This is a genomic window from Pseudomonas sp. C321, assembly GCF_055407105.1.
Window position 1 is genome coordinate 57,344 of the sequence record NZ_JBUZRB010000011.1, and the last position, 49,874, is coordinate 107,217.

Below are 49,874 nucleotides of genomic sequence, written 5' to 3' on the forward strand. Positions count from 1 at the left end.
AAGAAGCTGTGCTCGGTGGACAAGGCCAACGTGCTGGCTTCCAGCCAACTGTGGCGTGAAATCGTCGAGCAAGTGGCCCAGGACTACCCGGACGTCGAGCTGAGTCACATGTACGTCGACAACGCCGCCATGCAGCTGGTGCGTGCACCCAAGCAGTTTGACGTGATCGTCACCGACAACCTGTTCGGCGATATCCTGTCCGACCAGGCGTCGATGCTCACCGGCTCCATCGGCATGCTGCCGTCGGCGTCCCTGGACACCAACAACAAGGGCATGTACGAGCCTTGCCATGGTTCGGCGCCGGATATCGCTGGCCTTGGCATTGCCAACCCGTTGGCGACCATTTTGTCGGTGTCGATGATGTTGCGTTATAGCTTCAGCCTGGGCGACGCGGCAGACGCCATCGAGAAGGCGGTAAGCCTGGTGCTGGATCAAGGCCTGCGCACTGGCGACATATGGTCGCAGGGTTGCACCAAGGTCGGGACGCAGGAAATGGGCGACGCAGTAGTCGCCGCGCTGCGGAATCTGTAATCTCTCGGGCCCGCTTGCAGTTGTTGCTGCCGGGCGGCCCACTTTTGAACAAGGTGTAGTTGCGATGAAACGTGTAGGTCTGATCGGTTGGCGCGGTATGGTCGGTTCCGTGCTCATGCAGCGGATGCTGGAAGAGCAGGATTTCGATCTTATTGAGCCGGTGTTTTTCACCACTTCCAACGTTGGTGGCCAAGGGCCGTCTGTGGGCAAGGACATTGCTCCGCTCAAGGACGCCTACAACATTGAAGAGCTGAAAACCCTCGACGTGATCCTGACCTGCCAGGGTGGCGACTACACCAGCGAAGTATTCCCCAAGCTGCGCGAAGCCGGCTGGCAGGGTTACTGGATCGACGCCGCCTCCAGCCTGCGCATGCAGGATGACGCGGTCATCGTCCTCGACCCGGTGAACCGCAGGGTCATCGACCAGCAGCTCGACGCCGGGACCAAGAACTACATCGGCGGCAACTGCACCGTCAGCCTGATGCTGATGGGCCTGGGCGGCTTGTTCGAAGCCGGCCTGGTGGAGTGGATGAGCGCCATGACCTATCAGGCGGCCTCCGGTGCTGGCGCGCAGAACATGCGTGAACTGATCAAGCAAATGGGCGCCACCCACGCCGCTGTCGCCGATCAACTGGCCGATCCGGCCAGCGCCATTCTCGACATCGACCGCCGTGTCGCCGAAGCCATGCGCAGTGATGCCTACCCAACCGAGAACTTCGGTGTGCCGCTGGCTGGCAGCCTGATCCCGTGGATCGACAAGGAACTGCCTAACGGCCAGAGTCGCGAAGAGTGGAAGGCCCAGGCCGAGACTAACAAGATCCTCGGTCGCTTCAAGAGCCCGATTCCGGTGGATGGTATCTGTGTGCGTATCGGCGCCATGCGTTGCCACAGCCAGGCGCTGACCATCAAGCTCAACAAAGACGTGCCGATCGCCGATATCGAAGGACTGATCAGCCAGCACAACCCCTGGGTCAAGCTGGTGCCGAACCAGCGTGAAATCAGCATGCAGGAGCTGAGTCCGACCAAGGTCACCGGCACCCTGAATGTGCCGATTGGCCGTCTGCGCAAGTTGAACATGGGTACCCAGTACCTGGGCGCGTTCACTGTTGGCGACCAATTGCTGTGGGGCGCGGCCGAGCCGCTGCGTCGCATGCTGCGGATCTTGCTGGAGCGTTGATCGCGTAAGGCAATAATGAAGAAACCCGCGCTCTGGTAACAGGCGCGGGTTTTTTATTGTTGTTTCGAGCCTCATCACACAGCCCAGGCCAATTGCCTCGCTCCCACCCAGCCGGTAAAGTGCCGCTCCCCCCGTAATGCCCGAGGCAGCCTCCATGACCCAGACCTTTGATATCGCCGTGATCGGAGCCACAGGCACGGTTGGCGAAACGCTGGTGCAGATTCTCGAAGAGCAGGATTTTCCGGTGGGGGCCCTGCACCTGTTGGCCAGCAGTGAATCGGCTGGGCATTCGGTGCCGTTTCGCGGCAAGAACGTGCGGGTTCGGGAAGTGGATGAGTTTGATTTCAGCAAGGTCAAGTTGGTGTTCTTCGCCGCAGGCCCAGCCGTTACCTTGAGCTTCGCCCCACGGGCCACGGCGGCGGGTTGTGCGGTAATCGACTTGTCTGGCGCCTTGCCTGCCGATCAGGCGCCTCAAGTGGTGCCAGAAGCCAATGCTCATGTGTTGGACTCGCTGAAAAAGCCTGTGCAACTGGGCAGCCCTAGCGCATCTGCCACCGCCCTGGCCGTCGTACTGGCGCCGCTGCGCGGTTTGCTGGACATCCAGCGCATCAGCGTCACCGCTAACCTGGCGGTTTCCTCCCAGGGCCGTGAGGCCGTCAGCGAACTGGCCCGGCAAACCGCCGAGCTGCTGAACGTGCGTCCTCTGGAGCCAAAATTCTTCGACCGGCAGATTGCCTTCAACCTGTTGGCCCAAGTCGGCACCCCTGATACACAAGGCCATACCTCCCTGGAGAAGCGCCTGGTGCACGAGTTGCGCGCTGTTCTGGAAATGCCCTTACTAAAGATTTCCGTAACCTGCGTTCAAGCCCCGGTGTTTTTTGGCGATAGCCTGAGTGTGTCGCTGCAATTGGGTGCAGCGGTTGACCTTGGCGCCATCAACCTTGCATTGGATGCAGCACCCGGCGTCGAGCTGGTGGAGGCGGGCGATTACCCTACCGCCGTTGGTGATGCGGTCGGCCAGGATGTTGTCTACGTAGGTCGGGTGCGCGCGGGTGTAGATGATCCTGCGGAACTAAATCTCTGGCTGGCGTCAGATAACGTACGCAAAGGCGCCGCACTCAACGCCGTGCAATTGGCGCAGTTGTTGATAAAAGACCTTGTGTAAAAGATACTTGGCAGCAATTTGTAGATTGATTCTAACTAGGCGCTATGCTTGGCCTGATTGCAGGAAGTGAGCCGCTGTCGAAGGCTGCAGGCCCACGCAGGAAAAATTGCGCGTCGGTGACCCATCGACTCGCCATGCCTTGTGGCAGCGGTACCAAACCTTCTCGCCGGGCGAGGAGCGTTCAAACAAAGGATGAGGCTATGGTTCAAGTTCGCAAACTGGTGTTAGCAATAGCGGCCGCCTCGGCGCTGTCCTCCGGTATGGCGCATGCGCTGCAACTTGGGGAGATGACACTCAAGTCGCAGCTGAACCAGCCGCTGTCAGTAGAAATTGAACTGCTTGATGTGGGTGGTCTGGCAGCCTCTGATATCGTTCCTAGCCTGGCATCTTCCCAGGCCTTTGTTGACGCGGGTGTCGACCGTCAGGCCTTTCTTGACGACCTGACCTTCACTCCGGTGCTCAATCCCGCCGGTCGCAGCGTGGTACGCATCACCTCCAGCAAGCCGTTGCCTGATTCCTATGTGCGCTTCCTGTTGCAAGTGCAGTGGCCTAACGGCCGGCTGATGCGCGATTACAGCGTGTTGCTGGACCCGGCCAAGTTCGATCAGTCGACCCCGGCGGCCAATGTACCTGCGCCACGGCTCGATGCGCCTGCTATCCCGGCGGCGGCCATCAGTAAACCCTCCGAATACACCACCACTTCCCGGGATACGCTCTGGGAAATTGCTGCCAAGGCCCGTAATGGCGGGTCCGTCCAGCAAACCATGCTGGCCATCCAGGCACTGAATCCCGACGCCTTTGTCGACGGTAATATCAACCGCATGAAGACCGGCAAGGTCCTGCGCCTGCCTGACCCGGTGCAAAGCACCAGCTTGCCGCAGCCTCAGGCGATAGCTGAAGTGACCGTGCAGAATGCTGCCTGGCGCCAGGGCCGGCGTGGTGCGAACAACCAGGTTGCAGGGCGGCAACAGTTGGACGCTACCCGGCGCACCCAGGCTGGCAATGCGCCTTCGCAGACCGCAGCCAAGGACAACTTGAGCCTGGTTTCGGCCGAAGCCGCCAAGGCTGGCTCGAAAGGCGCAGCGGGTGACAGCAAGGCCTTGAGCAACAAGCTGGCGGTGACCCAGGAGAGCCTGGATTCGTCCCGTCGCGAAAACGAAGAACTGAAAAGCCGCATGACTGACCTGCAAAGTCAGTTGGACAAGCTGCAGCGGTTGATCGAACTCAAGAACAATCAACTGGCGAAGTTGCAGGCCGAAGGTGGTACGGCGGTGCCGCCTGCCGCGATGCCGGCCGAACTGGCCGCGACGCCCGCAGCCGCGGAACACCCTGTGACTGCTCCTGTGGCTGCTCCCGCCGCAGCGCCTGCCGAGGAGCCGATCAAGCCCGAAACGCCAGCCACTCCCGAAGGCAAGTTTAATGACCTACTGACCAACCCGATCGTCCTGGGTGTGATCGGTGGTGCGGCAGGTTTGCTGGTGTTGTTGCTTCTGCTGCTGTGGGCCCGTCATCGCAATGCGCGGCTGGAAGAAGAAAAACACCTGCGCATGGCTCGGGCACTGGCAGAGGAGCCGGAGTTTTCGTCGAATATTGATCAAGATCTGCCGTCTGACAGCTTCGAAGGTCTTGAGGTCCCGCCGGCGAACGTCAAGCTCGCACCAGCACCAGCACCAGCACCAGCACCAGCACCAGCACCAGCACCAGCACCGAAGCCCGCGCCCGTCATTGTTCCGGTGATTGTGCCTGTGATTGCGCCAGTGGCTGCTGAGCGTGCGAGCGACGCCTTGGCGCAGGCCCAGTCCCACTTGGATCGTGGTCATCTGAACCAGGCTGGTGAAGTGCTGGAGGACGCCATCAAGCAGGAGCCCGCGCGTAGCGATCTGCGCCTCAAGCTGATGGAAGTCTACGGCCAGCAGGGCGACAAGGATGGGTTTGTGACCCAGGAGCGGCAGTTGGTCGCCAATGGCGAAAACCACGCTCAGGTCGAACAGTTGAAAAGCCGCTTCCCGGCCATGGCTGTACTGGCTGTCGGCGTCAGTGCCGCCGTCGCGGCCGCCGCGATGGATGCCCAGTACGTCAAGGACCTGCTCAAGGACGAACCTGCGCCGCCCGCCGTTACTGAAACGGATGCGTTCGACACGGATTTCGACCTGAGCCTGGACGATCTTGAAGCCGCCTCTCCGGCCGTTGTTGCCCCCCAAGTTGATGACCTGAGTTTTGAATCGGTCTTGCAGCAACAGACTGAAGCCAAGGCCAGTCAGGATGACCTGTCGGATTTCGACCTGGATTTGCAGCTTGATCCTCCGTCCTCGACTCAGGACGATGACGACTTCCTGTCAGGCCTTGAAGATCAAATGAAGGACCTGCCTGCCGTTGAACCGCCGACCCTGACGCCGGCCGCGTTGGACGACCTGGACCTGCCGGAAGACTTCGACCTGTCCCTGGCCGATGAGCCGGATGCTCCAGCGGGCGCCAAGCCGGACGAGTTTTCCTCGGAGCTGGACGACGTCAACGCCGAGCTGGATCGTCTGTCCCAGAGCCTTGAGAATCCGCCGATCGAGCCGACGTTCACGGCCGAAGATGCGGCGCTGGGCGGTGATGAGCCGGAATTCGACTTCCTTTCCGGCACTGACGAAGTCGCCACCAAGCTGGACCTGGCCCAGGCTTACATCGATATGGGCGACGCCGATGGTGCGAGGGACATTCTTGGAGAGGTACTCAGCGAAGGGAGTGACGGCCAGAAGAGTGAGGCCAAGGAAATGCTCAGCCGGCTGGCTTGATCGGTGAGTTGAACAAAGCGGCAGCCTTCGGGCTGCCGTTTTGATTTCTGCCTCCAACTAAAAACACGAGATACATGGCGCCCGGCCCTCGCAGCCTTATAATGGGCGCCTTTGCGCAACTCATCAGGCTCTCAGTTCTTGGCAAATATAGATAACGCGGCCGCCGAAATGGCGGCCTCAGGCTTTTTCAGAATCGCTTTGGGCGTGGAATACAAAGGCTCGCGCTATTGCGGCTGGCAGCGCCAGGCTTCTGGGGTGAAGACCGTGCAGGAGACCCTTGAAAAGGCACTGTCAAAAGTCGCCGACTCACCGGTTTCGCTGATGTGCGCCGGGCGGACCGACTCTGGTGTGCATGCCTGCGGGCAGGTGGTGCATTTCGACACCCAGGCCGAGCGCTCGATGAAGGCCTGGGTCATGGGCGCCAATATCAATTTGCCCCATGACATCAGTGTCAGTTGGGCCAAGGTGATGCCAGCCGATTTTCACGCGCGGTTCAAGGCCATCGCCCGCCGTTACCGCTATGTGATCTACAACGACCAGATTCGCCCGGCACACCTGAACGAAGAAGTCACCTGGAACCATCGACCTCTGGATGCAGAGCGCATGGCGCAAGCGGCCCAGCATCTGGTTGGCGTCCATGATTTCAGCGCGTTTCGTGCCGGCCAGTGCCAGGCCAAGTCGCCTATCAAGGAAGTCCATCACCTGCGGGTAACCCGCCACGGCAAGATGATCGTCCTGGATATCCGCGCTGGAGCCTTTCTGCATCACATGGTGCGCAATATCGCCGGTGTGTTGATGACCATCGGTACTGGTGAGCGCCCGGTGGAATGGGCCAGGGAAGTATTGGAAGGCCGGGTTCGCCGCACGGGTGGGGTGACGGCTCATCCGTTCGGCCTGTACCTGGTGGATGTCGAGTACCGGAGCGAGTTTGAGCTGCCGCAACGTTTCATCGGGCCACACTTCCTTACCGGTTTCACTGAACTTGACGGCTGACGCCCGGAAAAGCATTTGTTACCATCCGGAACTTTCTCGGATAAGCCCTGAGGTTCCAACGACATGTCAGCCGTTCGCAGCAAGATTTGCGGGATTACTCGCATAGAGGACGCATTGGCGGCAGTCGAGGCGGGGGCCGATGCCATCGGCTTTGTGTTTTATGCCAAAAGCCCACGGGCGGTGAGTGCGCAGCAGGCGCGGGCGATCATCGCCGCATTGCCGCCGTTTGTGACCACCGTGGGGTTGTTCGTCAATGCCAGCCGCTGCGAGCTCAATGAAACCCTCGATGCCGTGCCGCTGGACCTGTTGCAGTTCCACGGCGACGAGACCCCGGCCGACTGCGATGGGTATCACCGCCCTTACATCAAGGCGCTGCGGGTCAAGGCAGGCGACGATATTGCGGCCAGTTGCGCAGCATTTACCGGGGCCAGCGGGATTCTCCTCGATACGTATGTCGAAGGTGTACCGGGTGGTACAGGTGAGGCGTTTGATTGGTCATTGATACCTGAGGGTTTAAGCAAGCCGATAATCCTCGCCGGCGGCCTGTGCGCAGGCAATGTCGCCCAGGCTATTGCTCAGGTCCGGCCTTACGCCGTCGACGTCAGCGGTGGGGTAGAGCAGGGCAAGGGCATCAAGGATCACGCCAAGATTCGCGCATTCATGCAGGCAGTACGCAGCAGCAGTGGCTCGATGTGACGGCTGGCAGTCTGCCGCCGTCAGTAACTACCACTGTGTAAAACAGGCCGGCGCTGCCTTTTGGGCGGCGCCCAATGAAGTGGCAACCACGCGCTGGCGGGTTGTCTGGAAGGCTGAGGGCACAGGCAGGAAATGGCTGGTCGAACGCTTGACCCCGTCCTGGATGTGCCATCGCCACATAATGAATTTAGCTCAAGGGCATACGCGGGGCTGTGTTCAAGCCACCGGTACTGGAGAAAGAAAGCATGAGCAACTGGTTAGTAGACAAACTGATCCCCTCGATCATGCGTTCCGAGGTGAAAAAAAGCTCGGTCCCTGAAGGTCTTTGGCACAAGTGCCCGTCCTGCGACGCGGTGCTGTACCGTCCGGAGCTGGAAAAGACCCTGGACGTTTGCCCCAAGTGCAACCACCACATGCGTATTGGCGCCCGCGCCCGCATCGACATTTTCCTTGATGCCGATGGCCGCGCCGAACTGGGCGCTGATCTGGAGCCGGTGGACCGCCTCAAGTTCCGCGACGGCAAGAAGTACAAGGACCGCCTGACCGCCGCTCAGAAGCAGACCGGTGAGAAGGACGCGCTGATTTCCATTAGTGGCAAGCTGCTGGGCATGCCCGTGGTGGTTTCCGCATTTGAGTTCTCCTTTATGGGCGGCTCCATGGGGGCCATCGTTGGTGAGCGTTTCGTACGTGCCGCCAACTACGCCCTGGAAAACCGTTGCCCGATGATCTGTTTTGCCGCCTCCGGTGGTGCGCGGATGCAGGAAGCGTTGATCTCGCTGATGCAAATGGCCAAGACCTCTGCGGTGCTGGCGCGTCTGCGTGAAGAAGGTATTCCGTTCATCTCGGTGCTGACCGATCCGGTCTACGGCGGCGTTTCCGCCAGCCTGGCCATGCTGGGTGACGTGATTGTCGGCGAACCCAAGGCCCTGATCGGCTTTGCCGGCCCGCGCGTGATCGAGCAAACCGTTCGCGAAAAACTGCCAGAAGGTTTCCAGCGCAGCGAATTCCTCCTGGAGCATGGCGCGATCGACATGATCATCGCCCGCTCCGAGTTGCGTCCACGCCTGGGCAACCTGCTGGCGCAAATGATGGGCCTGCCGACGCCTGTGTACATTGCGCCCGCTGTCGAGCTGATCGTGGTTCCGCCGGTGCCTGCAAACATATGATCCAACGTACCCTGGGCGAATGGCTCGCCTACCTTGAGCAGTTGCATCCATCAGCCATCGACATGGGCCTGGAACGCTCGCAACAGGTAGCGGCCCGCCTTGGGTTGGGGCGTCCGGCTCCTCGGGTGATCACGGTCACTGGCACCAACGGCAAGGGTTCTACCTGCGCCTTTGTTGCCGCCTTGCTGCAGGCCCAGGGCTTAAAGGTCGGCGTCTACAGCTCGCCGCACCTGCTGCGTTACAACGAGCGCGTACAGCTCAATGGTGTCGAAGCTACTGATGAGCAGTTGTGCGAAGCCTTTGCTGCGCTCGATGCGGGGCGCGGCGAAATTTCCCTGACTTATTTCGAAATGGGTACCCTGGCAGCGCTCTGGCTGTTTGAGCGTGCCCGGCTGGATGTGGTCGTGCTCGAAGTCGGCCTCGGCGGGCGCCTGGACACGGTCAATGTGGTGGATGCCGACCTTGCGTTGGTGACCAGCATTGGCGTCGATCACGTCGACTACCTCGGTGACACCCGTGAGTCGGTGGCCTATGAAAAGGCCGGGATCTTCCGTCAGGGCAAGCCTGCGCTGTGTGGCGACCTGGACCCACCGCATACCTTGCTGGACAAGGTTGGCGAGCTGGATTGCCCGTTCTTCCTGCGGGGGCGTGATTTCACCCTTGAGGTTGGCGATGAGCATTGGTCGTGGCGTGGGCTCGATGTTCGCGGGCAAGTGGTCGAGTTGCGCAATTTGCCGCTGCTGAACTTGCCGATGGAGAACGCCGCGCTCGCCCTCCAGGCCTATCTGTTGCTGGATTTGCCGTGGGATACCGTGCAGATTGCCGATACCTTGCAGGGTACACAGGTGGTCGGTCGTCTGGATCGCCGTGCATTCGAGTGGGGCGGCAAGCGTCTGAATCTGTTGCTGGACGTGGGGCATAACCCCCATGCCGCTGAATACCTGGCCCGGCGTCTGTCACGCAAGCCGCCGGTGGGCCGTCGTCTGGCGGTGTTCGGGCTGTTGTCCGACAAAGACCTGGGCGGTGTCGTTGCGCCTTTGTTGAATAACGTACAGTCATGGGCAGTTGCGCCGCTGGATACGCCTCGCAGCCGTCCCGCCGCCGATGTGCAGGTGGCGTTGCAGAACCTTGGTGCATCGGTGACGTCCTATGCAAGCGTGACTGCTGCATTGGAAGCCCAGTGCGCTGTTGCAGTGCCCGAGGACGAGATTCTGTTGTTCGGATCATTTTATTGTGTTGCCGAGGCGCTTGAGTGGTTAGCCCGGCGCTCCACGGAGGAAGCTGCACATGGCATTACTGGATAGCGCGTACAAGCAGCGAATGGTCGGGGCCTTGGTTCTGGTTGCGCTGGCAGTAATTTTTCTGCCGATGCTGTTTTCCCGCCAGGATGAACAGCGCCAGGTGACCGTCGAAGCTCCGGCTGCCCCTCAGGCGCCTGTGATGCCTCAGGTTCAGGTTGAGCCGGTGGTGGTGCCTGAACCTCAGGCCTTGCCGCAAGAGCCGGTGCCGAGCGACGAAGAGATCGCCGAGCAGGAAGCTGCTTCGATGCCGGCCCAGCCAAGCGTTCCGGCGGTAAAGCCGACGGCTGCGCCAGCCAAGCCCGTGGCACCAAAGGCTGTGGCTCCGCAGCCAGCGGCGCCGGGCAAGCCTGATGTCGGGCAGAACCGTATTGATCCCAATGGCCTGCCGATCAGTTGGTCGGTGCAACTGGCCAGCCTGGCCAATCGCGAAAGCGCCGAAAGCCTGCAGAAAACCCTGCGTAGCCAGGGTTATAACGCCTACATACGTACCGCCAATGGCAAAAATCGGGTATTTGTCGGGCCGCTGATCGAGCGAGCCGAGGCTGACCGCTTGCGTGACCTGCTGGGTCGCCAGCAGAACCTCAAGGGCTTTGTCGTGCGCTTCCAGCCAGAGCGCGGCTAAAATTGTAGGAGCGTCCCCTTGCTCCTACAGTGATGATGCAGACTCAACTCATTGATTTGCAAAGCACTGCTAATCGCAGCTTACCGATAGCCCGGCGCTCTGCTAAAATGCGCCGCCTTATCCGTCTGTAGGCTGTACTGTGCCATTTACCTGGGTTGACTGGGCGATCGTTGCAATCGTCGCCATCTCCGCTTTGATCAGTCTAAGCCGCGGCTTCGTTAAAGAAGCATTGTCGTTGCTGACCTGGATCATCGCAGGAGTCGTAGCCTGGATGTTCGGTGGCTCTTTGGCCGTGTATCTCACCGGATACATCGAAACACCTTCGGCTCGCGTCATCGCGGGCTGCGCCATCATGTTCATCGCCACGCTGCTGGTGGGAGCAATGGTCAATTATCTTATCGGCGAATTGATACGTGTCACCGGACTCTCCGGGACCGATCGATTTCTCGGCATGGTCTTCGGCGCCGCGCGTGGCGCATTGCTGGTGGTCGTGGCGGTCGGGCTGTTGAGCCTGGGCCCGGTACAGCAGGATTCGTGGTGGCAGGAGTCAGCTCTTGTGCCAAAATTTCTATTGGTTGCAGATTGGTCCAAGAACCTCATATTGGGGTGGAGCAGTCAGTGGCTGGCCAGCGGAATCAGCGTGCCCGCTGATCTTCCGTTCAAGGAACACCTCTTGCCGGCCAAAACGTCGCAATAAGTTGTGTTCAGTCAAGATTCATTAAGTAGGGGTTGCGTCGCATGTGTGGCATCGTCGGTATCGTCGGTAAGTCGAACGTCAACCAGGCGCTGTATGACGCGCTAACCGTCCTCCAGCACCGCGGCCAGGACGCTGCCGGTATTGTGACCAGCCACGACGGCCGGTTATTCCTGCGCAAGGACAATGGTCTGGTGCGTGACGTGTTTCATCAGCGTCACATGCAGCGCCTCGTCGGGCACATGGGCATTGGCCATGTGCGTTACCCGACTGCGGGCAGCTCGACCTCGGCCGAAGCTCAACCGTTTTACGTCAACTCGCCCTATGGCATCACCCTGGCGCACAACGGCAACCTGACCAACGTTGAACAGTTGGCCAAGGAGATTTACGAGTCTGACCTGCGTCACGTCAACACCAACTCCGACTCGGAAGTGCTGCTTAACGTGTTCGCTCACGAGCTGGCCCAGCGCGGCAAGCTGCAGCCAACCGAGGAAGACGTGTTCGCCGCCGTGACTGACGTGCACAACCGTTGCGTCGGTGGCTACGCCGTCGTGGCGATGATCACCGGCTACGGCATTGTCGGTTTCCGCGACCCGAACGGCATTCGTCCGATCGTCTTCGGCCAGCGTCATACCGACGAAGGCGTCGAGTACATGATCGCCTCCGAAAGCGTGTCCTTGGACGTGCTGGGCTTCACCCTGATCCGTGACCTGGCGCCGGGCGAAGCGGTGTACATCACTGAAGACGGCAAGCTGCACACCCGTCAGTGCGCCCTCAATCCGAAACTCACCCCGTGCATCTTCGAGCACGTCTACCTGGCGCGTCCGGATTCGATCATCGACGGTGTTTCGGTGTACAAGGCGCGTCTGCGCATGGGTGAGAAGCTCGCCGACAAGATCATGCGCGAGCGTCCAGAACACGACATTGACGTAGTGATCCCGATTCCGGACACCAGCCGTACTGCAGCGCTGGAGCTGGCCAACCACCTGGGCGTCAAGTTCCGCGAAGGTTTCGTCAAGAACCGTTACATCGGCCGCACCTTCATCATGCCGGGCCAGGCTGCGCGCAAGAAGTCGGTACGCCAGAAGCTCAACGCTATCGAGCTGGAGTTTCGCGGCAAAAACGTGATGCTGGTGGATGACTCCATCGTGCGTGGCACCACTTGCAAGCAGATCATTCAGATGGCCCGTGAAGCAGGGGCGAAGAACGTCTACTTCTGCTCCGCTGCGCCTGCCGTGCGTTATCCGAACGTCTACGGCATCGACATGCCGAGTGCTCATGAACTGATCGCCCATAACCGTTCGACCCAGGACGTTGCAGACCTGATCGGCGCTGACTGGCTGATCTACCAGGACCTGCCGGACCTGATCGAGGCGGTCGGCGGTGGCAAGATCAAGATCGAAGAGTTCGATTGCGCGGTGTTCGACGGCAAGTACGTCACTGGCGATGTCGACGAGGCTTACCTGAACAAAATCGAGCAGGCGCGTAACGACTCCTCGAAGATCAAGACCCAGGCGGTCAGCGCGATCATCGATCTGTATAACAACTGAGTAAACACCGGCCCTGAGGGGCCGGTTTTGTATCTTTGATAAAGTATCGAGTTGAGGAGTAGAGCATGAGTCAGGAATGGGATGCCGGTCGCTTGGACAGCGACCTCGATGGCGTAGCTTTCGATACCCTGGCTGTGCGCGCTGGACAGCACCGCACGCCGGAAGGCGAACACGGTGATCCGATGTTCTTCACTTCCAGCTATGTCTTCCGCACTGCGGCCGATGCAGCGGCGCGCTTTGCCGGCGAAGTGCCGGGCAACGTTTACTCCCGCTACACCAACCCAACCGTGCGTGCGTTCGAAGAGCGTATTGCGGCGCTGGAAGGGGCCGAGCAGGCCGTCGCCACGGCAACGGGCATGGCGGCCATTTTGGCGGTGGTCATGAGTTTGTGCAGTGCCGGCGATCATGTGCTGGTGTCGCGCAGCGTATTTGGTTCGACCATCAGCCTGTTCGAAAAATATTTCAAGCGCTTCGGCATTGAAGTGGACTACGTGCCGCTGGCGGATCTGTCTGGCTGGGACGCGGCCATCAAGGCCAACACCAAATTGCTGTTCGTCGAGTCGCCCTCCAATCCGCTGGCTGAGCTGGTGGACATCGCTGCGCTGGCCGAAGTGGCCCACGCCAAGGGCGCAATGCTGGTGGTGGACAACTGCTTCTGCACCCCAGCCCTGCAACAGCCGCTGAAGCTGGGCGCGGACATCGTCGTGCATTCGGCCACCAAGTTCATCGACGGCCAGGGCCGTTGCATGGGCGGCGTGGTTGCAGGTGCAAGCGAGCAGATGAAGGAAGTAGTAGGCTTCTTGCGTACCGCAGGCCCGACCCTGAGCCCGTTCAATGCCTGGATTTTCCTCAAGGGTCTGGAAACCCTCAGCCTGCGGATGAAGGCCCATTGTGCCAGCGCCCAGGTTCTGGCCGAGTGGCTGGAGCAGCAGGACGGTATCGAAAAGGTCCATTACGCCGGTCTCAAGAGCCATCCCCAGCACGAGTTGGCCCAGCGCCAGCAGCGCGGGTTTGGTGCGGTAGTGAGCTTTGAGGTCAAGGGTGGCAAAGATGGCGCCTGGCGTTTTATCGACGCGACTCGGCTGATCTCCATTACCGCCAACCTTGGGGACAGCAAGACCACTATTACCCACCCAAGCACCACGTCCCATGGTCGTCTGGCGCCACAAGAGCGCGAAGCTGCGGGCATTCGCGACAGCCTGATTCGTGTAGCGGTGGGCCTGGAAGACGTGGCTGACTTGCAGGCAGACCTGGCTCGCGGGTTGGCGGCCTTGTGACCGAGTGGTCCCTGGAGGCGGCAACCGCCAGTAATGGTCGTGTCGCGCTGGTCACTGGTGCGGCACGCGGAATCGGCCTTGGGATTGCTGCGTGGCTGATCAGCGAAGGCTGGCAGGTGGTACTGACGGACCTGGACCGCGAACGCGGCTCCAAGGTGTCCAAGGTGCTGGGCGATAACGCTTGGTTTATCACCATGGACGTAGCCGATGAGCGGCAGGTGGTCCTTGGGGTGGCCGAGGTGCTCGGGCAGTTTGGGCGCCTGGATGCATTGGTATGCAACGCGGCGGTGACCGACCCGCGCAATATCACCCTGGAAAGCCTGGACCTGGCCTACTGGAATCGGGTGCTGGCGGTAAATCTGAGCGGTCCGATGTTGCTGGCCAAGCACTGTGCGCCGTATTTGCGGGCTCACGGTGGTGCCATCGTCAACCTGACGTCGACCCGGGCTCGCCAGTCGGAGCCGGATACCGAGGCTTATGTGGCGAGCAAGGGCGGTCTGTTGGCCCTGACCCACGCCCTGGCGATCAGCCTGGGGCCGGAAGTGCGGGTCAATGCCGTCAGCCCTGGCTGGATCGATGCTCGAGACCCCGCTGCTCGCCGTGCGGAGCCGCTGACGGACGCTGATCACGCTCAGCACCCGGCGGGCAGGGTAGGCACCGTGGAGGACGTGGCAGCGATGGTGGCGTGGTTGCTGTCGCGCAATGCCGGGTTTGTCACTGGGCAGGAGTTCGTTGTAGACGGTGGCATGACCAAGAAGATGATTTACAGCGAGTAAGGCAGGTCGCGGTCCTGAAGTGATTTTGTCTTTTTCAGAAAAACTTCAAGCAGGCTATTGACTTAGGTCCGCTATCTGCGTAAATTTCGCGGCCTCAACGAAGCAAAGGGTGATTAGCTCAGCTGGGAGAGCATCTGCCTTACAAGCAGAGGGTCGGCGGTTCGATCCCGTCATCACCCACCACTTCTTGAGAGTTTTGCCTTCGGGCAAGACGCAACGTTAAAGGTTGCACCGACGCGCAGCGGTAGTTCAGTCGGTTAGAATACCGGCCTGTCACGCCGGGGGTCGCGGGTTCGAGTCCCGTCCGCTGCGCCATATTTTACAGGTTCGATTTATCGGATTTGAGACTGAGAAGCCAAGGCTGATCAGTCAGATGTTAAAGGCGGTTGAAGGTGACACTTCAGCAGGTCCTGAAGGTTCAAACAGACGCAAGTCTGAGCGATACGCAGCGGTAGTTCAGTCGGTTAGAATACCGGCCTGTCACGCCGGGGGTCGCGGGTTCGAGTCCCGTCCGCTGCGCCATATCTGTTCCAGGGCCCACTGAACGCCCTGAGACGCCAAGGCAAGCCGCAAGCTTGATTGGATCGATAGCAAAGACCCTGGTCGAAAGACCGGGGTTTTTTGTGTCTGCAATTTGGGAAGGACGAATGCTGCAGGAGCTGGCAAGCAGCTCCTGCAGAAGGTCGGGTGGAAGTCAGAACCCCAGTTTATCCCGCAACCCGTAATACCAGGCCCCTAGCGCCGCAAACGGCGTGCGCAACAACTGCCCGCCCGGGAACGGGTAGTGCGGCAGGTCGGCAAACGCATCAAAACGCTCCGCCTGGCCCCGCAGTGCCTCCGCCAGTACCTTGCCTGCCAGGTGGGTGTAGGTGACGCCATGGCCGCTACAGCCCTGAGAGTAGTAGATATTGTCCCCCAGGCGACCGACCTGCGGCAGGCGCGATAGCGTCAGCAGGAAATTACCGGTCCAGGCGTAGTCGATCTTCACATCCTTGAGTTGCGGGAAGGCCTTGATCATCTTCGGCCGGATGATTGCTTCAATGTTTGCCGGGTCCCGTGCGCCATACACCACGCCGCCACCGAAGATCAGGCGTTTGTCGCTGGTCAGTCGGTAGTAGTCCAGCAAGTAGTTGCAGTCTTCGACACAGTAATCCTGCGGCAGCAGGGTTTTCGCCAGCTCATCACCCAGTGGCGCCGTGGTGATCACTTGGGTGCCGCACGGCATCGACTTGGCCGCCAACTCCGGCACCAGATTGCCCAGGTAGGCATTGCCGGCGACAATGATGAACTTGGCCCTGACCTTGCCCTGTGCCGTATGCACGACCGGATTAGCCCCGCGCTCAATGCGCACCGCAGCAGATTGCTCGTAGATCGTGCCGCCCAGGGATTCCACTGCCGCCGCTTCCCCCAGCGCCAGGTTGAGCGGGTGGATATGCCCGCCGCTCATGTCCAGCAGGCCACCTATATAGTTGTCACAGGCGACCACCTCGCGAATGCGTCGCTCGTCCAGCAGTTCCAGCTGGGTATGGCCGTAGCGCTCCCACAGGCGCTTCTGCGATTCCAGATGGCCCATGTGCTTGCTATTCAGCGCGGCGAACACACCGCCGTCCTTCAGGTCGCATTGTATTTGGTACTTGGCCACCCGCTCGCGAATGATCCGGCCGCCTTCAAAGGCCATTTCCCCCAGTAACTGCGCCTGTTTCGGGCCGACACTGCGCTCGATCACATCGATGTCGCGGCTGTAACTGTTGACGATCTGCCCGCCGTTGCGGCCTGACGCACCAAAGCCCACCTTGGCGGCTTCCAGCACCGTCACACGAAAGCCGTTCTCCAGCAGGAACAGTGCGCTGGAAAGGCCGGTGTAGCCGGCGCCAATCACGCACACATCGGTTTCGACTTCGCCTTGCAGGAGCGGGCGAGGAGGGACCGCATTCGCGGAAGCGGCGTAATACGACTGGGGATAGGGGGTGTTCGCCATCCTGGAACCTCTGTTTTATATTTTTTACGAGTGCGCCGATCCTACCTGAGTTGAAAATCCGCTGCCAGCCACCGGAAAAATACAGTTGTGCCAGCTGAAATTAAAAAATTCGCATATTCATAGGCTTAGCTGCAAAAAAGGTGTTGACACACTTCGGAAATTCCGTAGAATGCCGCCACACAGCAGGCACGTAGCTCAGTTGGTTAGAGCACCACCTTGACATGGTGGGGGTCGTTGGTTCGAGTCCAATCGCGCCTACCAAACAAAATCCGCTCTGCTGGGCGGTCTAGAAGGGCTCACCGAAAGGTGGGCCCTTTTTTGTTGTCTGCGCTGTGTAAAAACCACGCAAAGCCCCTGTCACACCGTGTCCATCCCCCACAAACTTTATTGGTTTGCAGCAACAATTTTTCTTGTTGGACACGTCCGCTGCCAAGCAGCAAAGATGCCCACCACTGACGCTAGACCTTTCAGGTCAATAATAAAAATCCGAGTCGGGCTGTCCGCCATATCCAGAAGCGAATCTGACGTTCTCGTCTTTTTCCTTCCAGCGTTACTGGCGACGCGGCACGCAATCAAGGACTCACGCCATGCAAACAGTTGTGAACCTATGGCCGCTGATCGGCGTACTCGTCATCGTGGTCGGCTTTGTGTTGCGCTTCAATCCGCTGCTGGTAGTGACTGCGGCGGCGATTGCCACCGGGCTTGCTGCTCAATTCCCCCTGGAAAAAATCCTCGCCACCATGGGCGACGGCTTCATGCAAACCCGTGCCTTGCAACTGATTCTGTTGTTGCCGTTGGCGGTAATCGGCTTGCTGGAGCGTCATGGCTTGAGACTGCATGCGCAGAACTGGATCGCCCGGTTTGAGCGGGCTACCGTCGGGCGCCTGCTGATTATCTACCTGTTTGTCCGTGAGTCTACGGCTGCCATGGGACTGACCAGCCTTGGTGGGCATCCGCAGATGGTGCGTCCGCTCCTGGCGCCAATGGCTGAAGGCGCAGCTGAAAAGCGCTACGGGAAAATCCCGGAAAAGCTTCGCCACAAAGTCTTGGCCATGTGTGCCGCGACTGACAATGTGGGCCTGTTTTTTGGTGAAGATATCTTTGTCGCTTTTGGCGCGATTGCGCTGATGCATACCTTCCTGCTGGGTTCGGGGATTGATGTCGAACCGCTGCATATCGCCGTCTGGGGCATCCCCACCGCGATTTGCGCCTTCATTATTCATGCGATACGCCTGCACCGTTTTGACCGAATGCTGACCCGTGAGTTGTCGCCCGTAGCGCCGGCTGCCACCCAGACGGAGGCGGCACAATGATCATCTCCATTCAATACCTGTACTGGCTGGCCGGGGTTTTGCTGTTGATCACCGCCGGGATGATTCTGGCTGACCGAACGCACCCCAAACGCTGGTCCAGTTCGCTGTTTTGGCTGCTATTCGCCATCCCTTTTCTGGTGGGGGAGCGCATACCCTCGATTGCAATTGGCATCGGTGTCGTGCTGATGGCGGTCATCGCAGGCCTTGGCGGTGTAGGCCGTGGCGCTCATGCCGAGTTGCATGACAAGGACTCTCGTGCCAGTGCCGGTCGGCTGGGTCATAAACTATTTATCCCCGCTCTGGCGATTCCACTGACTACGGTGATCGGCTCCGTGTTGCTCAAACACACCGAAATCGGTGGCGTACCGCTGCTTGACCCGAAAAACACCACCTTTGTTTCCCTGGGTGTGGGCTGTCTGATCGCCTTGGCACTGGCTTGCTGGCTGACCCGTGACACGCCGGTGCAGGCCTTGCGCGAATCCCGACGCCTGACTGAGGCGCTTGGCTGGGCAATGGTTCTGCCGCAGATGCTGGCGATGCTCGGCCTGCTCTTCAACGAGGCTGGGGTCGGCACCGCCGTGGCCCACGTCGCCACCACCTACATCAACCTGGATTTCAAGTTGGTGGCGGTGATGGTCTACGTGCTGGGCATGGCATTGTTTACGGTGATCATGGGTAATGGTTTCGCGGCGTTTCCGGTGATGACCGGCGGGATTGGTGTGCCGGTGCTGGTGGGTGTCTACGGTGGCAACCCGGCGGTGATGGCTGCTATCGGCATGTTCTCCGGCTACTGCGGTACGCTGATGACGCCAATGGCGGCGAACTTCAATATCGTGCCAGCCGCGCTGCTGGAACTGCCCGACAAAAACGCGGTGATCAAGGCGCAAATGCCGACCGCGCTGATGATGCTGGTGGTCAATATCGTTCTTCTTTACCTGCTGATGTGAGGCAATGATGCAAACACTGCTGCTCACCGGTTTCGAACCCTTCGACCAAGACACCGTTAACCCTTCCTGGGAAGCCGTGCGCCTGCTGGATGGTGTGCAACTGAGCGACGACCTGCGCATCATCGCCCGGCAACTACCGTGTGCCTTCGCCACCGCTGGCATCCGGTTGAGTGAACTGCTGGTCGAGCATCGTCCGCAGATGGTCATCGCCATCGGACTGGCTTGCGGTCGTAGTGATATTTCCATCGAGCGGGTGGCGATCAACCTCATTGATGCACGGATCCCGGATAATATCGGCCACCAACCCATCGACACTCCTGTGGTGCCCGATGGTCCCGCCGCCTACTTCAGCACCTTGCCTATCAAGGCCATGGTGAAAGCGCTGCGGGACGGGGGGATTCCCGCTTCGGTTTCGCAAACGGCCGGCACCTTTGTGTGTAATCAGGTGTTCTACAGCCTGCAACACGCACTTGCTGGATCGTCAGTGCGCAGTGGTTTCATTCATGTGCCTTTGCTGCCAGAACAAGCCTCGCGTGCGATATCAGGGCAGCCTTCGATGGCTTTGGCAACGTTGGTTGAAGGATTGCAGATTACTGCGCTGACGGCATGGAACACACAGGTGGACGTAGCAGAAACGGGAGGGCAGGTTAGTTGACATCATTGGGCCTCATGCCTGCCGTCCCGGGAAAACAGCTCAAAACATGTCACCCCGTCTTCACTGCTGACACTGTACCGACCGTTATGCAGTTGCATGATTGTCGCGACGATGGACAGCCCCAGGCCATTGATGTGGTCGGCGATGTTATCGCGGGCGGTGAGGAACAGCACCGGAGTGTCGGCCTCCTTGCGCAGGCGGCGCAGGACTTCCCAACCGTCCATTTTCGGCATCATCACAGCCCTGGATCAGTGGGGTTGCGGGGGAGGCTGGTGAGGTGCTGGCAAAGGCTGAGCCGGTGCCCAGCATCAACAGGCTGGCGGCGATCAGGCAGAGTTTACTGATTGGTTTCATGGTGTGGACCCTTTCATTATCAGTAGGAAGTTGTGTCACCGGGTGTGGGGGACTGACGACTTCACTGTATGAAGTGAGGGTGCTGGTAACGCTGACAACTCAATGACAAGTTTGTAATGCAATGGGAGGGTGCTTTCTACGTCCTCGTCCGTTTACAAGCCCTGGGTCGATCCGTAGATTGCAGCAGGCAAGTGGTTCGTCAGGGCCCAAGACCGGGCGACGAGAGCGAGAGGAAACCGAGCAGTGTCCGCCAAAGGTTCAGCCGTGTTTGATAGCCGGTACCGTGCATTTCTGTTTGATATGGACGGGACCATTCTCAACTCCATCGCCGCCGCAGAGCGTGTCTGGGCAGCCTGGGCCAAGCGCCATGGCCTGGATGTACAGGCGTTCCTGACCACTATTCATGGCGTTCGGGCCATTGACACCATCACCCGGCAGGCCTTGCCTGGAGTGGATGCAGACGCTGAGGCGCGGGGCATTGCCGAGGCCGAGATCGAGGACATCGAGGGCGTGGTGGCAATCCCTGGCGCGGTGGAGTTTCTGAAGACGCTGCCCGGCAATCAATGGGCAGTGGTGACGTCTGCACCCAGGGCATTGGCCCTGCGCCGTTTGCAAGCGGCAGGAATCGTCCCGCCAGCAGTCATGGTGACGGCCGAGGATGTCGCCAGCGGTAAGCCTGATCCGACTTGTTACCTGTTGGGGGCGCAACGGTTGGGTGTGCCGGTCCAGCAATGCCTGGTCTTTGAGGATGCTACGGTTGGTATCCTGGCCGGAGAGGCGGCGGGGGCGGATGTCATGGTGGTTACGTCCGCGCACTTGACTCCCATGGCGACAGAACACGCAACGATTGTTGGTTATGAGCAATGGCTGGCCGATCGTGACGAAGACGGTTTCCTGCGGTTGCTGCCTCAGCAGCACTGAGATGAAAAAGGCCAGCCCTTTTACGAGGTCCGGCCTTGGTCGATGCCGGGAGGGCAGGCTGGAGGCTGATTATTGTTCAGGGTCTGCAGCCGCGTGCTTCGGATGCCCTGACGCGAAATCACCATCTCCTTGAGGATTTCATGAGCCAGCCTGGCAATCGCTTCAGCTCCCCGGTAATGAGCGCGGACGATCCCGGTCACTGCAAAGTGATCGGCATCCGGGCCGCTGAGGATTGCTGACAGAGTGCCGTCGGCATGCAGCGTGCAGACAACGTTGTAACTAGGTAAGCGCGCTGTCAGGGCGGCCTCGATTTCGGATTTGCTGAGAGTGTCCATCTGCTTTAGAGCCTTTTACAGACCATGCAGGTCCAAGCATAGATTCTGCTGAAGGACTGTAAATGATGGCTATCTGGCGCTATGGCTGCCACATTTCTAGAGCGGGTTGAGCGCTGCTCCCCGTCAGGATGAGGTTTTCTCACGGGCGTTACGGAAGGCCCGTCGGCGCAGTTTTCGATGAATGGCGGCTTGAATCGGCTTGAGGCAGAAGAATAATAGATAACCGCACAGAAACAGCGCCAGATCCGGCCAGCAAGGCGCGTCCGTGTTGCTGGCATCTTCTATTTCGAACCTTGCGCCGTACCCCGCAGCCACGAAGACCAGCCCAATAAGCAGGGCAATAATCCAGGATTTAGAGACATAAGGCTGCTTGCTGGTTCGCCTCATTAACGTGCTCCTGCGTGCACTGTAAGGTTTTATTACATTTCTATCGGCATTCGGCTGCCGAATTGATCGCAAGTTCCCTTGGCGAGCGTGCGCGATTGCAGCGTTGGGCTAATACTGAGAAACGCTTGTGCAACCGTCCAAAAATGTCTTCAACGATGGGGAGCGCACATCATGTTGGCCCACTGGCTTCTTGCGGCTGTTCATCTGCTGGCTTTCGCCATGGCCTTTACGGCCGTACTGGCTCGTGGCAAGGCTCTGCGCAGCCTGAAAGGCACAGACTCATCGCCGGTTCGGCAGGTATTGATTGCGGATAATTTCTGGGGGATCAGTGCGTTGGTGCTGCTCATAACGGGCGGTATGCGCGCCTTTGGTGGCTTTGAGAAAGGCACCGAGTACTACCTTCAACAGCCGTTGTTTCACCTGAAAATGACCTTGTTCATTTTTATTCTGTTGCTGGAGATCGCACCGATGATCCGTTTGATCAAATGGCGGATTGCATTGGCGCGTGGCAACCGACTTGATCTATGCAAGGCCGGGCTGTTTGCGCGCATCAGTTATATTCAAGGGTTATTGATTGTGTTGATGGTCATTGCGGCAAGCGGCATGGCACGGGGCGTCAGCCTGGGTTGACGGAGCCTGGTGCGCAGAGGGGGAGTGAGCGCTGCGTTGATCACGGCAAACCGCGAACAGGCCAAGGGGCTTTCGCCAGCCGTTACAGTGAACGAAAGGGCTGGCTACTGGAGACGCTTCAAGGTGTTTCGCGTTTGTCCGGGGCAGTCAGGCCCGCCTGGATGCGTTGGTAGATCTCTTCACGATGCACTGCAACATTCTTGGGCGCATTGATGCCGATTCTCACTTGCTGGCCGCTAACGCCCAGAATGGTGATCGTAATGTCATCACCGATGTTTATGCTTTCACCAACTTTGCGGGTGAGTATCAGCATGGACTTCTCCTTGATTGCTTTGAAGGACAAATGTTTCAGACAGGGCAGATGTCGGTTGTGTGTAGCTTGCTGTGACGCGCTTCCCTGTGGCAGCTTCTTTTAGGACGCATAGAGGCCGCATTAATTCCCATGGCGCCATCATACAGGTCTGAGAAACATCATTCGCATTGTTTAAGCCAGCGTTTATGACGGCCAGAATAGACAGTGAATGATAAAGTTGCCTCTTTGATCCTTAAAGGAGCAGGGCAGTGCGTAAAGTAGCGATGGCAATTGTGGTGTTGGCATTGGCCGGCTGTGGTGAAGGTCGCAGTGTCGATACCCCCAGGGCTAAGCCCGCAATCGCTGAGGTCCAGCCCCAGGCGTCAACGATTGGAGCCCAGGAGTGGGACGTATGGGTAGGCCCGCCAGACCATAAGCTGCAGGCGTTGACGGATCTGACCGCGTGGTTGCTCGAGCATGGATTCAGTTTTTATCTGGTCAAGGAAGACGGTAAGGATCAGGTTCTGATGGGACCTTTCAGCAGCAAGGCCGAGGCCGAGGCGAAGCAGATACAGTTAACGGAAAAACTGGCCAAGGCCAAGAAAAATGACACTGTATCGCAGGTCATCGAACACAAGGCCGCACAGTAAGAAAAGGGCGAGCGCACATATAAGGTTCCGCTCGCCTACTCTCATTCAGTCGCAGGCTTTCAAGTTCACCGGGCCGACGAACTCATTGCCGCGTCCCATCACACACGCCACGGTTTGATTGCGCTGGCGTTCCCAGGGCTGTGCCGGATAGGTCTTGTTCCAGGCTTCGTACAACTGACGGTCCTGTTTCGACAGGCGCAAGCCGTACTGTTTGCTCATATAGAAGTACGTCCGGGCGATCATGCCGCGTATGGACGGTCGGGGCATGACCTTCTTGGCCTTGAAGTCCACCTGGGTCAGGCATGAACCGTATTGCCCGCTTTGCACCGGCAGCCAGCCAAAACTGAAGTTGTTGCGATCGCCGTTGACCTCGCCGATGCTCGGCACCAGGTTGTGCAGATCCGCTTCGGCACGCTTGTAGACGGCGTCGTACCGGGTGCAGTTCTTGCGTCCGCCGTCCTGCCAACACTGGCGTTGATGGCCGATCTGCCAAGCGGGAACAATGTGTTCCCATTCAATCCGTGCCGCGCGGTTGGCGTTTTTGCGTGGGATGTAGCCGCAGGCTTTCAGGTCCACCCGGTTTCCGGTGTATTTGCATCCACAGTAGAACTCCGTGGATTGCGGGGCGTAGAGCTTCCAGGCGATTTTCTTGGCTTCACTGAAGGTTCGGGGCGCCTGGGCATGAGCGGTGACAGCGAAAAACAGGCACAGCACGGTAAAGAAACGCACACTCATTGAATCAATCTTCCTTCGGCACAACCCAGAAAATCTGCACGCCGCCGTCATCACGATGGGCAAGAGTGACGTTGTCGTTTTCTGCAATCTCTTCCAGCAATCGCTCCCATTCATCCACAGGCTCATCCGGCAAACGGAAGATCAAGGCTGCCTTGGCTTTCTGAGCGTTGGTCGAATTGATGATTTTCTGCACGCGAACCGCCAGGCGTTCGTAGGCATCAGGAGGTTTCGGTGCTGCGGGGGAAGGCTTCGCCACGGAGTAGTCCTTATTAAGCTGTACGAACATACAGTATTTAACTGTGGGGAAATTCGCAACTGCTTAAAATTCAATAAGGCCCCTATGACAATGATTTATCGGATTTTGTGCAAGATGACTTTGTTTTTTAAGGTTTTTTAAGAAGAGGTGACGCGGGGGGGGCGTTGACCCACCCGCGAAGCGCCGCGAGTGGGGGATGGCCTGGCCGTTAAAGGCCGGGCCGGGGAGGGATCAATATTCCCAGAATATACGTTGCAGTTCCTTGCTGTCCTGGGTCTTGGTCAGGGCGACCATGGCCAGGATGCGGGCTTTCTGCGGGTTCAGGTCATGGGCAACAACCCAGTCATTCTTGTCGTCAGGCTGTTCGGCGTTGCGCAGAACGAAACCGCCGGCATTGACGTGGGAAGAGCGAATGATCTGCACGCCATCCTTGCGCAGGGCCTGCAGGGCTGGCACTACCTTGGAAGACACCGAACCGTTGCCAGTACCCGCGTGGATGATGGCTTTGGCGCCAGCCTGGGCCAGGGCCTTGTAGGCGGTGTCGCTCACGTTGCCGTATGAGTAGGCGATTTCGACGTCTGGCAGGCTTTTGATGGTCTTGATGTCGAATTCCGAATCCATGGTGTGACGCTTGGCAGGCAGGCGGAACCAGTAGGACTTGCCTTCAACGATCATCCCCAGAGGGCCCCAGGCACTTTTGAACGCTTCGGTCTTGATGTTGATCATTTTGCTGACGTCGCGACCCGACTGGATCTCGTCGTTCATGGTCACCAGGACGCCTTTGCCGCGAGCATCTTTGCTGCTGGCTACTGCGACGGCGTTGTACAGGTTAAGCATGCCGTCAGCCGACATGGCAGTACCCGGACGCATCGAGCCGACCACGACGATTGGCTTGTCGGTTTTTTCTACCAGGTTGAGGAAGTAAGCGGTTTCTTCCAGCGTGTCGGTACCGTGGGTGATCACGATGCCGTCCACGTCTTTTCTGTCGGCCAGTTCGGCGACGCGACGACCCAGTTGCAGCAGGTTTTCGTTGGTGATGCTTTCGGAAGCAATTTGCATCACTTGCTCGCCGCGCACATTGGCGATCTGGCTGAGCTCAGGAACACCGGCGATCAATTGCTCGATGCCTACTTTGGCGGCCTGGTAGGTCGCACTATTGGCCGCGCTGGCGCCAGCGCCAGCAATGGTGCCGCCGGTGGCAAGGATCACCACGTTGGAGAGCTTGGTCTTGCTTTCAACTTCTTTTGCCTGGGCGGCAACAGGGAAGAGCAGCAGTAGGGCTAAAGCGCCCGGGACAAAGTGCTTGAGTGCAGATTTCATTATTTTTCTCTCTAGTTTTGATGAGTGCTTGTGCAGGTTCATCTAGAAACACCACGGGCTGTACTGAGTGCCACGAGGCGTTGAGTAAGAGCAGGATTTGTACCAGTGGTATTTTGTTCTGGGAATGAATTTAACTTATTGATTTTAAACAATATTTATTTTATCTGAGAGAAGCTTTTTTCAATTGTTGTCCGAGTTTCCGAACAAAGGCACCTTCTCATGTTCGGTTGTCCGAAAGCATGATGGAAAAATCCCTTTGGCCATCAGTGAAAATTTCACCTCATCTGTCGTTTTAGAGAACGATCGGCTGTCAGAGATGTTTAAAGGGTAATAACAATAGTCTGTAGGGTGGGACGCAGAGCAGGTGTAGAAAAAGGACTTTTCTTTCGTTGACAAGTCTCGACAAAATTCGCATAGTTTGACTAACGCAAACGTTTGCGAGACGTTTCATGGGTCACTCTCTGGGTGGCGTGAAAGCTCGTATAAGCCGCCCGGGTGGGCTGGCTGGCGAAGCACTATTCGGTGCAAGCGTTGCTCTCAATAATCATAAGAACGGAGTGAACCCATGAAGCTGCCATTCTCTGGACGTCTTCTTGCTGTCGCTGTGCTTGCTGCAGCATCCGCCGCTTTGCCCCTCTCCCACGCATTTGCCGATGAAACCGCCGCCAAACCCAAGGTCGGCCTGGTGATGAAATCCCTCGCCAACGAATTCTTCGTCACCATGCAAGACGGCGCCAAGGAGTACCAGAAAGCCCACTCCGCCGACTTTGACATGATCACCAACGGTATCAAGAACGAAACCGATACCTCCGCCCAGATTGATATCGTCAATCAGATGATTCTGGCCAAGGTTGACGCACTGGTCATTGCGCCTGCTGATTCCAAGGCGCTGGTCTCGGTCCTGAAGAAGGCCTCCGATGCCGGTATCAAGATCGTCAACATCGACAACCGTCTTGATCCGGGCGTGTTGAAAAGCAAATCTCTCGATATTCCCTTCGTAGGCCCTGACAACCGCAAGGGGGCCCGCCTGGTCGGTGAATACCTGGCCAAGCAGCTGAGTGCTGGCGATAAAGTCGGCATCATTGAAGGTGTATCGACCACCACCAACGCCCAGCAGCGTACCGCCGGTTTCAAGGATGCAATGGAGGCCGCCAAGATCGATGTGGTGACCCTGCAGTCCGGCGAGTGGGAAATCGACAAAGGCAACAAGGTTGCCGCTGCAATGTTAAGCGAGTACCCGGATCTCAAGGCATTGCTGGCGGGTAACGACAACATGGCGGTAGGTGCTGTTTCTGCCGTTCGTGCCGCGGGCAAGGCTGGCAAGGTCCAAGTGGTTGGCTATGACAACATTGATGCCATCAAACCCATGCTTCAAGACGGTCGTGTCCTTGCGACCGCCGACCAGGCGGCTGCAAAGCAAGCGGTGTTTGGTATCGAAAGCGCTCTGAAACTGGTCAAGGGCGAAAAAGTCGATGCCGTAGACGGCATGATCGAAACGCCGGTCGAACTCATCCTCAAGAAGTAATTCCTGGCTGCACAAAACAGCGTCCGCTCGTTTTGTGCGGACGCCTGGAGACCTTCCTATGTCATCTTGCGCACCGGACGCTGTCCTCTCGGTCAGCGGTATCGGCAAGACCTATGCCCAACCGGTTCTGTCTGACATCACCCTGACGCTCAATCGTGGGGAAGTGTTGGCGTTGACCGGTGAAAATGGTGCGGGCAAAAGTACCTTGTCGAAAATTATCGGCGGGCTGGTCACGCCGACCACCGGACAGATGCAATTCAACGGTCAGGATTATCGTCCGGGCAGTCGTGCCCAGGCCGAAGCGTTGGGCGTACGCATGGTCATGCAGGAGCTCAACCTGCTGCCCACCCTGACGGTGGCCGAGAACCTGTTCCTGGACAACCTGCCCAGCCACGGTGGCTGGATCAGCCGCAAGCAACTACGCAAGTCGGCTATCGAGGCCATGGCTCAAGTGGGGTTGGATGCCATCGACCCGGACACCCTGGTTGGCAGCCTGGGCATCGGCCACCAACAGATGGTCGAAATCGCCCGTAACCTGATCGGCGACTGTCATGTGCTGATCCTCGACGAGCCCACGGCCATGCTGACGGCCCGTGAAGTCGAGATGCTGTTCGAACAAATCACCCGCCTGCAGGCCCGGGGCGTGGCGATCATCTACATTTCCCACCGGCTGGAAGAGCTGGCCCGTGTCGCCCAACGCATTGCGGTACTGCGTGACGGCAACCTGGTCTGCGTCGAGCCGATGGCCAATTACAACAGCGAGCAACTGGTCACGCTGATGGTTGGTCGTGAACTGGGCGAACACATTGACTTGGGGCTGCGTACCATCGGCGCGCCGGCCTTGACCGTGAAAGGCCTGACCCGCTCGGACAAGGTCCGCGACGTGTCCTTTGAAGTACGCGCCGGCGAAATCTATGGCATCTCGGGCCTGATCGGCGCCGGTCGTACCGAGTTGTTGCGGCTGATCTTCGGCGCCGACCTGGCCGACAGCGGTACCGTAGCGCTGGGGTCGCCAGCCCAGGTGGTGAGCATCCGCTCGCCTGCGGACGCAGTCGGTCATGGCATCGCGCTGATCACCGAGGACCGCAAGGGCGAAGGCCTGCTGCTGACTCAATCCATCAGCGCCAATATTGCCTTGGGCAACATGCCGGAAATCTCCAGTGCTGGCCTGGTCAATGGTCGTGATGAGACCGCCTTGGCCAAACGCCAGATTGCTGCCATGCGTATCCGCAGTTCCAGCCCGGCGCAACTGGTGTCCGAGCTGTCGGGTGGCAATCAACAGAAGGTGGTGATTGGCCGCTGGCTTGAGCGCGATTGCTCGGTGCTGCTGTTCGATGAGCCGACCCGGGGCATCGATGTCGGTGCCAAGTTCGATATTTATGCCTTGCTCGGCGAATTGACCCGCCAGGGCAAAGCGTTGGTGGTGGTCTCCAGTGACCTGCGTGAGTTGATGCTGATCTGTGACCGGATTGGTGTGCTGTCCGCCGGCCGCTTGATCGAGACCTTCGAGCGCGACAGCTGGACCCAGGACGAATTGCTCGCCGCCGCCTTTGCCGGTTATCAGAAACGTGATGCGTTGCTCAACGAAGCAGCGCCCAGGAATACCCTATGAAAACAACTTCTCCTGCAAAACCTGGTGGCAACTTCTATGGCCTGGGCACCTATCTGGGCCTGGCCGGTGCCTTGCTGGCGATGATTGCGCTGTTCTCGTCCCTGAGTAGTCACTTTTGGTCCTATGACACCTTCAGCACCATCGCTAATCAGATTCCCGACTTGATGGTGTTGGCGGTGGGCATGACCTTCATCCTGATCATCGGCGGCATCGACCTGTCGGTGGGCTCGGTGCTGGCTCTGGCGGCATCGGCGGTCAGCGTGGCAATCCTCAGTTGGGGTTGGAGCGTCGTGCCGGCCGCATTGCTGGGCATGGGCTGTGCTGCACTGGCCGGGACCGTCACCGGTTCCATCACCGTGGCCTGGCGGATTCCCTCGTTCATCGTTTCCCTCGGCGTGCTGGAAATGGCCCGCGGTGTGGCGTACCAGATGACCGGCTCGCGCACCGCTTATATCGGTGATTCCTTTGCCTGGCTGTCGAACCCGATTGCTTTCGGCATTTCGCCGTCGTTCATCATTGCCTTGCTGGTGATCATCGTTGCCCAGGCCGTGCTGACCCGCACCGTGTTCGGTCGCTATCTGATCGGCATTGGCACTAACGAAGAAGCCGTCAGGTTGGCGGGGATCAATCCAAAACCCTACAAGATTCTGGTGTTCAGCCTTATGGGGCTGCTGGCTGGCGTTGCCGCACTGTTCCAGATCTCGCGGCTGGAAGCGGCGGACCCGAACGCCGGTTCCGGCCTGGAGCTGCAAGTGATCGCCGCAGTAGTAATCGGCGGCACCAGCCTGATGGGCGGCCGCGGCTCGGTCATCAGTACGTTCTTTGGCGTGCTGATCATTTCCGTATTGGCGGCAGGCCTGGCACAGATCGGCGCCACTGAGCCGACCAAGCGCATCATTACCGGTGCGGTGATCGTGATCGCGGTGGTGCTCGACACCTACCGCAGTCAGCGCGCCAGCCGGCGAGGCTGAGTCATGGCCACGATCAAGGATGTGGCGGCGCTCGCGGGTATTTCCTACACCACCGTGTCTCATGTGGTGAACAAGACGCGCCCGGTCAGCGAGCCTGTGCGGATCAAGGTCGAGGCGGCGATCAAGCAACTGGACTACGTTCCCAGCGCCGTCGCGCGGTCGCTGAAGGCCAATACTACCGCCACCATCGGTCTGCTGGTGCCCAACAGCCTCAACCCGTATTTCGCGGAGCTGGCCAGGGGCATCGAGGATTACTGCGAGCGTAATGGCTACTGCGTGATCCTCTGCAACTCCGACGATAATGCCGAGAAGCAGCGCAGCTATTTAAGGGTGTTGCTGGAAAAACGCATCGACGGTTTGATCGTCACCTCTGTTGGCGGCGATGACAGCGGCCTGACCTCAGGCCTGAAAGCGGTGCGCACCCCCATGGTGATTGTCGACCGTGGGCTGGACGGCATTGATGTCGATCTGGTGCGTATCGACCATGAGCACGGCGCTTACCTGGCGACCCGGCATTTACTGGAGTTGGGTCACCGGGACATCGCCTGCATTGGCGGCCCCGCTCACACCCGTGTGGCGCAAATGCGTCTGGCCGGTTATTGCCGAGCCCTGCGCGAAGCTGATGTTGAAGTGCCGGTGAGCCGCATGCTGGAAAGTGACTTCACCAGCACCGGTGGCTACGCAGCGGCCGTACAGTTGCTGGCGGCCAATCCCCCTAGTGCGATTTTTGCTGGAAACGACATGATTGGTTTCGGCGTATTGCGGGCGGCCGCCGAGCGCAATATTCGCGTGCCCGGCGAGTTGTCGGTCATCGGTTTCGATGACATTCAAATGAGCCGTTACGTCTACCCGGCGCTGACCACGGTCGGCCAGTCGATCCTGCAACTGGGGGAGATGGCGGCGGAGCTTTTACTGCGACGGATTGCGACACCACAACTGCCGATCGATCAACGAATCGTGACGCCGAGCATTGTTTTGCGTGAGTCGACAGCATCGCTGAATCGAATTTAAGAGTATTGATGTATGCCAGCAAAAGTAGTGGTAGTAGGCAGTCTGAATATGGACCTGGTCACTCGCGCCAGTCGTCTGCCCCGTGCCGGTGAAACCCTGATCGGCCAATCTTTCTCCACGGTTGCGGGCGGCAAGGGCGCCAATCAGGCCGTTGCCTCGGCACGCCTGGGGGCCGACGTTGCAATGATTGGCTGTGTAGGTACCGATGCCTATGGCGCCCAATTGCGCGACGCGTTGCTGGCCGAAGGCATCGATTGCCAGGCGGTCAAAGAGGTGGTGGGCTCCAGTGGTGTCGCTCTGATTGTGGTCGATGACAGTAGCCAGAATGCGATTGTCATTGTCGCCGGCAGCAACGGCGCACTGACACCGGCGTCGTTGCAGTCGGTGGACAGCGTGCTGCAGGCTGCCGACGTCATTGTCTGTCAGCTCGAAGTACCGATGGACACCGTGAGTCATGCTCTCAAGCGCGGTCGCGAACTGGGCAAAACGGTGATCCTCAATCCTGCCCCGGCCAGTGGTCCGTTGCCCGCGGACTGGTACGCCGCCATCGACTACCTGATTCCCAACGAAAGCGAAGCCTCGGCCTTGAGTGGGGTGGTGGTCGACTCGCTGGAAAGCGCCAAGGTCGCCGCTACGTATCTGATCAAGGCCGGCGCCGGCAAAGTTATTATTACCCTCGGTTCACAGGGCGCACTGTTCGCCGATGGCCAGGGCTTCGAGCATCTGCTGGCACCCAAGGTCAAGGCGGTCGACACCACGGCGGCGGGCGACACCTTTGTCGGTGGTTTTGCCGCGGCATTGGCCAGCGGCAAAAGCGAAGCCCAAGCCATCCGCTTTGGTCAGGTCGCGGCAGCCTTGTCGGTCACCCGTGCCGGCGCGCAACCCTCCATTCCCACGTTGCACGACGTTCAAGGTTTTGTTCCCTCATGAAAAAGACTCCCTTGCTCAATATTGCCTTGTCACGGCTGATCGCTTCCCTGGGGCATGGAGACATCGTGGTGATCGGTGATGCCGGTCTGCCGGTGCCACCGGGCGTCGAGTTGATTGATCTGGCGCTGACCAAGGGTATTCCCGATTTCATCAGCACCTTGCGCATCGTCCTCAGCGAAATGCAGGTCGAGAGCCATGTGCTGGCCGAAGAAATCCTGCTCAAGCAACCTCCGGCGCTGGCCGAACTCAACACGCTGACCGACCTAGGCGAACGTCGTCTGTTGAGTCATGAAGAATTCAAGGTCCTGAGCCGCAAGGCGCGGGCTGTGGTGCGTACTGGCGAGTGCCAGCCCTACTGCAACATCGCGCTGGTCTCCGGAGTGACCTTCTAGCATTTCCCAACGACAAGGAGAGTGTCATGCAACGTAGTACCCAAACCCTGCGACATCTGTTCCGGAGTGTGCTGCTTTTGTCCGTGCTAACTGCTGCAAGCGCCCAGGCGGCGGAAAAAATCGACCTGATCATCGACACTGATCCGGGGGCCGACGATGTGGTCGCGTTGCTGTTTGCCATGGCCTCCCCTGAAGAACTGAACATCCGCGCGCTGACTACCGTGGCCGGCAACGTGCGCCTGGACAAGACCTCGCGTAACGCGCGACTGGCTCGTGAGTGGGCAGGACGCGAGGACATTCCGGTCTACGCTGGCGCACCGGCACCGCTGCTGCGCACGCCGATCTACGCCGAGAACATCCACGGCAAGGAAGGTATCTCCGGTGTCACCGTGCATGAGCCGAAAAAAGGCCTGGCCGAGGGCAATGCCGTTGACTACCTGATCAAAACACTGAGTACTGCCAAGCCCCATAGCATCACCATCGCCATGCTCGGCCCACAGACTAACCTGGCTCTGGCGCTGACCCAGGCCCCCGAGATCACTCAGGGCATCAAGGAAGTGGTCGTGATGGGTGGCGCACACTTCAATGGCGGCAACATTACGCCGGTGGCCGAATTCAACCTGTTCGCAGATCCTATCGCGGCTGAAATCGTGCTCAAAAGTGGCGTTAAGCTGACTTACCTGCCGCTGGACGTGACCCACAAGGTCCTTACCAGCGAAGCGCGCCTGAAGAAAATCGCTGACTTGAAGAACAACGCCAGCAAGGTTGTCGGCGATATCCTCAACGAGTACGTCAAGGGCGATATGGAACACTACGGCATTCCCGGCGGCCCAGTGCATGACGCCACCGTGATTGCTTACCTGCTCAAGCCTGAACTGTTCACCGGGCGCCAAGCCAATATGGTGGTGGATAGCCGCGAAGGCCCGACCTTCGGCCAGACTATCGTCGATTGGTATGACGGCCTCAAGCAGGAAAAGAATGTGTTCTGGGTTGAAAACGGCGACGCCCAAGGCTTCTTCGACCTGCTGACCGCACGTCTTGCGCGTCTGAAGTAAACCGCTTGCCGGTCGGTGTTCGCCGGCCGGGTCTTATTCGCGTTCGGGGTCTTGTGCCCCCATGTGATCGGTCGGGTATTTCTCGAATATCTGGCCGATGAACGCTTGCGCGGCCTGGGTTCCCAGTTCCTTGACCAGCAGGTCTATGCCGATGATTGCCAGCTCCTCAGGGCTGCCGGGGCTGTATGAACTTTGCCCTTGAGGCCACTTGGCTTTGATGTCGGCATGGATGGTTACGGTGGTCATGGGTGTCTCACGTGTTTGAAAGGCTGGGCAGTGCGTTCTCTAACCTGGTGAGTTAACCATTTTGCGCGACGTTTGGCACTGCTACTTAGGCATGAGGGGAGGGCTGTGCGACACTGGCAACCTGTTTAATTGCCAGGGAAAACCGCGTGCAGATCGATTTGAACAACCCCGAGAACCTGACGCTGGAAGCTGTTCGCCAGCTGCTGGCGTCCGCCAGCGACGACGTGCACACCCAATTGCGGGTCACCAGGGCCGGTATTGCCTACATATCTTCAGGGGTGGTGGGCGGTGTCGATATCGGCGGCTTGCTGTTTCGCCTGGAGACTTGGGCGGCCGGTTCCGGCTATGTCGGCAATGTGGCGGCCAGCGACGCAGTCTGGGTAACGCAGATTTTCAATGCGCTGAAACAGAACTGGCCAAATCCACCGTTTGATTACATCGACATCTATTGAGTGCTCGTTCATATCTGGTGACGATTGATTCGGCGATCACAGGCGGCGAGTCAGGCAGACTTGCCTGTGGCTACAGTCTGGAGGTTGCGCAGCGCTTACCTATTGAAACCAATCAGCCAAATAGCTGTCGCACGATCTCTGTCTATTTTTTCTCAAAGGAGGCTTCATGCCTTGGAAGCTTGCATCATTCGGTACCTTGTTGGCAGCAGCCCTGTTGGCCGGCTGCAGCACCCCTGGTATCTCTGAGCCGGCCAAAGACACAGCCGTGACCAACGCCGGTCATAGCCGCTGTGAGTCGAAGGCTGCCGAGTTCGCGATCGGCAAGAAAGCCTCGCCCGAATTGCTGGAGCAGGCCCGTACTCGTGCCGGTGCGCAGAACGCACGGATTCTCAAGCCTAACGACATGGTTACCCTGGAGTACCGCTCCGATCGCTTGAATCTCAACACGGATGACAACCTGGTGATCAATCGCGTCAATTGTGGCTGAGCGATCCAGGCTTTTGCAGCGCCCATAAAAAACCCCGTCACATGGACGGGGTTTTTTTAGTTCTGCTCAGAAATTACTCTGCGCGAACTTGCTCAGCTTGCATACCTTTTTGGCCTTTCGCAGCCACGAAGGAAACGGCTTGGCCTTCTTTCAGGCTTTTGAAACCGTCGCTTTCGATAGCTTTGAAGTGTACGAACAGGTCGTCACCGCCACCTTGAGGAGTGATGAAGCCGAAGCCTTTTTCATCGTTGAACCATTTAACGGTGCCGGATTGGCGATTAGACATGGTGTATCTCCAAGAAACATATATTTTCAGTAGTACTGTGCTGCTCAGGCCAACTGGGCACACCGAGCTATCATAGTCGAAATGTTCGGCTTGGGAGCCCCCCCAAGGCATTGTTTGCAAATCAATAACGTTGCATTTGGTGCTTTTTGCGGCTGAAAGCCCCGGTCTACGGGGCTTTTGCGAGAAATATCAGTTGTTAAAAAAAGCCGTAAAAGCTGTGTAAATTGTGAGAAAAGGCAGTTTTAAGGGTGTTTTTTGGTCTAAAAGCTGCTCTGTTTCAGTGCCTGTATTACTTCTGAACCACCTTGCACGAGGAAATTGCAGCGATCGCTTTGTTCTGAAGCTCAACTTTTGCATCCCGATTGGTCATGAGTTGATTGATCTCATCGGAGCTGAGTTCGGCATTGATCTTGTCTGCACCGCACTCACAGTGCTGCTTTGCAATGGCGTCCCTTTCTTTTTCGTTTTTTGCTTTGATGTTCTGCCTGGCTCCTGCCGAACAGTCTTTGATGAAGTTGTCTCGTTGACCTGCGGGCCAGTTGCTGGGTGCGGCAGCTTGCGCACCCAGTGGCAGCAACAGGGCAAAAGGAATGGCAAAGGCGAAAAACTGTTTAATACGCATAGTGGGATGCTCCCTGGAGGTCGTAGAACGGGTGACGATTCTCAGTGTCTTTGAGGCCTTCCGTACAGCCCAAGTTCACTCTAGCGTCCAAAAGCCCGGAATTTGCCTTTCAGCGGCCAAGGGCTGCCGCGGCGACCGTTCATCTGTGCTAGCATCTCCCGCTTGGCTATTTTCAGGCGTGCCATTTGCCGCCTTGCCATGTTCCTTTTGTTTAACTCCAGTCACTCTGATTCGATTTTCCGGTTGGCCGCAAGGCTCCTGCCGCTGTAAGGCAGGCGTTCGTCATTGAATGGCTGGAGTTGGATCTTGTACTGGCTCATCCCAACCCACGTGACCTTTGGTAGGGGTCACCACTAGGAGAGGAGGCGCCATGCCAACTATTACTCTTCCCGACGGCAGTCAACGTTCATTCGATCATTCGGTTTCCGTAGCCGAGGTCGCCGCATCCATTGGTGCTGGCCTGGCCAAGGCCACCGTGGCCGGCAAGGTCGACGGCAAGCTGGTTGACGCCAGTGACCTGATCACCGGCGATGTCAGCCTGCAAATCATCACCCCCAAGGATCAAGAGGGGCTGGAGATCATTCGCCACTCTTGCGCGCACCTGATTGGCCATGCGGTCAAGCAGCTGTACCCAACGGCGAAAATGGTGATCGGCCCGGTCATCGACGAAGGCTTCTATTACGACATCGCCTACGAGCGTCCTTTCACTCCGGACGACCTGGCGGCTATCGAGCAGCGCATGCACGCGCTGATCGAGAAAGATTACGACGTCATCAAGAAAGTCACTCCGCGCGCCGAAGTGATCGACGTGTTCACCGCTCGCGGCGAAGACTACAAGCTGCGTCTGGTGGAAGACATGCCGGACGAACAGGCCATGGGCCTGTATTACCACGAAGAATACGTCGACATGTGCCGTGGTCCGCACGTGCCGAACACGCGCTTCCTCAAGTCCTTCAAGCTGACCAAGCTCTCCGGTGCCTACTGGCGCGGCGATGCGAAGAACGAGCAACTGCAGCGGATCTACGGTACTGCCTGGGCTGACAAGAAGCAGCTGGCTGCCTACATCCAGCGCATCGAAGAAGCCGAGAAGCGTGACCATCGCAAGATTGGCAAGCGCCTGGGCTTGTTCCACGTCCAGGAAGAGTCGCCAGGCATGGTGTTCTGGCACCCGAACGGCTGGACCTTGTACCAGGTGCTTGAGCAGTACATGCGCAAGATTCAGCGCGACAACGGTTACCTGGAGATCAAGACGCCTCAGGTCGTTGACCGCAGCCTGTGGGAAAAATCCGGGCACTGGGCCAACTACGCTGACAATATGTTCACGACCCAGTCGGAAAACCGTGACTACGCCATCAAGCCGATGAACTGCCCGTGCCACGTACAGGTGTTCAACCAGGGCCTGAAGAGCTACCGCGAATTGCCGATGCGTCTGGCCGAGTTCGGTGCCTGCCACCGCAATGAGCCGTCGGGTGCGTTGCACGGCATCATGCGCGTGCGTGCGTTCACTCAGGACGACGCCCACATCTTCTGCACCGAAGAGCAGATGCAGGCCGAATCCGCTGCGTTTATCAAGCTGACCATGGACGTCTACCGCGACTTCGGCTTTACCGAAGTCGAAATGAAGCTGTCCACTCGTCCGGAAAAACGCGTCGGTTCCGACGAACTGTGGGATCGCGCCGAAGCTGCACTGGCCGCAGCCCTTGATAGCGCGGGCCTTGCGTACGATCTGCAGCCGGGCGAGGGTGCCTTCTACGGCCCGAAAATCGAGTTCTCACTGAAAGATTGTCTTGGTCGTGTCTGGCAATGTGGTACTTTGCAGCTCGATTTTAACCTGCCTATCCGTCTGGGAGCCGAATACGTCTCCGAAGACAACAGTCGCAAGCACCCGGTCATGTTGCACCGGGCGATCCTTGGGTCCTTCGAACGTTTCGTTGGAATCCTGATCGAGCACTACGAGGGTGCGTTCCCTGCGTGGCTGGCTCCGACCCAGGCAGTGATCATGAATATCACTGATAAACAGGCAGAATTTGCCGCTGAAGTTGAAAAAACTCTCAACGAAAGCGGATTTCGTGCCAAGTCTGACTTGAGAAATGAAAAGATCGGCTTTAAAATCCGCGAGCATACTTTGCTCAAGGTTCCCTATCTCTTGGTTATCGGAGATCGGGAAGTCGAGATGCAGACTGTCGCTGTGCGTACTCGTGAAGGTGCTGACCTGGGCTCGATGCCCGTCGCCCAGTTCGCTGAGTTTCTCGCGCAAGCGGTTTCCCGGCGTGGTCGCCCAGATTCGGAGTAATTATTATTAAGCGTGAAATGAGACAAGATAAACGAGCTGCACCGAAAGCCCCGATCAACGAGAATATCTCGGCACGCGAGGTTCGGTTAATTGGGGCTGAGGGTGAGCAGCTTGGGATTGTGTCAATTGAAGACGCGCTTCTTAAGGCTGAAGAAGCCAAACTGGATTTGGTGGAAATTTCCGCCGATGCAGTACCCCCTGTTTGCAAGCTGATGGACTACGGCAAATCGATCTTCGAGAAGAAGAAGCAGGTTGCCGCAGCCAAGAAAAACCAGAAGCAGATTCAGGTTAAAGAAATCAAGTTTCGTCCAGGGACGGAGGAAGGGGATTACCAGGTAAAACTGCGCAACCTGGTACGTTTCCTGAGTGATGGGGACAGGGCCAAGGTATCCTTGCGATTCCGCGGCCGTGAGATGGCCCACCAGGAGCTGGGGATGGAACTCCTCAAGCGAGTTGAAGGTGACTTGCTTGAGTACGGTTCGGTCGAACAGCATCCTAAGATGGAAGGACGCCAGCTTATTATGGTCATCGCCCCGAAAAAGAAGAAGTAATCAATAGGGCACGGCAGGCCTTCTGATTATATTTATCAACTGAATGCGGAGTATCCGAACATGCCAAAGATGAAAACTAAAAGTGGTGCTGCTAAGCGGTTTCTGAAAACTGCTAACGGTATCAAGCACAAACACGCTTTCAAGAGCCACATCCTGACCAAAATGTCGACCAAGCGTAAGCGTCAACTGCGCGGTAGCAGCTTGCTGCATCCGTCTGACGTCGCAAAAGTCAAGCGCATGCTGCGCCTTTGCTAATTTTTGGTTAAGAATAGAGGAAGTAACTCATGGCTCGTGTAAAGCGTGGCGTCGTTGCCCGTAAGCGTCACAAAAAAATTCTGAAACTTGCTAAAGGCTACTATGGTGCGCGTTCACGCGTATTCCGTGTTGCCAAGCAAGCGGTAATCAAGGCTGGCCAATACGCCTACCGTGACCGTCGTCAGAAGAAACGTCAGTTCCGCGCTCTGTGGATCGCTCGTATCAACGCTGGTGCTCGTGTTAACGGTCTGTCCTACAGCCGTTTCATTGCTGGCCTGAAGAAAGCGTCCATCGAGATCGACCGTAAGGTTCTGGCTGATCTGGCAGTGAACGAAAAAGCGGCGTTTGCTGCGATTGTCGAGAAAGCTAAAGCCACCTTGGCTTAAGTACCCCCGACAGTCACCTTGGGCCGCTTCCGTGGTCCAAGGTGTTAAACGTCTTAAATAGGGGAAGAGCCTTCAAGCTCTTCCCCTATTTTGTATCTGGAGTCTGTACATGGAAAACCTGGATGCGCTGGTCTCTCAAGCACTAGAGGCTGTGCAAAGCGCTGAAGATATCAATGCCCTGGAGCAAATCCGGGTTCAGTACCTTGGCAAGAAGGGTGAATTGACTCAGGTGATGAAGACCCTGGGGAATTTGCCGGCAGAAGAGCGCCCGCAAGTCGGTGCGCAGATCAACGTTGCCAAGGAACGTGTCACAGAGGTTCTTAATGCGCGCAAGGCGTTGTTTGAGGGGGCCGATCTAGCGGCCAAGCTCGCCGCCGAGTCCATTGACGTGACCCTGCCGGGCCGTGGCCAGACCTCAGGCGGTCTGCATCCGATTACCCGGACTCTGGAACGTATTGAGCAGTTTTTCACCCACATCGGCTACGGCATCGCCGAAGGCCCTGAGGTCGAAGACGATTATCACAACTTCGAGGCGCTCAACATCCCGGGCCATCACCCGGCCCGTTCGATGCATGACACCTTCTATTTCAATGCGAACATGCTGTTGCGCACCCATACCTCGCCGGTACAGGTCCGCACCATGGAATCGCAGCAGCCGCCGATCCGCATCGTCTGCCCAGGCCGTGTGTACCGTAGCGACTCCGATATCACCCACTCGCCGATGTTCCACCAGGTCGAAGGCCTGCTGGTCGATCGCGACATCAATTTCGCCGACCTGAAAGGCACCATCGAAGAGTTCTTGCGGGTGTTCTTCGAAAAAGAACTGGCAGTGCGTTTCCGACCTTCGTACTTCCCGTTCACCGAGCCATCCGCTGAAGTCGACATGGAATGCGTGATGTGCAGCGGTAAAGGCTGCCGTGTTTGCAAGCAGACCGGCTGGCTGGAAGTCATGGGCTGCGGCATGGTTCACCCCAACGTGCTGCGCATGTCCGGGATCGACCCGGAAGAGTTCTCGGGCTTTGCCTTCGGCATGGGCGTTGAGCGTCTGGCCATGCTGCGTTACGGCGTGAACGACTTGCGTCTGTTCTTCGACAACGACTTGCGGTTCCTCGCGCAATTTCGCTAGTCGTAACGAATCTTTAGGAGAGCAGGATGAAATTCAGTGAACAATGGCTGCGCGGCTGGGTAAGCCCGCAGGTAGATCGCGACGAGCTGGTTGCCCGTCTGTCGATGGCCGGTCTTGAGGTCGATAGCGTTACGCCGGCCGCCGGTGTTTTCAGTGGCGTGGTAGTGGGCGAGGTGCTGAGCACCGAGCAACACCCGGATGCTGACAAATTGCGTGTGTGCCAGGTCAGTAATGGCGCGCAAACCTTCCAGGTCGTGTGCGGAGCACCGAACGTGCGTCCGGGCCTGAAAATTCCGTTCGCCATGATCGGTGCCGAACTGCCGGGCGACTTCAAGATCAAGAAAGCCAAGCTGCGGGGCGTTGAGTCCAACGGCATGCTGTGCTCCCAGGCCGAGCTGCAGGTTGGTGAAGGCAACGACGGCTTGATGGAGCTGCCGGCCGACGCACCAGTGGGCCAGGACATTCGCGCCTACCTGGACCTGGAAGACGCCAGCATCGAGGTCGACCTGACCCCGAACCGTGGTGACTGCTTGTCCTTGGCTGGTCTGGCCCGCGAAGTCGGGGCGCTGTACGCCGCTGCTGTTACCCGTCCGGTCGTTGCAGTAGTACCTGCAGTGCATGACGAAGTCCGTCCAATCGAAGTGCTGGTGCCTGCTGCTTGCCCACGTTATTTGGGGCGCGTCATCCGTAATGTCGATCTGTCCAAGCCAACACCGCTGTGGATGGTTGAGCGTCTGCGCCGTGCCGACGTACGCAGCATCGACGCGGCTGTCGACATCACCAACTACGTGATGTTGGAGCTGGGCCAACCGCTGCACGCATTCGATCTCGCCGAAATCAATGGCGGCATCCGCGTGCGCATGGCCGAGGAAGGCGAGAAACTGGTATTGCTCGACGGCCAGGACGTCACCCTGCGTAGCAACACTCTGGTGATCGCTGACCACTCCCGCGCCCTGGCCATTGCCGGCGTGATGGGTGGCGAGCACAGTGGCGTTTCTGCGACCACTCGTGACGTATTCCTCGAAAGCGCGTTCTTCGACCAGATCGCCGTTGCCGGCCAGGCTCGCTCCTATGGTCTGCACACCGATGCTTCGCACCGCTACGAGCGTGGCGTGGACTGGCAACTGGCCCGTGAAGCCATGGAGCGCGCCACTGGCCTGCTGCTGGAAATCACCGGTGGCGAAGCTGGCCCGATCACCGAAATCGTCAGCGAGCAGCATCTGCCATCGGTTGCGCCGATCACCTTGCGTGCCCAGCGTGTTGAACAAATGCTGGGTTTGGTCATTGAAGACGCTGAAATCGAGCGTCTGCTGTCGGCCTTGGGCTTGGGTATTTCTGCTGATGGGGCAGGGCAGTGGCGCGTAGAAGTGCCAAGCCATCGCTTCGATATCAGCCTCGAAGTCGACCTGATCGAAGAACTGGCCCGCCTGTACGGCTACAACCGTCTACCGGTTCGTTACCCGCAAGCGCGCTTGGCGCCACAAGCCAAGCCCGAAGCCCGCGCCCATCTGCCCGAACTGCGTCGCCTGCTGGTGGCTCGTGGTTATCAGGAAGCAGTGACGTACAGCTTCATCGATCCGAAACAGTTCGAACTGTTCAATCCGGGTGTTGAGCCGCTGCTGCTGGCTAACCCGATCTCCAACGACATGGCTGCCATGCGTTCGTCCTTGTGGCCAGGTCTGGTAAAGGCACTGTCCTACAACCTGAACCGTCAACAGGATCGTGTACGGATGTTCGAAAGCGGCCTGCGTTTTGTCGGTCAGCTGGAAGGTTTGAAGCAAGAGCCGATGCTGGCTGGCGTAGTCTGCGGCAGCCGTCTGCCGGAAGGCTGGGCACAGGGTCGCGATGTGGTGGACTTCTTCGACGTCAAGGCTGACGTGGAAGCGGTGTTGGGCTTTTCCGGTGCGCTGGGTGCGTTCACTTTTGTCCCAGGCAGTCACCCGGCGTTGCACCCGGGCCAGACCGCGCGCATCGAGCGTGAAGGTCGTCTGGTAGGCTTCGTTGGGGCCATCCATCCCGAATTGTCGAAAACCCTCGGTCTTGACCGTCCGGTCTTCGTTTTCGAGCTGGTACTGGCCGAAGTAGCGTCGGGCAAGATGCCTAAATTCAGCGAGTTGTCGCGTTTCCCTGAAGTGCGCCGTGACCTGGCTCTGGTAGCCGATCGTGAGGTGTCCGCCAGCGCCGTTCTGGAGGTAATCCGTGAAAATGCAGGGGAATGGCTGACAGACCTCAGGTTATTTGACGTTTATCAGGGTAAAGGCATTGATCCGCATAGAAAAAGCCTTGCAGTTGGCTTGACCTGGCAGCATCCATCGCGCACTCTTAATGACGATGAGGTGAATACCACGACGCAAAATATCCTCACCTCGCTCGAACAAAGGTTGAACGCCACGTTAAGGAAGTGACGTATGGGGGCTTTGACGAAAGCTGAGATGGCGGAACGTCTGTATGAAGAGCTGGGCCTGAACAAGCGCGAGGCCAAGGAATTGGTCGAGCTGTTTTTTGAAGAAATCAGGCACGCTCTAGAAGACAACGAACAGGTCAAATTGTCCGGTTTCGGCAATTTTGACCTGCGGGACAAACGTCAGCGGCCTGGCCGCAATCCAAAAACGGGAGAAGAAATCCCGATCACGGCTCGCCGTGTGGTCACCTTTCGTCCAGGGCAGAAGTTGAAGGCCCGAGTTGAGGCTTATGCTGGAACCAAGTCATAACGACGAACTACCTGTCATCCCAGGCAAACGCTACTTCACCATTGGTGAAGTCAGCGAGCTCTGTGCGGTTAAACCCCACGTGCTGCGCTATTGGGAGCAGGAGTTTCCTCAACTCAACCCCGTCAAACGCACCGGGAACCGTCGGTATTATCAGCGCCAGGATGTGCTGATGATCCGACAGATCCGCGCGTTGCTTTACGACCAGGGGTTCACCATCAACGGCGCGCGCCAGCGTATGTCCGGTGATGAAGCCAAAGACGACACCACCCAATACAAGCAAATGATCCGCCAGATGATCTCCGAACTCGAAGATGTGCTGGTGGTTTTGAAGAAATAACTTCGGCTTTTAAAATACTTCCACATTTCAAAAGCTTGCGGTATATTCCTGATCGCTTCGTTACGAAGCGAACCCAGTTTCACGCCTAGTCGGGGCGTAGCGCAGTCCGGTAGCGCACTAGCATGGGGTGCTAGGGGTCGAGTGTTCGAATCACTCCGTCCCGACCATATTTTTCAATGACTTAGCCGCCTTTTGGTGGCTTTTTCGTTTCTGCCCTAGTGACTTTCCAAGTGACCCTAGGGGTTCTCCCTTTATACCTGCCTCCTTTTCAGGATCGTCAGCGCTGGTGCGCGTGAGTCGGTTGCTGATACCTTATTTGCCGCTGCAATCAGTTGATCCAGTTCTGCCGCCGAGTAGTGACTGGTGATGCTGCCGTTCTTGTGTCCGAGCAACGCTTTCCGGTCTTCCTCGGTCACACCAGCGGCACGCAAGCGCCTACCGAAAGAATGCTTGAGGTCGTGGATGCGGATTCGCAAAAATCCGTCATGCGCTGGCCTCAAGTACTTTTCCTGCCACTTCTTCGCCGCCCTGATCCGCGCCTTCTTCCATGCCGAGTCATTCATGCGGTGCACAGTCGTTTCATTCCCTTCGCCATCTGGCTTGCCAAACGGAAACACGAACAGCGGATGCTTGCCTCGCTGCTTCTCGATGACCGACTTGGCCACGTTATTCAGCACCACCAGGCGTTCATCGCGGTTCTTCACTCCTGCCCGAGCACTCCGGCCACCAAAATTGGCCGGTATCAGGAATACGCTCGTCGCCAGTTCTGGCACGGCAATCTCCCAATCCCACTGAAGTTTGCACACCTCCTGCTCCCTGCATCCCGTGTTGACCTTGAACATCGCCATGGTTTGCAGATGAGCGGGCAGTTCGGCGAACAAGATCGACTGCTCTTCCCACGAGAGTGGGTAGGGCTTGCGACATGTCGTCTTCTCATCCAGCAGCGAGATCATTGGCACTACGTCCAGCCAAGGCCGGCGTTCATCATCCCGCCACTTGCGTGCACACAGGTTCAGCACCCTAATCACCCGCTGAAGGGCGATATTCACCGTCCTGTTCGTTACCGGCTTTCCGATCTCCGGCGCTAGCTTCGAGCGAATGTAAGCAGCCAGACTGTTGTCGTCGACGTGCGTGATCGGCAGGTGACCTATAAACGGGTCGAGCTGCTTCATATAAGTTGCTGATATATGAATCGAAGCCTGATCCTTCACCTCAAGCAGGAATTTGATGGAAGCCTCCCGCCACGTCCGCACAGTCCTGACGCCATAGACCTTCTGTTGCCGCAACTTCTCCAGCATGTGGATCAGGTACTGCTCGGCTTCCGCCCGGTCACAAGTGCCAGTACTCTCTTGAATTCGCTCTCCTCGGTATTTTTTGTCGATTTTCCAGATGCCGTTCGGCATTTTTTGGAGGCCTGTAATTGCTTTTTGGGCCATGGTTCTGCTCCTTTGGCTTCCACATGGCGCTCGCTGCGAGGCCGATTGTTGTCCTGATTCGCTGCCTTTTCAACTGACTTGCTTGCGATCCAGGCATCCGCCCACTCGTCGAGCTCGATCCGGTCGAACGCAACGCCCTGGATGCCGATGGGAAACTCTCGAACATTGGGTCGCACGGACTTGTTGAATTCGTCCCGGCACATGCCGAGGTAGCCGTAGGCGTGCTTGAGGCGGATAAAGCGTGGGGGAGGGGCTGAAACTTGGTCTGCGCTGTTATTTGCCATGTTCGTCTTGCTCCGTACCGCGCGTGGCGGCAGACGGTGGGGGAGTTAGGCGGTTGCTTTGGCCATGGCGGCATCTGCAATCTTCATTGCGGCTTGCGCGTCGTTCACGTAAGCCTGATCGAAACCGCCAGCCAGCTAGATGAATGGTCCCTTGGCACGCACGGAGGTTTTCACGGTTGAGTTCCAGTGCTTGGACCAACTCCTCTTTCTGGACGCCGTACTCGATCGCCAAGGCGCGAAGGCGTTTGGCCTCTGCCTGTTGCTCAGGCGCGATCTCTTCGAAGTGTTCCTCTGGCTCCCAAGGGGACGGGATGATCTCGGCTTTCCAGTCGCGCCAAAACTCGGCACTCTCCCCCCGCTCAAGCATTTGAGCCTTAAGGGTGCAACATGAGTGGTCCCCGCGTGGAGGGCTCATCAATGTGTTGTTCCTCATGACTAGTATTGTTTGGTGCATCACTACGATCTCCTCAGGCGATATGTATAGGATGATCCGGAGGAGGAGTCTTGAGTTTCGGTTTCAACACCAAAAAGCGTCTAAAAAACAATGGTAAAAGCCCTACCAGGGGGCGATTTTTTTGCATAAGTCTGTGTTCGCGGGTAATGGGGTGAAACGTTGCTGGTCGGGCAACAAAAAATGAAGGTTTTTCTCCATCTATTGAGAGGAGTGCAGTTAAGTACGAGGTAACTTTTGCTGTTCAAAGAGGAGGCGATTCATTAGGCATAAGGGGATTGGGTACCCTTGAATATGGGCTGTAAAAATATTACCCGCATTTATAACCATTACGCAGGGCATGCCACGGCGGAAGCGCAGACTTTTCCCTGAAGAGTTGCGAAAAATAATCTCCCAGTAATCATTGTTGTAGTAAGTGCCGAGGATCTCCGACCAGAGGGTATTAACGTCGGCGCTAATTATTCCCTCCGAAGTCAGACATAAATTTTCTACTTGGTTATCCCGTTCAGTAAGTACCGCGTAGATGCGACCGTTGGGGGCGATGGGAGGGAAGTAGCGGTTGTTGCCGAGGTGGCGAAATTTCAATGTGTTTCTCCATATGTTTAAGGTCGCATACCACCCTATGTCAGCTCTGGAAAAACCCAAGATGCAGGTGCAGTTGGGTTTTCTGAGCAATGGCGCAGTATCAGCTCATGAAGAACGAGCCGAGGTGCGACATGCGACACTCCATGGTTACTTGCCAATGCTGTGGCAGCACGATGATCCCAAGAACGAGTTACACACGTTGTTTCTGGGGATACACCCCTTTGTCGAATCACTGCCCCTTTTGTCTCAGTGAAAACTGGCATCAGGGCAACCCTGGGTTGGGAGCTCGCTTGTTTGCATTGCTTGGCCTAGCCCTAGGGATTCTGGCTTGCGTGTTGGTAGGGGCTTTCTTGTTTAAAGTGCAGTGGTGGTTGGGTATTGAGGGGCAATACCCATTACTGTCCATTGGTACCTGTGTAGTGTCGGTTTGCTCCGGGTATCTCTTCTACAACTGGTTTGTGGATTGCTGATTCCGCAGAGCTAAAGCGTTTGCGTGTATCAACAATTTCCGGAGCGGAACAGATGTTCGGTCGACTTCTGAGGCTAATTCGCCGGATATCAGCCTTGTGTCTGATTTCATGCTCGAGAGGCTGCCTGGAAGGCCGCTGGAGGCGTTTGCTCTGTGATGTGGCTGGGTGGTGTCTTATTTCGCGCTCCGCGAGCACTACAGCGCTTCTGGCGATATGACAACAGGCAAAAGAGTTAGCAGACGAGTCGCTAGGAGGGTCCAATTGGTCACAGAGGCCCACAATCGTTCTGAAGTTTCTGATCCTATGCGAATCAACATCCACCATTTTCAGCCACCTCAGCCGCGTGCTGTCGTCAAGACTCAGTCGGTATCATTTTTTTTGTCGAGGCGATCCGCAATTACGTAGCCCACCGCAGCAGCTATAGCAAGTGTGCCAAGCACCCCGACTACCGCGTACAAAAGTAGCTCAATCGAGTTCATGGTGTTTTTCTCCTGGCTGCAAATTTGCGGTGGAATCAGCTTCTCACGCTCAGTGTAAATCTCAAGGATTTAACCCTCTCCGTTGCCCCCTCCCCGCAGTTCAGATCTGGATCTATCCCATTCACCCCTTACATCCGCTTCGCGACACGGTTTCTCCATAAACAGACCTCACTCCCCATAGCTTGCTTATGGAAGTGTGACCATTCACTTCCCATGGGGAAAAGCTCGTTTTGTGTATCGGGGGTGAGTGCCGGAGGTGAGTGGCTAAAAGCCCCGGTTTTAAAGGGCTCCAGCCACTCACCTCCGATTGCTGGTGAAGAGGTTGGTCGAGGCGGTGGATTCCGGAGGTGAGCGCCGGGGGTGAGTGCCAGGGGTGAGTGGCTGGAAGCCCCGGATTTAAAGGGCTCCAGCCACTCACCCCCGATTCTGGTAAAGGGTTGGTCGAGGCGATGGGTACCGGAGGTGAGTGTCGGGGGTGAGTGCCAGGGGTGAGTGCCGGAGGTGAGTGGCTGGAAGCCCCGGATTTAAAGGGCTCCAGCCACTCACCTCCGATTCTGGTAAAGAGGTTGGTCGAGGCGGTGGATTCCGGAGGTGAGCGTCGGGGGTGAGTGCCAGGGGTGAGTGGCTGAAAGCCCCGGATTTAAAGGTCTCCAGCCACTCACCTCCGATTCTGTTAAAGAGGTTGGTCGAGGCGGTGGGTTCTGGAGGTGAGCGCCGGGGGGGAGTGCCTGAGGTGAGCGGCTGAAGGCCCTGGATTTAAAGGGCTCGGGCCATTCCCCTCCGGACTTAGATAAGAGGTGAATGGTCGAATAGATATCCGGGCACGCAAGCACCAAAATCCCATGCAATAAGGACTCCAAACTATTTATGCGTGGAGTCAACGATGTATGGATTAGCGCTCGAGTTGCCCATCTCCAATGGCCTCAGGTTGATCGTTGTGACCATTTATTGATGATCAAGAAGGGTCGGATTTGGCTCATTACTGCCTGTCACGGCTGGCCGAAAACGGCCAATAGCGGCCTGTTGCATCAGAGTGCCGATAAACCGATTGTTAAGTTTGCATGGGGTTCGAATTTCTCCTGCATCGCCACACTCTGAAAACGCAACTCACTAATTTTAATAGAGAACGTTAGGTGTTTTGGTTTTTGGCGTCCGAAAAATGGCTGTATGGGACTGATATGGGGCCGGAGAGCAATTTTTACCCTTAGATTGCTGTGCGCAATCGGCGGCTATTGATCGCTCCAAACTGGCCAGAGGGAGAGCCGCCGATAGGCAGCGATCGCTGAAGCGGACGTTGGTATCTTGCCAGTAAATGGCATTGAGCGGACTACCAAGTATTCTGCGCTAGCGGTCCTTGTGTTTCCGCTTTTTATACCTCAACATGAGGGATCATTTTCGGAAACAGGTACGGAGCGGCGATGAGCACATTTGAACTGACGGCCTCAAACGCTTTCACTCGGCGAGCGACGATTATTGATGAGCCCGCGGACGTGGATGTACGTTTGCGGGAGCTGCATTCTGACTTGGGCCCAGTCCTGCTCCGTGATGCCATTACTGGCGGTCTCCGAGGACGCAATGAGACCAATCGTGCGTCCGCGCCGACTGCGGCTGGCGTTCAGCAATGGTTGAAGACTGTTGAAGACCTACGCACTTTATTGGCGACAGCTCACTGGCATATCCATGAACAGCAGAACTGCCCTTTCATCAGCTCGCCTGATCGGAGCATTTCCATCGTGGTCATGACTGGCAACGGCGAAACCGGCAAGAATGGAATTGATGAGCCGACGAACCAGGCTGAGAAAGGAGCGGTTGCTGAGGGCTTTGTTTATAAAAATAATCGTCAGTTAGAGCTATTCAATAGTGTCTCGTTCCAGTTCGCCAAGGAGCATCAGAGAGAAACCCAAGTCTGGGCGTTGCTTTATCACTATGATAAGGTACTTAAGGAAATTCGATATGAGTTGTCTTTGCCGACTGGGTTCGGTAATAAAAAAATTACTAACTGGGGTGTCCGTATACTCTTAGGAAGTGTTTCTAATAATCCCGATGATTTCACCATTCGTAAAGATGAATCAAGTTCTCAGATTTCGGTGGAAGTAGAGCCTAAAATAGGTATGTTGTGAGTAAGTAGCTATGTCCGAAATAAATCCCAAGCAAATCACATTTGCCAGGGTGAGAAGACGCTTCACTAAAGCTCAGCTGGCAAAGGAGTTAGGTATCACTAGTCGTAGTCTACAGAACTACGAAAGTGGTACTTCTTATCCTGAGGCAGCGACCTTGGAAAAAATCGCGAAAATATTGAACTTCCCTCAGCAGTTTTTTTTCATTGATGAAGATATGCCGGAGTTGAGGGAACATTCGGTAAGTTTTCGTAAGCTTTCAAAAATGACTGATGCGTTGAAAGCTTGCACATTTGCAGCCGGTGCCATCGCGTTTAGAGTCAACCATTGGATAGAGGAAAGGTTTAATCTTCCCTCGGCAGGGTTACCCGACCTGAGCGATCTAGCGCCTGAAGAGGCAGCTGCCACACTCCGCCGCGTATGGGGACTAGGTAATGCACCCATTCCCAATATGATTCATTTGCTTGAGTCGAAAGGTATTCGTGTCTTTTCGCTGGCCGAAGAAACCCGAGAGGTTGATGCTTTCTGTACGTGGTATGAGGGCAAGCCATTTGTTTTCCTTAACACCATCAAGTCCGCGGAGCGGAGCCGCTTTGACGCGGCACATGAGCTAGGCCATTTGGTGCGCGACGTTTACACCATGCAGCACGGCCAAGCCCACGGACCTGAAATGGAGCGCCAGGCTGATGCATTTGCTGCAGCCTTTCTAATGCCTAAGGAGAGTGTGGCTGCTAATCAGCCACCCACTTACTCTATTAAGTATCTGATGAAGCTCAAGCATTATTGGGGTGTGTCGCTTGCAGCTATGGCATATCGTTTTAATTCATTGGGGTTGGTCAGTGAGTGGAATTACCGTAGTCTTTGTATTGATATCGCTAAAAGTGGATATCGGGCTAATGAACCAGAGCCGATGGAACGAGAGACATCGCAGTTACTCACTAAAGTGTTAGACGCTTTGCAAAGCCGAAAGCAAGGTCGTCGTGAAATCGCAGAAAGCTTGAGTGTAAGCATAGATGAAATTAATGCTCTAACCTTCCAGTTGACAAGGTTGTCAGTGGTTTCAGGAAATGTAACTAATGGGTCCGCAGTTAAGAAGGGCTCTCCAAACTTGAGGCTTGTATAACGGAGGATCGCTTCCCTGGCCGAATTGATGAGTTGGGCCAATCAGATACGTATTGCTTCAAAACTGTGGTTCATCTTGAACGTAAGCGATCCACCGTGCCCACATTTAAATCCGCTAGTTGAAGCCTGAAGCTGTGCTCCCGATCTCTTTCAGGAGCCAGCAACCATGATGCGTCCCGAC

51 protein-coding genes, 5 tRNA genes and 1 pseudogene (1 of these 57 cut by a window edge) are annotated in these 49,874 nt (G+C 57.4%); 43 read left to right on the plus strand and 14 right to left on the minus strand.

Annotation, left to right across the window (positions count from 1 at the left end):
- The 16 genes from leuB to ACZRJ6_RS23810 all read left to right on the plus strand — a co-directional run.
- Positions 1-531 carry the end of a 3-isopropylmalate dehydrogenase gene (gene leuB / locus ACZRJ6_RS23735; protein ID WP_463970411.1) on the plus strand. It extends 552 nt beyond the left edge of the window, so the window shows 531 of its 1,083 coding nt (coding positions 553-1,083); its start codon lies off the left edge, out of view; the stop codon is at positions 529-531.
- 64 nt (positions 532-595) lie between these two features.
- Positions 596-1,708 carry an aspartate-semialdehyde dehydrogenase gene (gene asd / locus ACZRJ6_RS23740; protein WP_133102956.1) on the plus strand — a complete coding sequence of 371 codons (1,113 nt, stop codon included), beginning with the start codon at positions 596-598 and terminating at the stop codon, positions 1,706-1,708.
- Between the two features lie 154 nt (positions 1,709-1,862).
- Positions 1,863-2,873 (plus strand): aspartate-semialdehyde dehydrogenase, encoded by a 1,011-nt coding sequence (locus ACZRJ6_RS23745; RefSeq protein WP_463970410.1) that lies wholly within the window; start codon positions 1,863-1,865, stop codon positions 2,871-2,873.
- Positions 2,874-3,073: 200 nt separating this feature from the next.
- Complete coding sequence (locus tag ACZRJ6_RS23750) at positions 3,074-5,653, plus strand: FimV/HubP family polar landmark protein (protein ID WP_463970409.1); 2,580 nt, start codon at positions 3,074-3,076, stop codon at positions 5,651-5,653.
- Between the two features lie 168 nt (positions 5,654-5,821).
- A complete protein-coding gene (gene truA / locus ACZRJ6_RS23755) occupies positions 5,822-6,646 on the plus strand; it encodes a tRNA pseudouridine(38-40) synthase TruA (RefSeq protein WP_463970456.1) in 825 nt (274 codons plus the stop codon).
- A gap of 63 nt (positions 6,647-6,709) precedes the next feature.
- On the plus strand, positions 6,710-7,342 hold the full coding sequence (locus ACZRJ6_RS23760; protein ID WP_149413705.1) for a phosphoribosylanthranilate isomerase: 633 nt from the start codon (positions 6,710-6,712) through the stop codon (positions 7,340-7,342).
- Positions 7,343-7,587: 245 nt separating this feature from the next.
- Positions 7,588-8,508, plus strand: coding sequence for an acetyl-CoA carboxylase, carboxyltransferase subunit beta (gene accD, locus ACZRJ6_RS23765; RefSeq protein WP_463970408.1), 921 nt, complete (start codon positions 7,588-7,590; stop codon positions 8,506-8,508).
- Positions 8,505-9,812: a bifunctional tetrahydrofolate synthase/dihydrofolate synthase gene (gene folC, locus ACZRJ6_RS23770; RefSeq protein WP_463970407.1), complete on the plus strand. Its 1,308-nt coding sequence runs from the start codon at positions 8,505-8,507 to the stop codon at positions 9,810-9,812. Before accD ends, folC begins: the two co-directional genes overlap by 4 nt.
- Positions 9,796-10,431 carry an SPOR domain-containing protein gene (locus ACZRJ6_RS23775; protein ID WP_463970406.1) on the plus strand — a complete coding sequence of 212 codons (636 nt, stop codon included), beginning with the start codon at positions 9,796-9,798 and terminating at the stop codon, positions 10,429-10,431. Before folC ends, ACZRJ6_RS23775 begins: the two co-directional genes overlap by 17 nt.
- A gap of 139 nt (positions 10,432-10,570) precedes the next feature.
- Positions 10,571-11,128 carry a CvpA family protein gene (locus ACZRJ6_RS23780; RefSeq protein ID WP_149413701.1) on the plus strand — a complete coding sequence of 186 codons (558 nt, stop codon included), beginning with the start codon at positions 10,571-10,573 and terminating at the stop codon, positions 11,126-11,128.
- Between the two features lie 41 nt (positions 11,129-11,169).
- Positions 11,170-12,675, plus strand: a complete 1,506-nt coding sequence (purF, locus tag ACZRJ6_RS23785) for an amidophosphoribosyltransferase (protein ID WP_149413700.1) — start codon at positions 11,170-11,172, stop codon at positions 12,673-12,675.
- A gap of 65 nt (positions 12,676-12,740) precedes the next feature.
- Complete coding sequence (locus ACZRJ6_RS23790; RefSeq protein WP_463970405.1) at positions 12,741-13,952, plus strand: O-succinylhomoserine sulfhydrylase; 1,212 nt, start codon at positions 12,741-12,743, stop codon at positions 13,950-13,952.
- A gap of 11 nt (positions 13,953-13,963) precedes the next feature.
- Positions 13,964-14,728, plus strand: a complete 765-nt coding sequence (locus ACZRJ6_RS23795) for an SDR family oxidoreductase (protein ID WP_463970455.1) — start codon at positions 13,964-13,966, stop codon at positions 14,726-14,728.
- Positions 14,729-14,835: 107 nt separating this feature from the next.
- Positions 14,836-14,911, plus strand: a tRNA-Val gene (locus ACZRJ6_RS23800).
- A gap of 55 nt (positions 14,912-14,966) precedes the next feature.
- Positions 14,967-15,043 (plus strand) — tRNA-Asp (locus ACZRJ6_RS23805).
- A gap of 130 nt (positions 15,044-15,173) precedes the next feature.
- A tRNA-Asp gene (locus ACZRJ6_RS23810) sits at positions 15,174-15,250 on the plus strand.
- A gap of 172 nt (positions 15,251-15,422) precedes the next feature.
- Here ACZRJ6_RS23810 and ACZRJ6_RS23815 read toward each other — a convergent pair.
- The gene (locus ACZRJ6_RS23815) at positions 15,423-16,706 is read right to left on the minus strand and encodes an NAD(P)/FAD-dependent oxidoreductase (RefSeq protein WP_149413698.1); all 1,284 of its coding nucleotides are present in this window, start codon (positions 16,704-16,706) and stop codon (positions 15,423-15,425) included.
- Positions 16,707-16,890: 184 nt separating this feature from the next.
- Here ACZRJ6_RS23815 and ACZRJ6_RS23820 point away from each other — a divergent pair.
- From ACZRJ6_RS23820 to pcp, 4 genes are all read left to right on the plus strand, one after another.
- A tRNA-Val gene (locus ACZRJ6_RS23820) sits at positions 16,891-16,967 on the plus strand.
- A gap of 326 nt (positions 16,968-17,293) precedes the next feature.
- Positions 17,294-18,019: a 5-oxoproline transporter, DUF969 family subunit gene (locus tag ACZRJ6_RS23825; RefSeq protein WP_133102945.1), complete on the plus strand. Its 726-nt coding sequence runs from the start codon at positions 17,294-17,296 to the stop codon at positions 18,017-18,019.
- Positions 18,016-18,966, plus strand: a complete 951-nt coding sequence (locus ACZRJ6_RS23830) for a DUF979 domain-containing protein (protein ID WP_350616438.1) — start codon at positions 18,016-18,018, stop codon at positions 18,964-18,966. Before ACZRJ6_RS23825 ends, ACZRJ6_RS23830 begins: the two co-directional genes overlap by 4 nt.
- 7 nt (positions 18,967-18,973) lie before the next feature.
- Positions 18,974-19,621 carry a pyroglutamyl-peptidase I gene (gene pcp, locus ACZRJ6_RS23835; protein ID WP_463970404.1) on the plus strand — a complete coding sequence of 216 codons (648 nt, stop codon included), beginning with the start codon at positions 18,974-18,976 and terminating at the stop codon, positions 19,619-19,621.
- 116 nt (positions 19,622-19,737) lie between these two features.
- On the opposite strand, the pseudogene ACZRJ6_RS23840 reads toward pcp, so the two are convergent.
- Positions 19,738-19,860: pseudogene (locus ACZRJ6_RS23840) on the minus strand (response regulator); the annotation flags it as partial.
- Between the two features lie 358 nt (positions 19,861-20,218).
- On the opposite strand from ACZRJ6_RS23840, the gene ACZRJ6_RS23845 reads away from it, so the two are divergent.
- Positions 20,219-20,896, plus strand: a complete 678-nt coding sequence (locus ACZRJ6_RS23845) for an HAD-IA family hydrolase (protein WP_463970403.1) — start codon at positions 20,219-20,221, stop codon at positions 20,894-20,896.
- A gap of 20 nt (positions 20,897-20,916) precedes the next feature.
- Here ACZRJ6_RS23845 and ACZRJ6_RS23850 read toward each other — a convergent pair whose 3' ends face one another.
- Together ACZRJ6_RS23850 and ACZRJ6_RS23855 are read right to left on the minus strand one after the other, a co-directional pair.
- Complete coding sequence (locus tag ACZRJ6_RS23850; RefSeq protein ID WP_463970402.1) at positions 20,917-21,231, minus strand: hypothetical protein; 315 nt, start codon at positions 21,229-21,231, stop codon at positions 20,917-20,919.
- A gap of 123 nt (positions 21,232-21,354) precedes the next feature.
- Complete coding sequence (locus ACZRJ6_RS23855; RefSeq protein ID WP_463970401.1) at positions 21,355-21,618, minus strand: hypothetical protein; 264 nt, start codon at positions 21,616-21,618, stop codon at positions 21,355-21,357.
- A 171-nt stretch (positions 21,619-21,789) separates the two neighbouring features.
- On the opposite strand from ACZRJ6_RS23855, the gene ACZRJ6_RS23860 reads away from it, so the two are divergent.
- The gene (locus ACZRJ6_RS23860) at positions 21,790-22,248 is read left to right on the plus strand and encodes a DUF2214 family protein (protein WP_463970400.1); all 459 of its coding nucleotides are present in this window, start codon (positions 21,790-21,792) and stop codon (positions 22,246-22,248) included.
- Positions 22,249-22,366: 118 nt separating this feature from the next.
- Here ACZRJ6_RS23860 and csrA read toward each other — a convergent pair whose 3' ends face one another.
- A complete protein-coding gene (gene csrA, locus ACZRJ6_RS23865; RefSeq protein WP_060838422.1) occupies positions 22,367-22,561 on the minus strand; it encodes a carbon storage regulator CsrA in 195 nt (64 codons plus the stop codon).
- Positions 22,562-22,824: 263 nt separating this feature from the next.
- Here csrA and ACZRJ6_RS23870 point away from each other — a divergent pair, with 263 nt between their 5' ends.
- Positions 22,825-23,190, plus strand: coding sequence for an SPOR domain-containing protein (locus tag ACZRJ6_RS23870; RefSeq protein ID WP_463970454.1), 366 nt, complete (start codon positions 22,825-22,827; stop codon positions 23,188-23,190).
- A gap of 45 nt (positions 23,191-23,235) precedes the next feature.
- Here the strand turns inward: ACZRJ6_RS23870 and ACZRJ6_RS23875 are convergent, their stop codons facing one another.
- The 3 genes from ACZRJ6_RS23875 to ACZRJ6_RS23885 all read right to left on the minus strand — a co-directional run bounded on the left by ACZRJ6_RS23875 (position 23,236) and on the right by ACZRJ6_RS23885 (position 25,501).
- Positions 23,236-23,925 carry an endonuclease gene (locus ACZRJ6_RS23875; RefSeq protein WP_463970399.1) on the minus strand — a complete coding sequence of 230 codons (690 nt, stop codon included), beginning with the start codon at positions 23,923-23,925 and terminating at the stop codon, positions 23,236-23,238.
- Positions 23,926-23,929: 4 nt separating this feature from the next.
- Positions 23,930-24,181 carry a DUF1654 domain-containing protein gene (locus ACZRJ6_RS23880; RefSeq protein WP_463970398.1) on the minus strand — a complete coding sequence of 84 codons (252 nt, stop codon included), beginning with the start codon at positions 24,179-24,181 and terminating at the stop codon, positions 23,930-23,932.
- A gap of 231 nt (positions 24,182-24,412) precedes the next feature.
- Complete coding sequence (locus ACZRJ6_RS23885; RefSeq protein WP_463970397.1) at positions 24,413-25,501, minus strand: asparaginase; 1,089 nt, start codon at positions 25,499-25,501, stop codon at positions 24,413-24,415.
- A gap of 565 nt (positions 25,502-26,066) precedes the next feature.
- On the opposite strand from ACZRJ6_RS23885, the gene ACZRJ6_RS23890 reads away from it, so the two are divergent.
- From ACZRJ6_RS23890 to ACZRJ6_RS23920, 7 genes are read left to right on the plus strand one after another with little or no spacing between them, the layout of a single operon-like run.
- Positions 26,067-27,026, plus strand: a complete 960-nt coding sequence (locus tag ACZRJ6_RS23890; protein WP_463970396.1) for a substrate-binding domain-containing protein — start codon at positions 26,067-26,069, stop codon at positions 27,024-27,026.
- Between the two features lie 58 nt (positions 27,027-27,084).
- Positions 27,085-28,638: a sugar ABC transporter ATP-binding protein gene (locus ACZRJ6_RS23895; RefSeq protein ID WP_463970395.1), complete on the plus strand. Its 1,554-nt coding sequence runs from the start codon at positions 27,085-27,087 to the stop codon at positions 28,636-28,638.
- Complete coding sequence (locus tag ACZRJ6_RS23900) at positions 28,635-29,609, plus strand: ABC transporter permease (RefSeq protein WP_463970394.1); 975 nt, start codon at positions 28,635-28,637, stop codon at positions 29,607-29,609. Before ACZRJ6_RS23895 ends, ACZRJ6_RS23900 begins: the two co-directional genes overlap by 4 nt.
- 3 nt (positions 29,610-29,612) lie before the next feature.
- Positions 29,613-30,620, plus strand: coding sequence for a LacI family DNA-binding transcriptional regulator (locus tag ACZRJ6_RS23905; RefSeq protein WP_463970393.1), 1,008 nt, complete (start codon positions 29,613-29,615; stop codon positions 30,618-30,620).
- Positions 30,621-30,632: 12 nt separating this feature from the next.
- Positions 30,633-31,550, plus strand: a complete 918-nt coding sequence (gene rbsK / locus ACZRJ6_RS23910) for a ribokinase (protein ID WP_463970392.1) — start codon at positions 30,633-30,635, stop codon at positions 31,548-31,550.
- Entirely contained in the window at positions 31,547-31,942 is a 396-nt protein-coding gene (gene rbsD / locus ACZRJ6_RS23915) for a D-ribose pyranase (RefSeq protein ID WP_350616448.1), read from the plus strand. The genes rbsK and rbsD overlap by 4 nt, the downstream gene beginning before the upstream one ends.
- Before the next feature lie 26 nt (positions 31,943-31,968).
- Complete coding sequence (locus ACZRJ6_RS23920) at positions 31,969-32,997, plus strand: nucleoside hydrolase (RefSeq protein ID WP_149414768.1); 1,029 nt, start codon at positions 31,969-31,971, stop codon at positions 32,995-32,997.
- 33 nt (positions 32,998-33,030) lie between these two features.
- On the opposite strand, the gene ACZRJ6_RS23925 is transcribed toward ACZRJ6_RS23920, so the two are convergent.
- A complete protein-coding gene (locus ACZRJ6_RS23925) occupies positions 33,031-33,243 on the minus strand; it encodes a hypothetical protein (RefSeq protein WP_133102925.1) in 213 nt (70 codons plus the stop codon).
- A 146-nt stretch (positions 33,244-33,389) separates the two neighbouring features.
- Here ACZRJ6_RS23925 and ACZRJ6_RS23930 point away from each other — a divergent pair, with 146 nt between their 5' ends.
- Together ACZRJ6_RS23930 and ACZRJ6_RS23935 are read left to right on the plus strand one after the other, a co-directional pair.
- Positions 33,390-33,695 carry a hypothetical protein gene (locus tag ACZRJ6_RS23930; RefSeq protein WP_463970391.1) on the plus strand — a complete coding sequence of 102 codons (306 nt, stop codon included), beginning with the start codon at positions 33,390-33,392 and terminating at the stop codon, positions 33,693-33,695.
- 166 nt (positions 33,696-33,861) lie between these two features.
- A complete protein-coding gene (locus ACZRJ6_RS23935) occupies positions 33,862-34,182 on the plus strand; it encodes an I78 family peptidase inhibitor (RefSeq protein ID WP_149414765.1) in 321 nt (106 codons plus the stop codon).
- 73 nt (positions 34,183-34,255) lie between these two features.
- On the opposite strand, the gene ACZRJ6_RS23940 is transcribed toward ACZRJ6_RS23935, so the two are convergent.
- Together ACZRJ6_RS23940 and ACZRJ6_RS23945 are read right to left on the minus strand one after the other, a co-directional pair.
- A complete protein-coding gene (locus ACZRJ6_RS23940; protein WP_133102922.1) occupies positions 34,256-34,468 on the minus strand; it encodes a cold-shock protein in 213 nt (70 codons plus the stop codon).
- A 289-nt stretch (positions 34,469-34,757) separates the two neighbouring features.
- Positions 34,758-35,090: a hypothetical protein gene (locus ACZRJ6_RS23945; RefSeq protein WP_463970390.1), complete on the minus strand. Its 333-nt coding sequence runs from the start codon at positions 35,088-35,090 to the stop codon at positions 34,758-34,760.
- Positions 35,091-35,460: 370 nt separating this feature from the next.
- On the opposite strand from ACZRJ6_RS23945, the gene thrS reads away from it, so the two are divergent.
- From thrS to ACZRJ6_RS23990, 9 genes are all read left to right on the plus strand, one after another.
- The gene (gene thrS / locus ACZRJ6_RS23950; RefSeq protein ID WP_149414763.1) at positions 35,461-37,383 is read left to right on the plus strand and encodes a threonine--tRNA ligase; all 1,923 of its coding nucleotides are present in this window, start codon (positions 35,461-35,463) and stop codon (positions 37,381-37,383) included.
- Positions 37,383-37,934 carry a translation initiation factor IF-3 gene (gene infC / locus ACZRJ6_RS23955; protein ID WP_172668659.1) on the plus strand — a complete coding sequence of 184 codons (552 nt, stop codon included), beginning with the start codon at positions 37,383-37,385 and terminating at the stop codon, positions 37,932-37,934. The genes thrS and infC overlap by 1 nt, the downstream gene beginning before the upstream one ends.
- 60 nt (positions 37,935-37,994) lie before the next feature.
- Positions 37,995-38,189 carry a 50S ribosomal protein L35 gene (gene rpmI, locus ACZRJ6_RS23960; RefSeq protein WP_003442181.1) on the plus strand — a complete coding sequence of 65 codons (195 nt, stop codon included), beginning with the start codon at positions 37,995-37,997 and terminating at the stop codon, positions 38,187-38,189.
- A 29-nt stretch (positions 38,190-38,218) separates the two neighbouring features.
- A complete protein-coding gene (rplT, locus tag ACZRJ6_RS23965; protein ID WP_133102919.1) occupies positions 38,219-38,575 on the plus strand; it encodes a 50S ribosomal protein L20 in 357 nt (118 codons plus the stop codon).
- 109 nt (positions 38,576-38,684) lie between these two features.
- Positions 38,685-39,701, plus strand: a complete 1,017-nt coding sequence (gene pheS / locus ACZRJ6_RS23970) for a phenylalanine--tRNA ligase subunit alpha (protein WP_133102918.1) — start codon at positions 38,685-38,687, stop codon at positions 39,699-39,701.
- Positions 39,702-39,727: 26 nt separating this feature from the next.
- A complete protein-coding gene (gene pheT / locus ACZRJ6_RS23975) occupies positions 39,728-42,106 on the plus strand; it encodes a phenylalanine--tRNA ligase subunit beta (RefSeq protein WP_463970389.1) in 2,379 nt (792 codons plus the stop codon).
- Positions 42,107-42,109: 3 nt separating this feature from the next.
- Positions 42,110-42,412: an integration host factor subunit alpha gene (gene ihfA, locus ACZRJ6_RS23980; protein WP_002553164.1), complete on the plus strand. Its 303-nt coding sequence runs from the start codon at positions 42,110-42,112 to the stop codon at positions 42,410-42,412.
- The gene (locus ACZRJ6_RS23985; RefSeq protein WP_149414761.1) at positions 42,393-42,749 is read left to right on the plus strand and encodes a MerR family transcriptional regulator; all 357 of its coding nucleotides are present in this window, start codon (positions 42,393-42,395) and stop codon (positions 42,747-42,749) included. Before ihfA ends, ACZRJ6_RS23985 begins: the two co-directional genes overlap by 20 nt.
- Positions 42,750-42,839: 90 nt before the next feature.
- A tRNA-Pro gene (locus ACZRJ6_RS23990) sits at positions 42,840-42,916 on the plus strand.
- A gap of 84 nt (positions 42,917-43,000) precedes the next feature.
- On the opposite strand, the gene ACZRJ6_RS23995 is transcribed toward ACZRJ6_RS23990, so the two are convergent.
- The 3 genes from ACZRJ6_RS23995 to ACZRJ6_RS24005 form a co-directional block, all read right to left on the minus strand.
- On the minus strand, positions 43,001-44,152 hold the full coding sequence (locus ACZRJ6_RS23995) for a tyrosine-type recombinase/integrase (protein WP_463970453.1): 1,152 nt from the start codon (positions 44,150-44,152) through the stop codon (positions 43,001-43,003).
- The gene (locus ACZRJ6_RS24000; RefSeq protein ID WP_463970388.1) at positions 44,053-44,469 is read right to left on the minus strand and encodes a hypothetical protein; all 417 of its coding nucleotides are present in this window, start codon (positions 44,467-44,469) and stop codon (positions 44,053-44,055) included. Before ACZRJ6_RS24000 ends, ACZRJ6_RS23995 begins: the two co-directional genes overlap by 100 nt.
- A gap of 670 nt (positions 44,470-45,139) precedes the next feature.
- On the minus strand, positions 45,140-45,505 hold the full coding sequence (locus tag ACZRJ6_RS24005) for a hypothetical protein (protein ID WP_463970387.1): 366 nt from the start codon (positions 45,503-45,505) through the stop codon (positions 45,140-45,142).
- 2,367 nt (positions 45,506-47,872) lie between these two features.
- Between ACZRJ6_RS24005 and ACZRJ6_RS24010 the strand changes: the two genes are divergently transcribed.
- Both ACZRJ6_RS24010 and ACZRJ6_RS24015 read left to right on the plus strand, forming a co-directional pair.
- Positions 47,873-48,574, plus strand: coding sequence for a hypothetical protein (locus ACZRJ6_RS24010; protein ID WP_463970386.1), 702 nt, complete (start codon positions 47,873-47,875; stop codon positions 48,572-48,574).
- Between the two features lie 10 nt (positions 48,575-48,584).
- Entirely contained in the window at positions 48,585-49,694 is a 1,110-nt protein-coding gene (locus ACZRJ6_RS24015) for an XRE family transcriptional regulator (RefSeq protein ID WP_463970385.1), read from the plus strand.
- Positions 49,695-49,874: the final 180 nt, after the last annotated feature.

Bases quoted from the DNA above. Each gene is read 5' to 3' on its own strand.
- asd (WP_133102956.1), top strand. From the start codon at position 596: ATGAAACGTGTAGGTCTGATCGGTTGGCGCGGTATGGTCGGTTCCGTG.
- ACZRJ6_RS23745 (WP_463970410.1), top strand. From the start codon at position 1,863: ATGACCCAGACCTTTGATATCGCCGTGATCGGAGCCACAGGCACGGTT.
- ACZRJ6_RS23750 (WP_463970409.1), top strand. From the start codon at position 3,074: ATGGTTCAAGTTCGCAAACTGGTGTTAGCAATAGCGGCCGCCTCGGCG.
- truA (WP_463970456.1), top strand. From the start codon at position 5,822: ATGGCGGCCTCAGGCTTTTTCAGAATCGCTTTGGGCGTGGAATACAAA.
- ACZRJ6_RS23760 (WP_149413705.1), top strand. From the start codon at position 6,710: ATGTCAGCCGTTCGCAGCAAGATTTGCGGGATTACTCGCATAGAGGAC.
- accD (WP_463970408.1), top strand. From the start codon at position 7,588: ATGAGCAACTGGTTAGTAGACAAACTGATCCCCTCGATCATGCGTTCC.
- folC (WP_463970407.1), top strand. From the start codon at position 8,505: ATGATCCAACGTACCCTGGGCGAATGGCTCGCCTACCTTGAGCAGTTG.
- ACZRJ6_RS23775 (WP_463970406.1), top strand. From the start codon at position 9,796: ATGGCATTACTGGATAGCGCGTACAAGCAGCGAATGGTCGGGGCCTTG.
- purF (WP_149413700.1), top strand. From the start codon at position 11,170: ATGTGTGGCATCGTCGGTATCGTCGGTAAGTCGAACGTCAACCAGGCG.
- ACZRJ6_RS23790 (WP_463970405.1), top strand. From the start codon at position 12,741: ATGAGTCAGGAATGGGATGCCGGTCGCTTGGACAGCGACCTCGATGGC.
- ACZRJ6_RS23815 (WP_149413698.1), bottom strand. From the start codon at position 16,706: ATGGCGAACACCCCCTATCCCCAGTCGTATTACGCCGCTTCCGCGAAT.
- ACZRJ6_RS23825 (WP_133102945.1), top strand. From the start codon at position 17,294: ATGCAAACAGTTGTGAACCTATGGCCGCTGATCGGCGTACTCGTCATC.
- ACZRJ6_RS23830 (WP_350616438.1), top strand. From the start codon at position 18,016: ATGATCATCTCCATTCAATACCTGTACTGGCTGGCCGGGGTTTTGCTG.
- pcp (WP_463970404.1), top strand. From the start codon at position 18,974: ATGCAAACACTGCTGCTCACCGGTTTCGAACCCTTCGACCAAGACACC.
- ACZRJ6_RS23850 (WP_463970402.1), bottom strand. From the start codon at position 21,231: ATGGACACTCTCAGCAAATCCGAAATCGAGGCCGCCCTGACAGCGCGC.
- ACZRJ6_RS23855 (WP_463970401.1), bottom strand. From the start codon at position 21,618: ATGAGGCGAACCAGCAAGCAGCCTTATGTCTCTAAATCCTGGATTATT.
- ACZRJ6_RS23860 (WP_463970400.1), top strand. From the start codon at position 21,790: ATGTTGGCCCACTGGCTTCTTGCGGCTGTTCATCTGCTGGCTTTCGCC.
- csrA (WP_060838422.1), bottom strand. From the start codon at position 22,561: ATGCTGATACTCACCCGCAAAGTTGGTGAAAGCATAAACATCGGTGAT.
- ACZRJ6_RS23870 (WP_463970454.1), top strand. From the start codon at position 22,825: ATGGCAATTGTGGTGTTGGCATTGGCCGGCTGTGGTGAAGGTCGCAGT.
- ACZRJ6_RS23875 (WP_463970399.1), bottom strand. From the start codon at position 23,925: ATGAGTGTGCGTTTCTTTACCGTGCTGTGCCTGTTTTTCGCTGTCACC.
- ACZRJ6_RS23885 (WP_463970397.1), bottom strand. From the start codon at position 25,501: ATGAAATCTGCACTCAAGCACTTTGTCCCGGGCGCTTTAGCCCTACTG.
- ACZRJ6_RS23890 (WP_463970396.1), top strand. From the start codon at position 26,067: ATGAAGCTGCCATTCTCTGGACGTCTTCTTGCTGTCGCTGTGCTTGCT.
- ACZRJ6_RS23895 (WP_463970395.1), top strand. From the start codon at position 27,085: ATGTCATCTTGCGCACCGGACGCTGTCCTCTCGGTCAGCGGTATCGGC.
- ACZRJ6_RS23900 (WP_463970394.1), top strand. From the start codon at position 28,635: ATGAAAACAACTTCTCCTGCAAAACCTGGTGGCAACTTCTATGGCCTG.
- ACZRJ6_RS23905 (WP_463970393.1), top strand. From the start codon at position 29,613: ATGGCCACGATCAAGGATGTGGCGGCGCTCGCGGGTATTTCCTACACC.
- rbsK (WP_463970392.1), top strand. From the start codon at position 30,633: ATGCCAGCAAAAGTAGTGGTAGTAGGCAGTCTGAATATGGACCTGGTC.
- rbsD (WP_350616448.1), top strand. From the start codon at position 31,547: ATGAAAAAGACTCCCTTGCTCAATATTGCCTTGTCACGGCTGATCGCT.
- ACZRJ6_RS23920 (WP_149414768.1), top strand. From the start codon at position 31,969: ATGCAACGTAGTACCCAAACCCTGCGACATCTGTTCCGGAGTGTGCTG.
- ACZRJ6_RS23925 (WP_133102925.1), bottom strand. From the start codon at position 33,243: ATGACCACCGTAACCATCCATGCCGACATCAAAGCCAAGTGGCCTCAA.
- ACZRJ6_RS23935 (WP_149414765.1), top strand. From the start codon at position 33,862: ATGCCTTGGAAGCTTGCATCATTCGGTACCTTGTTGGCAGCAGCCCTG.
- ACZRJ6_RS23940 (WP_133102922.1), bottom strand. From the start codon at position 34,468: ATGTCTAATCGCCAATCCGGCACCGTTAAATGGTTCAACGATGAAAAA.
- ACZRJ6_RS23945 (WP_463970390.1), bottom strand. From the start codon at position 35,090: ATGCGTATTAAACAGTTTTTCGCCTTTGCCATTCCTTTTGCCCTGTTG.
- thrS (WP_149414763.1), top strand. From the start codon at position 35,461: ATGCCAACTATTACTCTTCCCGACGGCAGTCAACGTTCATTCGATCAT.
- rpmI (WP_003442181.1), top strand. From the start codon at position 37,995: ATGCCAAAGATGAAAACTAAAAGTGGTGCTGCTAAGCGGTTTCTGAAA.
- rplT (WP_133102919.1), top strand. From the start codon at position 38,219: ATGGCTCGTGTAAAGCGTGGCGTCGTTGCCCGTAAGCGTCACAAAAAA.
- pheS (WP_133102918.1), top strand. From the start codon at position 38,685: ATGGAAAACCTGGATGCGCTGGTCTCTCAAGCACTAGAGGCTGTGCAA.
- pheT (WP_463970389.1), top strand. From the start codon at position 39,728: ATGAAATTCAGTGAACAATGGCTGCGCGGCTGGGTAAGCCCGCAGGTA.
- ihfA (WP_002553164.1), top strand. From the start codon at position 42,110: ATGGGGGCTTTGACGAAAGCTGAGATGGCGGAACGTCTGTATGAAGAG.
- ACZRJ6_RS23985 (WP_149414761.1), top strand. From the start codon at position 42,393: ATGCTGGAACCAAGTCATAACGACGAACTACCTGTCATCCCAGGCAAA.
- ACZRJ6_RS23995 (WP_463970453.1), bottom strand. From the start codon at position 44,152: ATGCCGAACGGCATCTGGAAAATCGACAAAAAATACCGAGGAGAGCGA.
- ACZRJ6_RS24000 (WP_463970388.1), bottom strand. From the start codon at position 44,469: ATGGCAAATAACAGCGCAGACCAAGTTTCAGCCCCTCCCCCACGCTTT.
- ACZRJ6_RS24010 (WP_463970386.1), top strand. From the start codon at position 47,873: ATGAGCACATTTGAACTGACGGCCTCAAACGCTTTCACTCGGCGAGCG.
- ACZRJ6_RS24015 (WP_463970385.1), top strand. From the start codon at position 48,585: ATGTCCGAAATAAATCCCAAGCAAATCACATTTGCCAGGGTGAGAAGA.